This is a genomic window from Pseudomonas sp. 22082 (assembly GCF_052046055.1).
Classification (GTDB): Bacteria; Pseudomonadota; Gammaproteobacteria; order Pseudomonadales; family Pseudomonadaceae; genus Aquipseudomonas; species Aquipseudomonas pharyngis.
Map to the genome: position 1 here is coordinate 55,678 of NZ_JBQEQB010000018.1, position 40,673 is coordinate 96,350.

Sequence of the window (40,673 nt, forward strand, 5' to 3'; positions counted from 1 at the left end):
TAGCCCCCGTCATAGGGCGCTATTGGCTGAGCGCAAAGGCTTGGAGAATTATCTGAATGTCGTCAGAAGCTGAATGCCTAACCGCCGAACAACGCTTTCGACTAGCGTTTGAACGCCTGAAGGCCAATAAGCCTAATGTTTTAAATCCTGGTAGCGTTGTATCGCAGAACAACGTAGCCAGGGAAGCTGAATGCGATCCTAGCGCACTGCGAAAGTCCAGGTTTCCGTCCTTAATCCGAGAAATTCAGGCTTACATTGAAATCAACATGCAGGATCGCCCTTCCAAGAGGAAAGAGCTTCTCCGGCAACGAGGCCTGCGGGCCGATATGAAGAAGCGCCTGGAAGAAGTGATAGCGCAGCGAGACGTTGCCCAATCACAGCTGATTAGTGCACAACGGAGGGTGATTGAGCTAACCTTTGAGTTGCAATCAGTCAAAGAACAGTTGATGACCTTTCAATCGGTTTCGACATTGAAGCTACAGGAGTAACAGTCGTATGACGTTGGAAGCTCAACAGAGCGTACTACTCGCCTCCAAAGCTTTTAGACGGCGAGTAGCCAAAGCATGAAAGAAAGCTCCTAGCGTTGCGGGTCAATAATTTAGCCGGCTCAGCATTGTGAATGTGCACTTAACTGAGCGATCCTAGAACTGAGTCACTACATCAATCAGCTGCTTAGCAGGGCAAACGCGGCATTAGAGTATGAGGTTGGCACTTGAGTTGGACGGCTATTTTGTAAAGCTTTTCAACGGTGAGGTTGACCTCACCTCTCTCGATCCTTCCCATATAGCTACGATCTATCGCACAGGCGAATGCGAGAGCGTCCTGAGACAACCCGATCAATATCCTCCTCTCACGGATTTTCTGTCCGAGATCCTTTGCCAGCCCTTGCATAACCGCCTCGATTGACCAAGGCGGCACTATCGGTCGTTTACCTGACAGCAAGCGACGGATTATAATCCGCATTTCGCCCGATTCGGCTTTATGGGTGCCTGCATGAAACCTGCGACATTTAAGCTAGACAGGCATGTCTTCAAGCTGCTCAAGGATGGCGATTTCGAGCAATTTTCGATCCGCTCGATGAGGCTTGGCTATGCCAGCCTCTTGGACGTCCAGATTAACGACGTTGAGCTGTGGCGATATATCTACGACCAAGTCCAACGCCTCAAACGCGTGGGATGGGTCAAGCACGATCCGATCAGGCGTAAGCGCGACCAGATTTTTCATGTGATGGAGATGCCTGAAACCATCACCCTCTTACTGGTTGATCATCGTTTCCCAAATGAACAGAGTGACACCCCAAGCGTGATCCCCCCCAAAACGCAGTTACACCAGCGGCACAACGATTGCCCTACGCAAAGGCTTGAGTCACTGGCGAAGGAAATCCGCCTGGACATGCTCACAGCTCTAGGCGAGGCCGAGCGCTATAAACAGCTTTTTACTGAGATGCCGGCACTAAAGGTCCGAGTTGAAGATGACTACATTGACGCGCGAGATCGCAGCTCGAAGCTTTTGGGACACCTTCGTGCAATCGAAAAAACGTTGAAGCTGCTGGTCACCGTATGAAGGATCTGCGTGTATGGCAAAGCGCTTGCGTTGCTGCAGCGCTGGAGCGGTATCGGCACTCATCACATTTTTTTTGTCAAGCTACACCTGGCTCTGGCAAAAGCCGGATGGCTGCAGAAGTCGCGAAGCGGTTATTGGACGCCGAGGCTATTGATCTTGTTCTTTGCTTTGCCCCATCTTGCCAAGTGGTTGCAGGATTGGAGCAGACATTCGCTCACGTAATGGGTCGACCGTTTGACGGCCGCTTGGGGTCGGTGGGGGTCGCAAATACCTATCAAGCAATGGGTCATCAGTCAGCCTCTTTTTGGCAGCTGCTCGATGACTATCGTGTTTTTGCAGTATTCGACGAGATCCACCATTGCGCTGGGCATGATCCGCTTTTAAGCAATTCTTGGGGCCAGATCATCCTTCAACGGTTGCAGGACCAGGCGGCTTTCACTCTCGCCCTCTCCGGAACTCCTTGGCGCTCTGATGACAAAGCGATTGCTTTGGCTCGATATTCCGACCCTGAAGGCCGCCTCGTTTGTGATTTTCGATACGGTCTGAAGGAAGCAGTCGCAGACAACGTCTGCCGATCTCCAAGAATAGTGGTCATCGATAATGGCGCGGTGAAACTCACCGAGCTAGTTGACGACTCGCCGATCGTGACAGTTTATCCAAGCATCGCTCAACTATTGAATGAGTCCCCAGTATCATTTGAGGACTTGCTCACCCATCGCGACATGGTCGAGAAGGTCATTGATCTTGGGCGTAGCCGATTGGATGAGGTGCGTTGCAGGATTCCCGATGCGGGTGGACTGGTAGTCTCCACAAACATTAGGCATGCCAACCAGGTCGCCCGGATACTTAAATCACGCGGCGAGGATTGCTTAGTAGTCACTACGCGCACTCCGGGAGCACACGAGCTAATAGATGACTTTAGAAGTGGGAAAGGTAAGTGGATTGTCGCGGTCGGTATGATCAGCGAAGGCACAGATATTCCTCGCTTGCAGGTGTGCTGCTACCTGAGCCGCATTCGAACCGAACTTCATTATCGCCAAGTTCTGGGCAGAGTGCTGAGGCGAACAGGAAACAAGGATAATGAGGCGTGGCTCTACGTTCTTGCGGAGCCTTCTTTAGTCCAGTTCTCACAGCGAGTGGCTGAAGACTTACCGGATGACCTGGCTGTATTGGATTATGCGCAGCTTCTCCGTTTTGATGCCGCGGGTTCCACTGTCCATGAGGATTCTGTGGAGCAGCCAGTCAATTGCCTGCTTGATATTCAGGTGCTCAAGACCTCCGCAGCTTCAGATGAAGTAACTCAGGGGGCATTGTCAGAAGAAAGCATATTCCGAATGGAACTTTCCACGGGGTTCCGAACAGAAATTCTGTCTATCTACTAACGGATGATCAAGTACGCAGCTATATATTTTTCGCATGTAGTCCGTGGGTGGTAAATCCGAGTGATTAGGCTAACTTATCTGAGGATGGATAAGCCCCGGATTCATGGCTGTTTGAGTCAGGAGCAACGTTGTTTCATGCTAAGAGTTTCTAGCGTAAGCCATCTTGCCGGACTCGTTCTAGGAAACTCAAACCTCGCTCATCAATGGCTCGTTCAAGAAGCCTGGGGGCTTGGACGTCGTGTGCCTCGCTGCGTTGCGTCGACCACCGATGGCTTCTTACATTTGCTAGATTTCTTGTACCGGATCGATCATGGAGTTTATTGCTGACTGCAGGGTAAATATCATGATATCAAATCAAAGCAATCTCATTATCTTTAACATCTAAGCATAAAATAGGTATGATCGATAACATAGACTTACAGCCTTCTGGCCATCTACCTCCAATCTTCTATTCATGCTGGACAACAGTACTAAAGGCGGTTGACGCCAGGTACGATGTTCGTGGGTCCATGCTTAGTCCACTTGTTAAACAGTGCTTAGAAAATCGCGCTAAAGTGCCTCAATCTCAACGCGCCCTGTACGAGCGCTTCGTCCAGAAGGAAGCTCTAGCGTACACGGAGTGCATTACAGCCCTGTTGTTATTCGGTCGGGCAGGCCGATTTTCACCGAGTGAATACCGTTACGCCGCCGTTGAAAGCTGTTTAAGAGCAGCAGTCATCTGAAACACCACCTTGAATTTCAGGATCCCGAGTAGTGTGGTCCTTCTTCGCATCAGTAACTGGACTCTGGATCTTTGACCTCAGTTTTTGTGCTGAAAGCGGCGTGGCACGGATTTGCGGACAAACGTGGATCGCGTCGCGGATCACAGCAGTGGTCGGGTTACGAGAATTGTGAGCTTGAATCGCCCCTGGTTTCCTAGACACCTCCAAGCCTCATAGTGAGGCCCAAATACGAGGTGCCATGAGTCGTCAGCGATACCCCGAAGAATTCAAGATCGAAGCGGTCAAGCAAGTGACCGAAAAAGGCAAACCTGTGGCCGATGTCGCCCAGCGCCTGGGCATGTCTGTGCACAGACTCTACGCCTGGATCAAGGTCTACAGCAAGCCCCAAGAGCAGCGTCAGCAAGATGACGATCAGCACACTGAACTTCGCAAGCTACGCGCTGAACTCAAGTGCTGCTCCAGTAGAGTATGAGAAACGCTATTTCCTGAGCTTGGAGAGTGTCTAGGAAACCCGGGGCGATTCAGAGCGCCTGAAGATTGCCGCTGTCTTGCCTTTTCTTGGGCCAGTTCTATCCCGGCTACTACTGGTGCACCATCCATCCTTGCGGTGAGGATCGGCCATCCACCGTCGCCAACGATTGCGATGGGACACGGCCATCCATGCTGGGCTGGAGTTAGATAATTAAAACTGTCGCACTGAAAGACCAAATTCCGGGCCTTGCAGCCTCGATTGGAGAAAGTGTAAAACTGTCGCGAATGCTCAAAAAGCGATTTCAGGCTGATGGTGTAGAGAATTAAATCTGTCGCAGTCAACAACGGCGCGGCATTGAGAGCCGTTTGAGCGAGGGCCACATCGTTCATCCTATTGAATGGCCTGCGCCTCCTACAAACGCACTGGACAGAGACCAGCGCAACTGCCGACATCTGTGACCAGCGCTGACGTTGTTCAGCGAGCGTAGGCTAATCCCCCTGCCACGATGCGTTTTGATTTCGAACGGTGCATGCACGGCCGCAAGGGCTTTTCGCAAGTAGCAGATCTGGACGTCTATGATTTTGGTACCCGGGTTAAAATCATATCCCCAAACCTCCGTCAGTATGGTTTGGCGATTCACCACCTGTTCCCCGTACCGAATCAGAAGCGCCAGGAGCCGGCATGGCGTTGGCTTCAGCTGAAATTGGCGATCATGAACACGCACCACGTTTTGCTGAATGTATAAAAACATCATTGTCCCGCAGGCGGCGGTCAACTCCAACTTCTCGACGGTATTGGTCGTAGTGCTTTGGCTGTAAGACATGGTGAGTAGACACCTTCAACAGTGAGACTAGCAGCTGCCGAGTGAGCAAAACCCAATGCGCAGGCACATATCATCAGCGCGTCAGCATGGTGATTTGCCAACTGCAGGCTACGAAACCGCCGGATTGGTTCGATCACCGGCTCTGCTCGAACAGCAAAGGCACACCGCATTCTTGGCTAAGGCGGTCCATGTAAGCACGCACCGCGTCAGGGAAAGTGACGGCACGAACGATGGACAGCGAGCGCAGCACCGGCCAAAGCGTGATGTCGTTGATCCCGATGACCTTTCTGGTGTCCAACAACGGCACCAAAGCCTCCAGCATGGGCTCGATTTGCCCCTCCAACATTGGAGTGATGTTTCGCAATTCATCCAAATTTCCAAAGGCATGCTCCTCACGCAGCCGGTAGGCTTGTCGTGCAGCCAGCGTGGCAACTTCTGCGAAGTCACCTTCGACGAAGCGGGGGATGAAGAGCTTGAGCGCGGTCGGCCAGACCTCTTTAACCCAAGCGTCCAATGCCTCGCTTTGGGGAGCGACGAGTATCGGTGTGCCAATGGCATCGACATAGCGCACGATGTCCAGACTCTCGCCCATATGGGTCCCGTCATCCTTTTCCAAGATAGGGACCGCCTTCTTCCCGATCAGTCGCTTAGGTGTCTCGGCGTCACCCTCCATGATGACCTGTAGATCAACGGGAAGGCCTTTGAGGCCAAAGATCATCCGCGCCCGCGTGCAAAACGGGCAGTGTTCGTAGATATAGAGTTTCATCACGCTCCTCCACGTTGAATAGCATTGAGGCCGTTTGGCTCAGAATTGCACCGACCGTGTGAGACCACCGTCCACAAGCAGGTTCGTACCGGTTGTAAAGCTGGCGGCCGGGCTGGCGAGAAACACGACTGCCTTCGCCACCTCTTCTGGCGTGGCCATGCGACCCATTGGATTTTCGGCCAGGCAAGTCGCGAAGGTTTCCGGCTGATCGCGCTCGATGTCGCCCCACACGCCATCTGCGAAGTACACATTGCCAGGGGAAACGGAATTGACCCGGATCCCTTCGCTCGCATGCCGTGCCGACAAGGTTTTGCCGTAATGCAGCAAGGCAGCCTTCAGGATGCCGTAGGGCTCGGCGAACATATCGACTTCGCGCCCGGAGACGCTGGAGATCAGCACTACCGAGGCAGCTGCCGATTGGCGCAATGCCGGCAGGGCGGCCTTGACCATGGCGGCACTGCCCAGCAGGTCGGTGTCGAATGCACGGCGCCAGGTACCAAGATCATCGCCGCCGGCCAATGCACTGACGTTAGGCACCACGATATCCAACCCACCCATCTGCTCGGCAGCCGAGGTAACCCACGCCGCCACCTGCTCAGGCTGGGTGACATCCACGGCCGTGCCGAACGCCCGCGGGCCGAATTCAGCGCCAGCGCGTTCAACACCCACTGTACCGCGCGCGCAGAATGCTACTTGCGCACCTTCCTGAAGAAAAAGCTCAACGATCGCTCGCCCAATGCCTCGCGATGCACCGCTGACCAGCACGCGTTTATCCTTCAAGCCCAAGTCCATGGTCCATCTCCTCTAGCAGTTGTTGCTGCGACGGGGCACGGCGTGCCCCGTCGCCCGGATTACTTGCGCAGCTTGTACGCAATGATTTCGTCGCTGGTTCCGGTTTCCATGAAGGCATGGCCGGAGGCCGACACGAGCACGTACTGCTCGCCGTTCACCTCGTAGGAAATCGGGTTGGCCTGAGCACCGACGTCCAGAACGTCCTCCCACAGCACCTCACCGGTGGCGGTGTCGATCGCTCGGAACAGGTTGTCGGTGGCCGCGCCGACGAAGGTCAAGCCGCCAGCGGTGACCACGGTGCCGCCGTTGTTAGGCAGGCCGATGTTGAGCGGCAGGTGCGAAGGAATGCCGAACGGGCCATTGCGACGCGCGGTGCCCAGCGGCTCATCCCAGACGGTCTTGCCGGTGTCCAGGCTTACTGCGCGAATGCCACCGTAGGGAGGGGCCGAGCACGGCACACCGGTACCCCAGTTCCGCCAACCCGCATTCACGCTGATTGCATAGGGAGCGTTGACCTGTGGATAGACAGAAGCGCCCCCTTCACCCTTGCCCGACTTGCTACCGGCCTTGTTGAGTGAAGTCTCGTCAGGCTTTGGCGCGTAGATTGGCTTGAGCCCCATCTGCTCAGCCTTATCCCGCGGGATCAGCTGGTTGAGGTTCGGGATATCGTTGTAGTTGGCGATGATCAGTCGGCGCACCGGGTCAATCGCAACCGAGCCCCAGTCCGAGCCACCGTTGTAGCCCGGGTACTGAATCCAAGGACGATCTACCGAAGGCGGCGTCAGGTAGCCCTCGTAGTTAGCCTGACGGAACTGGATGCGGCACATCAGCTGGTCCAGCGGCGAGAAGCCCCACATGTCAGCTTCGGTCTTGGGCGCCTTGCGCAGGGTGTGCCACTCGGAAGTCGGCTGGGTGTCGGACAGGTATTTGGGCTCGACCGAACCGCCCTTGGGCGCCTTGACCTCGCCAATCGGAGTCAAAGGTTCACCCGTAGCGCGGTTGAGGATGTAGATGTCACCCTGCTTGGTTGGCAACAGCACCGCTGGCACCGGCTTTCCGTCCTTCCCTGGGAAGTCGAGCATGGTCGGCTGGCTGCCCAGGTCGTAATCCCAGACGTCGTGACGAATGGCCTGGAAGTGCCAAACATCCTTGCCCGTTTTGACGTCGACCGCGACCAACGAGTCGGAGTATTTGTTCTCCGCTTCGCTACGGTTAGAGCCGTAATAGTCGATAGACGAGTTGCTGATCGGCAGATAGACGTAGCCGAGCTTTTCGTCACCCACCGCTGCTGTCCACATGTTCGGTGTGCCGCGAGTGTAGGTGCTGCCCTCGGCAGGGCCATGGACATTGTCCTGGTTACCCAGATCCCAAGCCCACGACATTTTTCCGGTGACAGCGTCAAAGCCGCGAATCACCCCCGATGGTGCATCTTCGTCCTGGCCGTCGCGGATCTGCGCGCCGGTCACGACAACGCCATTGACGATCGCGGGCGGCGCTGTGACGGCATACCAGCCAGGGACCTTCTTGCCCAAGCCTTCCCAGAGATCGACCGAACCGTTCTGACCGAAGTCTTGGCATGGTTCCCCGGTGTGCAGGTCAACGGCGATCAGCCTTGCATCCAGCGTGGCTTCCACCACACGGCTGCGGCATTGGGCAGTTTCCGGCAGTTGTGGAGCGGTGTAGACCGCCACCCCACGGCAAGCTGCGGCATGGGGAATGGCCTGGTCCGCTACTCCCGGGTCATGACGCCAGTTTTCTTTACCGCTGGCAGCATCGATCGAGATCATGATGTTCTTAGCCGAACACATCAGCAGGTCGTTGCCCACCTTGATTGGCGTGGTTTCCGGTGAATAGCGGCTGCCGGGGTTTGGCAGATCTCGGGTGTGGTAGACAAAAGCACGCTCAAGGCGCTCGACGTTTGCTGGCGTGATCTGCTTGAGTGGGCTGAAGCGCTGGGCGTTGTGATCGCCACCGTAGAATGGCCAGTCACTGCCAACTTGCGGAACACCCTCAGCCTGAGCGAATTGCACCTGCACGGCGCAAGAAATGGCGAGAGCAAGCGCGCCCCCACGTTTGACGGTAGTAAACATGACGAACCTCGTTACACAGCAGTGCGGGTGGCGCGGCGCAGCGCCGGCGACAGAGTCAGGATCAAAAGCAGGATCACAGTCATGGCCACCAGCCGAGGCACTAGCCCCCACCAATTGAGGCCGACTTCCCACAGGGCCCAGATCACTGTCAGCCCCCATATCACCGCGAACAGGTGGATGGCGCTGCGTCGCTGCCGCCAGAGCAAGGCGGCGGTTAGCACACAACCAGCACCTGCCAGGCCGTAGTACCAGCTACCGCCCAAGCCCATCAGCCACACCCCACCGCCGAACAGAGCCATGCCAAACAGCCCAAGAGTCAAGGCCAGGACGACTGTTGCGAACCGCCACTTCCTGCTGAGACCAGGCTGCGCCTGGTCGTTGTTGCGGGACACATCACTACGTTGATTCATGACGCTACAGCTTCCTTCATTACAAGTAATTCAAGCCACCGCCTGGTTGCCTGGAGCGGCAAAGCCGATCGGTCGACGGGTACAGAACATCGAGAGCATCGCGCCGATCACCAACAGGGCACCGACCACGACGAACGCCAAGGCGAAACTGCCCGATCCAGCCACCACGTAGCCGGTCACGATGGGCGCCAACAGACCGAACAGGTTGCCGATCGCGGTGATGAAACCTGCGGCGGTACCGACATCGTCCTCAGAGCGCACCAGGTCGTTGACCAGCGAGAGGTTCAGGGAGATCGCCGAAGCGCAGGTGGCTAGCGACAGGGTGATCACGAAGAGAATCGCCCAGGTACTGTCGATCGCGGGGACCAGGAAGATCACCGAGGACGCCAGCAGCACGCTGGCGACTACCATGCGGCGCTGGCCGGTTTCAGCGGCACCAGGGCGCATCGCCTTGTCGCTCAGACGACCGATGACGATGGCGAGCACGGCCGCACCCAGATAGGGGATGGCGGTGTAGAAGCCACTCGACATCACGGTCAGGCCCTTCTCGGCCTGTAGGTAGCTCGGCAGCCAGGTGAGGAAAAAATAGGTGGCATATACCGCGCAGCCGTGCGACAGAGCAATTGCCCACATGCTGCTGGAGCGGGCCAGACCCTTGAGCCCGAGAGAAAATGGCTGCGCAGCGCTGCTGGTGGAAGTGACGCTGCCCTGAGCGATCTCTGCGCGCTCGGCATCGTCCAGCCAAGGGGCCTTGGCGGGGTGGTTGTACCACTTCAACCAGGCGGCCAACCAGATAAAGCCCAGAGCGCCAGCCACCACGAATGCGATTCGCCAGCCAAACGCACTGATCAGCCAGCCAAACCCAATGGCGCCGATGGCGGGTCCGACAAGGCTGCCGCTATGGAAGACTGCGGTGGCCATGCCGCGCTCTTTGAGCGGCATCCATTCCCGAATGACCCTGGCACCGGCGGGGTAAGTGGTGGCTTCGCCCATGCCCATGATGAGCCGACAGCTGAGCAACGAGATGAACCCTGTCGACAAGGCCGTGCAGGCGGTTGCCACCGACCAGACGCCGATCCCGTAGCCGTTGACCTTTTTCGGGCCAAAACGACCCACCAGGTAGCCCATGGGAATCAGGGCCAGGAAGTAGAGCCAGACGAACGATGAGAAAAGGTAGCCCATCGCGACCGGTGAGATATCGAACTCTTCCTTGAGCACTTTGGACGCCACCGAAAGAGACACTCGGTCAACGTAGTTGATCAACGTCAGGGTAAAGAGAAACGCGTAGATCCAAACGCGCTTCTTTTTCAACAGGGTGTCTTTATGCATCGCCATCACCTTGTATTTATTGGGACGATCCAGGGACGAGTGCTCGACGTTCCGGCAAAGAGGCTACTCACGATCCCCGGGCAGCGGGCACTCGATCGTGAGCAACCATCGCGCGGTTGCTGAGCGTTCGGTCAACCCAGCCAACGCTGGATATTCGCAACCATGACTTCTTTGGAAATCCCGTAGCGGTCGTGCAGGGTCGGCAGTGCGCCCGCGTCCAGGAATTGGTCAGGCAGTGCCACATGGCGCACTTCGGGCTGCACGCGGGCTTGCAGCAACGCCATGGCAATGGCTTCACCCAAACCGCCAATCTGGGTGTGGTTCTCCGCGATCACCACAAGCCGGCCGTCGCGTCGGCACTGCTCGACGATGGTCTGGACGTCCAGCGGCTTGATCGTGGGGACGTGTAGCACGGCCGTATCAATCGTGCTCTTGGCCAGTTCTTCAGCCACTTCCAGGGCACGCATGGTCATCAGGCCCGAGGCGATGATCAGCACGTCCTTGCCATCGCGCAGGAGCTTGGCCTTGCCCAGTTCGAACTTGTAGTCGTACTCGTCGAGAAGCAGCGGAACACGTCCGCGCGGGAGGCGCATGTACACGGGGCCGTTGTGCTCTGCAATAGCCGCCACACACTGTTCGGTTTCCAGTGCATCGCAGGGGTCGATGACCATCATCTGGGGGATCGCCCGCATCATCGCGAGGTCTTCGGTCGCCTGGTGACTCGGACCATAACCGGTGGTCAAGCCCGGCAGCGCTGCGCAAATCTTCACGTTGAGGTTTTCTTCGGCGATCACTTGGTGAATGAAGTCATAGGCGCGTCGCGTGGCAAACACTGCATAGGTAGTGGCGAACGGCACGAAGCCTTCCTTCGCCATGCCCCCGGCCGCCGCCATGAGCAGCTGTTCAGCCATGCCCATCTGGAGGAAGCGCTCAGGGTAGCGTTGGGCGAAGATGTGCAGATCAGTGTATTTCGCGAGGTCTGCCGTCATGCCTACGATCCGGGGATCTTTCTGACCGGCTTTCACCAAAGCGTGGCCAAACGGCGCAGATGTAGTGCGTTGCCCCTCGCTGGCAATGGAGGCGATCATGGACGACGTGGTGAGCTTCGGCTTTGCTTGGGAAGCGGCAGTCATTGGTGGCTCCTTGGCGCGTGGATCTCATCGAGGTCTGCAAGTGCTTGCTGCCATTCCTGGGGCTCGACCCGGATGAAATGGTTCTTGTCACGCTGCTCCAGGAACGGCACGCCTTTACCCATCAATGTGTCGAAGAGGATCACCCGCGGCTTGTCGCCAGGAACCGCCCGCGCGGTATCAAAGGCATTGATCACCTCCTGCAGGTTGTTGCCGTCGACGCGCTGTACGTGCCACCCGAAAGCAGCCCATTTATCGACCAGAGGCTCGAACTGCAGGATGTCGTGGGAAGGGCCGTCGGCCTGCTGGCGGTTGATGTCCACCAGGTTGATCAGGTTGCCCAACCGGTGGTGAGCTGCCGACATGGCAGCCTCCCACACCGCGCCTTCATCCAACTCGCCATCGGACATCGAGTTGTACACGAACGCCTTGTTGCCCTTTAGGCGCAATCCCAGCGCCTGACCCACCGCGATTGCCAGCCCCTGGCCCAGCGAGCCACCGGAGATTTCCATGCCGGGTGTATAGGTGGCCATGCCAGACATCGGCAGCCGACTATCGTCGGAGCCATAGGTTTCCAGCTCTTCTTCCGGAAGCACTCCCGCCTCCAGCAAAGCGGCGTACAAGGCTATGGCGTAGTGTCCGTGGGACAGCAAGAAGCGATCTCGCCCCTCCCATTCAGGTTGATCGGGACGAATGTTCATAGCGTGGCAGTAGGCAACAGCCAGGACGTCTGCCCAGCCCAGCGCCTGGCCGACGTAGCCTTGGCCCTGGACCTCACCCATGCGCAGCGCAAAGCGCCGGATCCGCCAGGCGTGCGCCGACATTTGGGCAAAGTGCTCATTGAGACCCTCGGTCATATTGTTCTCCATTGGTGACCAGCGATTCGGCGTCACTGATGTAGAGGATTCATCAGTAAACATCGAATTGAGTAACCCGCTGATGTTCATGTAAAACTAATGAGCCGACAAAAGGTTTTAATTCGTTAACAAATGAACTGGATTCATCAATGAAAGTGTTAAAACGGTTGCCTCTATCAGCCCTGAGGGTTTTCGAAGCGGCAGGCCGGACGTGCTCATTCGTGGAGGCTGCAAAAGAGCTCGACCTCTCGCCCAGTGCGGTGAGTCATGCGATCCGAAAACTGGAAGCCGCCGCCGAAATTACGCTGTTCGTCCGCAACACCAGGCACACGGCGTTGACTGCGGAAGGTGCAATGCTGCTTGATCACGTCCAACGCGGCTTCGAAGAGATGAGTCGGGGTTTGGCCATCGCGACCAACGAACCGGCGCTGCCCCTGCGCTTACATACCGCGCCTACCTTTGCCAGCCAGTGGCTAGTTCCGCGCCTGGCGGGCTTCTTGAGAGACCACCCAGGCATCGACCTGCGCATCTCCGCTAGCACGGATTACGCGCTGTTCGACAATGACGATTTCGACCTCGATATCGTTTATGGCGAGCCCAGGCCGTCCTCTCATGAAAAGACGCCGCTGCGCATCGAAGAGCTGACGCCACTTTGCAGCCCTGAGGTTGCCAAGTCCTTGCGCTCCGTACAGGACCTGTACTCTCATTTTTTGATCCAGAGCGATGGGCAGGCGGTGCAATGGAAAGGCTGGTTTGCAGCAAACGGTATGCAAGCGCCCCAATCCTATGGTCTGGCGTTCGACCGCAGCTCCATGGGGATTGCCGCAGCGGCAGGTGGCCTGGGAGTAGTCCTTGAATCAGATTTGGTAGCGGAACAAGAGCTGGCCAGTGGACGCCTGGTCCGTCCACTGCGTGAGGTGAGCCACAGCGTCCGGTACGTGGGCCATTACCTGGTGCATCCTCGCCGCCCCACGCAACCTCACGCTGTAACTCAATTCAAAGAATGGCTGTTCAAGGAACTCGCTGTGAACTGATCGGCAATCGCGGACCGTAACTGGCAGTGGTGATGGACTCTCTAGCTCACTACTATATTGGGGCGCTCAGGCAACAAAAGACAGTTAGCTCATTGTCGCTGTCCTTTCGCCCCTCCAGGATAACTCTCAACGATGACCCGGCACTATCGCTGGATTCCCTACAGACGTAGTCGCTGATGCTGTCCAGATACTATTGTCGATATTGACGTCGTCGAACGCGCTTGGAGTCAGGACGGGCTCAGCTATGCCCGCCTTGCGTTGGTTGTCGTAATCGGCTAGCAACCGGAGCCCAACATTACACAGCAATGTGAGCGCGATCAGGTTCACCAACGCAGATAGCGTCATAGTGATGTCGGCGAAGGCGAACACGGTCGAAAGGTCCTCCACCGACCCCCATAGGATCAGCGCTAAAACAAGCGCACGATAGCCCAAGAGCATCTTGCAATTATCTCCCAAGATAAACTTCAAGTTGTTCTCGCCGAGGTAGTAGTTGTAGAGAATCGAGGTAAATACAAACAAGGCCAATGCGGCGCTTATGAAAATGCGCCCCCAGTCGCCAACCACCGCCGCCAACGAGTTCTGAGTCAGTACCAGGCCGTCACCTGCAAACCCGGCGGTGTAAAAACCCGAGAGTAGGATCAGCAGTGCAGTGCAGGTGCAAATCACGAACGTGTCGAAAAACACACTGAATGCTTGCACTACGCCTTGAGAAACAGGGTGCTTGACCTCAGCAACAGCCGCGACGTTGGGTGCGCTGCCCAAACCGGCCTCGTTGGCAAACACTCCCCGCTTGACGCCCATAACAATGGCGCTACCAATAAAGCCGCCAAAGGCCTGGTCCAAACCAAAGGCACTGTTGATGATGGTCATCAGCATTGTTGGCACGTGATCAAACTGCAGAATTATTACGTAGAGGGTTACCGCGATGTAGGCCAGCGTTTTGACTGGTACCAACAGATCCGCCACTTTGGCGATACGCTTGATGCCACCTACGAAGACCAGGCCCAGCACGACGGCCAGAACAATGCCTGAATAGGTGGGATTGACGCCAAAGGCATTCTGGAGGGAATGGGTCACGGCATGGGATTGCAGCCCATTGAAGGAAAAACCGAAGGTGACGATGAGTAGCGTGGCCATCAGCACGCCGAGCCAGCGCTTATTCAAACCGTGCTCTATATAGAAGGATGGGCCTCCGTAGAACTGGCCGCTAGCGTCTTTACGCTTGTATAACTGAGCCAGACTGCACTCCATCAGCGTTGTAGCCATACCCACCAAGGCAGTGACCCACATCCAGAAGACGGCACCAGGCCCGCCAAGGGTAACAGCCACACCGACGCCGGCAATGTTGCCCGCACCTACTCGTCCCGCCAGGCTAAGCATCAGGGCCTGGAATGAGCTGATTTGTGTCGAACTGCTGGTGAGGCTGTCTTTAAATACCTTGAACATGTGCAGAAAATAGCGAAGCTGCACAAAGCGAGTCTTGATTGTGAAATAGGCGCCCAATCCAACGACCAGGACGATGAGCAGCTTTCCCGAAAGAAAACCGTTGATGGCTTCGAGCATGGCGCAACCTCATTGTTATTTTATTGGGTAGTGCGGAGCTTCACGCGGCCGGAAGAACCGCGTGGAAATTTGTAGATCTGCCTAGGCGAGGTCTTGTAGAGCTTTGATCCGCTTCCACATAAGTACAGGGTTCGAATACATGGGGAAGTGACCGCAATCAGGAATGCACGCCAAGTGCACACCTTTTGCCGCAATGTCCTTGAGGTAGGAAAGGTGAGAGTTGGTTTCCCCATACATGTATTGGCGCGGGAAGGGCAGCGACAGAAATTTTTCCATCAACAGACCATTGTCCGACAAATCCACCATTGACTCGAAAATGCCGCGCACCGCACCGGTACGTACTTTGTGCGCCAAACTAGCGGCATACAGCGCGCTCGCAGGGTCGGATGCCAATCGAGTGCGTTCGATAAAGTCGCGGAAGAATCGCGCATCATCGTCACGGCGGTGATGATGAATTTGACGGCTGAGGAAGCAGTCCTCAGGGGCGATGTTACCTTCGATGTCGACGAAACTCAGCACGCGCGAAGGATCCCCATGAGCCAAGATCAGACTGGTCAATCCGCCCATGGAGTGGCCTACCAAGTGGAAAGTATCGACCTCAAAATACTTGAGTACGGCCTGTGCGGTTTTCACAAGGAATGGAATATTGATGCGCGAGAGGTCGCTGCATTCGGTCTCACCGCAGCCTGGAGCATCGTAGGCAATGAAGGGATGTCCATCGAAAGCAGGCTGCAGCGTGATATCGGCGTAGTCCTCTTTGGTAGAGCCGAAACCGTGAAGGAACAGGATGGGCGCTTTAGGCCCACGGCGGTGAATCACCGCCAGTTCGAGCTGTACACCGTCGATGTTCAGCGGAATTTTTTCGTGGGTGAAGCGAGCTGGATGGGACACGAATGAGCTCCTGTGACAGACATCCTCAATGTTGAGCTCGCCAGATGATTTGTAAAATACGAAGCCACGAACCCTGTCATATGCCTAGCCTATGACAACAAGGTTTGCTTCGCTTGATCGATCATGGCATCCACGAGCGGATGCTTATGCTCGCTGTGCCACGCCATGGCAGTAGTCACCACTTTCACCTCCGGGAACAGAGGCCGAATGAGTACGTTTTTGGGCGCGAGCTTGCCCATCGAGGTGGGAACAAGGGCAATGCCTTGGCCGCAGCTGACGAAGGCAACTTGTGACGAGACCGAGCGAACTTGATGCACGATCCGCGGGGCGAAGCCGCTGGCTTTGCACTGTCCGACCAGATAGTCGAAATAAACAGGGCTCACATCGCGTGAAGCCATTACCAAGGTTTCATCGGCGAGGGACTTGAGAGAGATGGAATCACTCGCGGACAAAGGGTGATCGTTAGGGAGCGCTACTGCCAGTCGATCCTCGGACAACGGTAGAGATTGCAAGTGCCGACCGAGGTTGCCCTCAAGGCGTGCGAAGGCGATGTCGATATCGCCGCCCTCAAGAGCGGGGATAGCCTCCGCGCTATCGATCTCTCGAACCGATACCGTGATCAGTGGATGGTCCTGCTTGAACCGCTCGATCAGCGGGGGCAGTACATCGATCATTGCCGAAGTAATTGCCCCAATGGTCACTACGCCAGCGTGGCCGGCCACGGCCTCATGCACCGCAAGCTCCAATCGTTCCAGCTGATCAGCAAACTTTCGTACGGCGGGGAGAATGGCGGCTCCCGCAGCGGTCAGTTGAGCGCCTCGGCGAGATCTAGTGAATAGTTGAACCCGTAAGGACTGCTCCAGCGCCTGTATCTGCTCGGTCAACGGTGGCTGCGACATGCCCAGTCGCTTGGCTGCGCGGCTGAAGTTCTGGTCCTCGGCAACTGCCAGGAATAGCCAGAGGTGGCGTATCAAGCGAAAGTTGATCACAGCGCTCTTCCATAGGTTTGGGGTATGATAAGCTTAGCTTCTTCGTAATATACGTATCAAATCTCGGCGCAGATACTCAAGCCTCACCTAAAAGAGGCCTGAAACCGATGAGCTTGAAAGCCCCGCTTGATCGCCTGGCTGCGCTCGATACCAACACGGTGTCGGACGCGCTGGACTTCCTCCAGCTGCCTGGTGCCACCAACGGCCTGATGCCGCTATGGGACTGTCCGAAGATTGTTGGCCGAGCCAGCACTGTTCAGTTGGGGCCCAAGCAGGATGTGTCACCCACCGTTCACCTGATCACCCCAGTAGTGGAGCAGATCACCACCGATGACCGCGTGCTGGTAATCGCGGGCGGCGTCGATGGTATCTCCAGTTGGGGAGACATCCTGGCAAACGCCGCCCAGCGCAAAGGTATTCGTGGCTCGATCATCGACGGTTTCAGCCGTGACATCCGCGGCAGCGCGGACATCGGCTATCCAGTCTTCGGTCGCGGCGTGACCATGATCAGCGCCCGTAACCGGCTCATCCAGATCGACGCAGCAGTAAAAGTTCGCATGGCGGGCGTCGAGGTAGAGGAAGGCGACTACGTGATCGCCGACGAATGCGGCACCGTTTTTGTCCCGGCCCACGCTATCGACCAGGTGCTTGAGCTGGCCGAGCGTATCGATCGCCGCCAGGCCGGCATGGTCGATGCCGTCCGTTCGGGCCGCTCGGTCGAGGAAGTGATGCACGACACGCAATTCGAAGCCATCAGGGTGGAGCACTGACATGAGCCTTTCCGATAAAGACATTGTTGCCTTGTTCGAAGGCCTGGATACCCCAGGTGTGTCCGATGCGATGGACAAGCTAGGCCTTCCAGGCCAAGCATTTGGTGTCGCACCACTGGCCAACTACAGCCAGGTTGTGGTCGGCCCGGCCTTCACCGTTCAGTATGTGAGTGCGAGCACACCGCCCGGCACTGTCGGCGACTTCATTGATGACGTAGCACCAGGCGACGTTGTGGTCATTGCCAACGAAGGTCGTACCGATTGCACGGTGTGGGGCGACATCATGACTCAGTACGCCTTGGCCCGCGGTATCGCCGGCACTGTCATTGATGGGGTCTGTCGCGATGTGAACAAGGCACTGGGCGAAGGCTACCCGCTTTTCAGCAAGGGCCGCTTCATGCGTACCGGCAAGGACCGCGTGGAAGTCGTGGCCGTCAACCAGCCGGTATCGGTTGGCCAAGCCCGAGTTTGTGCCCGCGACATCGTCGTGGCTGACGCCAATGGTGTCGTCATCGTCCCGCGTGATCGTGCCCAGGAAGTCGCTGAAACGGCACGTCGTATCGAACACGTCGAAGCGAAGATCCGCGAACAGATCGCCACTGGCAAGAGCCTCAAAGAAGCCCGTGCCACTCTCGGTTACCACACCCTGCAGAGCAAACAACCATGAGCCTTCCACACGACTATCAGAACATCGCAAAAGTCCTCGGCAGCTCCACCCTGTACGAGGCCTCTGGGCTGCCGTGCGCGGTCGATCGCGAAATTCGCGCTGTCTGGAGAGGCGCGTTCATCGCGGCACCAGCATACCCCCTGCAATGCTCGCCAGGTGACAACTTGGGTCTGCACCTGGCTGTGGCGAAAGCGCCGCGCGGTAGCGTCTTGGTCTGTGATACTGCCGACTTCGTTGCCGGCTATTGGGGTGAAGTGCTTACCGTGGCGGCCGAAGCCGCTGGCATCGTTGGCTTAGTAATCAATGGCGGCGTACGCGATATCGCCGCGCTTGAAGCGCATGGCTTTCCGGTTTTTGCTCGAGGCATCTCCGTCAAAGGTACCGTCAAGGCGACCACGCCCTCCGTTGGCAGACCTTTCTACTTTAGCGGGGCGCACGTTAGCGCCGGCGACCTTGTGGTTGCGGACGAGGATGGCGTGATCATCATTCCCGCCGATGCAGTTGAGTGCACGCTGCGCGAGGGCCAAAAACGCGCTGACAAAGAGGCGGAGTTTTTTGCAAAGTTGCGTGAAGGTCACACCACCCTGGACTTGATGGGTCTTTCCCTCCCGGAGGAACACGCGTGAGCTTGGAAACGCTGAACCGTCGCCTGGAGGCTGCCAAGCCTTCAGCGACTTACAAGATCATCGACCGCGTTGCTGCACGTCGTGCAGAAGGGGCGAAGATCATCTCTCTCTGTGCGGGCGAGCCTGACTTCGATACTCCAGAACACATCCGTGCCGCAGCCATCAGTGCGATCAATAATGGCCACACCCGCTACACCCAAGTCGCTGGCCTTCGCGCGCTGCGTGAAGCCATCGCCCGTAAGTACCGGCGCGAGAACGGCCTTGATGTAAACTGGCAAGACACGCTGGTCTGCAGTGGAGGTAAGCAGGTCATCTTTAACGCCTTGGCCGCGACCCTCAACGAAGGCGACGAGGTGGTGATCCCTGCTCCTTACTGGGTCAGCTATCCGGAAATGGTGGCGTTGTGCGGGGGCGAGTCACGGATCGTTACCTGTGGCGCCGAGTCGAGCTTTAAGCTCACACCAAAAGCATTGGCCGGAGCAATCGGGCCGAAGACTCGATGGCTCATTCTGAATTCGCCGTCCAACCCCACGGGAGCGGTGTATGATCACTACGAACTGAAAGCCTTGGCTGAGGTATTGCTCAATCATCCGCAAGTCCTGATTTTGGCGGACGACATCTATGAGCATTTGATCTTCGACGGTCGTGATTTCCTTACACTCGCCCAGGTTGAGCCCAGACTTTCTGAACGGACGCTGACCATGAACGGCGTATCGAAGGCCTACGCCATGACAGGCTGGCGGATCGGGTTTGCCTCTGGGCCTCGCTGGTTGCTCGATGCGATGGAAAAGTTGCAGGGTCAGCAGACCTCGGGGGCGTGTTCCATCTCGCAACATGCGGCAGTCGCTGCGCTGGACGGTCCGAAAGACTTCATCGCCCAAAGCCGCGAAGTGTTCCAACGGCGTCGAGATTTCATGGTCGAGCTGCTCAACCAGGCGCCGGGCATCAGTTGCGAAGTTCCAGGCGGAGCCTTCTACGCCTTTGCCAATTGTACCGGTCTGATCGGCAAGCGCTCGCCGGACGGCCGTGATCTCGTTGACGACGAGGCTGTCGCGTTGGCATTGCTTGAAGAGGCCAACGTGGCAGTCGTGCAAGGTAGTGCATTTGGACTTCCAGGCTACCTGCGTATTGCCTACGCTCTGGATGATGAATCGTTACGAACGGCGTGCCAGGCTATTCAGAAGTTCTGCGAGGACGCACTGTAAAGAACACGTCTCGCTATGGCCGTCGTCTGGGAAGAGTGACTTCGGCCATGGTCGCCTACAGCTGATCGAGTTGAACTTGCAATTAGCCAGTGTCAGCTACGCCGCCATGGTAACTCTAGATTCCAGCACCCTAGCTTATGGAAGCGCGAATGAAGTACGTAGAACTAATCGGTGGTAAGGTCCACCGATAAACGTTCAAAAGAACAAAAAGTTAGAAGGGCCCTTGAGTTCTGCAACCAACAGGAGCTATGTCTGCAATCGCAGCAGGCATCCCGAGGATGGAGCGCTGCTGAGCACCTCCAGCTTGAGCGCATGTCGAGCACTGGTGATGTAAAGGGTGTTGCCTTCCGGCCCCCCGAAGCACAGGTCAGTAGGCGCGGGTACCGGTAAACCGATCATTCGATCGAGGTTTCCGTCGGCATCGAAGCGCGCCAAGCTCCAGCCGTCCATCTGGGTCGTCCAGACCCCACCGTCGCTGTCCAAGGCCAAACCGCCCAGGCTGCCCCCTCCTCTGGGCAGCGAAGCCAAGCGGCGTATCGCCGTGCTGCCGCTATGCAAGAGCAGAATATCGCCGGCGTCCGGTGCCAGAGCATAGAGCGCGTCTCCGCTGGCATCCCAACGGAAAGCACTGATTGGCTCAGGCAGAGACCAGCCGTTTCGCAGCTCACCTTCGGCACTGAGTTCCCCGATCACACAGCCATGGGTACTTCGGGCACACGCCCACAGCGCGCCGGATGGATGGGTCGCCAGGGCCAGTAGCCGACTTCCTAGCAGATCCTGCCGTGGGTGCTCATTCCCTTCCCAGTCGATCAGCGACCACCCCCCAGTCTGCGCAACGAGCAGACCCTCTGGATGCAATTCCATCGCCCGCACCGGCAGATCCAGACGGGTCAGCAATCGGCTGTTCTGTCCGTCCCAGCAGTGGATGGCAGGTGCCAAAGTGTCGGCCCAGTAGAGCATTTGCCGGCCGGCATGCCAGCGCGGAAACGCGCCATGGAAGGCCCAAGGTCCCGGAAGCACGCTGAGCTCCTCGGCATGATGCGGCGCAGTATCGGGACGTAGCTGCTCGCCAACCCGGCGGGCCGCATCGGCGAGCTCAGGGCCCAGTAAAGTCAGGCGCTCCAAGGTCAGCCTATAGGCCGGTCCCGCCACGCTCAGTGCCCCGCGGACGTGTCCCTGCTTATCGATGATCGGCGCGGCCACACAACGAATACCGAGACGGATTTCTTCGTCATCGAGGGCATAGCCACGTGCCTGGGTGATCTGCAACTCAGCCAGCAACCTGCGGCGGTCGGTAATGGTCAGCGGCGTCAGCGGGGCCAGGACTAGGCCTTTGAGAATTTCATCGCGTGCAGCCGCCGGCAGCGCGGACAGAATCGCCTTGCCTTGTCCCGTACAGTACACCGGCTTGCCCTGACCAAGGCTCGCTGCAGAGCGCTGGGTGTGGGCACCTTCACACCGCTCTAGCGAGAGCACCTGATTGCCGTCCAGCACGGCGAGGTACGACGTTTCCCCCGTGAGGTCACGCAGTGCTCGCAGTTCCGCGCTGGCAGCAGCGACCAGATCTGGCTCGAGGTAAGCATTGCGCACCATTTCCAGGTAGTTGAAGCCGAGCCTGTAAACCTTGCGGGTAGGGTCGCGACGGATCATGCCGCGCTCTACCAGGGTGGCGAGGATGCGGTACAGCGTTGTGCGAGGCAAAGGCACCAACTCGGCCAGTTGGGCCTGGTTGATGCCTGTAACGCTACTCCCAATGGCCTGGAGGACATCCAGCGCTTTTTCCAGTGCGGCCGTACCTTCACCCGTTTTCATTGTGTTTTCCCACCTATTGGAACTCGGCTATCACCACCGAGATTCTGCCCATTTTTCACCCAATTTTCTGCAATAGAATCGGTCGCATCAGGGCTACCAGCAGTTAGAAATTCCACATATTGGGACTTGGTATCGACCTGTTATCGAACAAAAACATGAGGAGATGTTGAAGCATGTCAGTCATCCACAATTACGCCGATGCCCATGAAAGCGTCTCCGGCAAACAGGTCGAAGTCAGCGATGAAGTGCTGGCCAAGCTTGCCACCTGCAGCAGCGGCTCGCTGACCACTCAGCTGTTCAAGCGCGGCTTTCGTCAGCCCGCACTGGTCGGCCTGCGTTGCATGACCCGTGACGTCAAGCCGTTTGCTGGACGCGCCTTCACCATGCGCTTCATCCCCGCCCGTGAAGACATCGACACCTATTCCACCATGACCACCAAGCCTAACGACGACAACCTGCAGTGGGTCGGCGTTGAGCAGATCAAACCCGGTGACGTGCTGGTCATCGACAGCCGCAACGACCCGGCCGCCGCTTCGGCCGGCAACATCCTGGTAACTCGCCTGCTGGCTCGCGGCGCCAAGGGCATCGTTACCGACGGCGCCCTTCGTGACGGCAGCGAAATCGCCGCCATGAACCTGCCGGCCTACGCTCGCGAAATCACTGCCACCACCCGCATCTCTTACCACCACGTGGCCGACCTGCAGGTTCCGGTCGGTTGTGCCGGCGTTGCTGTGTACCCAGGCGACATCATCGTTGGCGATGCCGATGGCCTGACCGTGGTGCCAGCGCACCTGGCCGAGGAGCTGGCCGAAGTGTGCACCGTGCAGGACGACATTGAAGGCTATCTGGCCATGCGCATCGCCGCCGGCGAAGCACTGTGGGGGGTTTACCCACCGAGTCCGACATCGGTTTCCGACTACCACGCCTGGGTCGCCGCTGGCCGTCCGGCCATTCCCTCGATCATCGACAAGAAGGACTAAGCCATGACTGAGCACAAGCACGCGCAACTGATCCGCCGCTACTTCGACGCCTGCAACGAGGGCGATTACGACAAGCTGGTGTCGTGCTTCACCCCGGACGCGGTGCACTACTTCCCTGCCGGGCTGCCGGAAGTGCCGTGGCGCACAGCTGACACTATCGCCCGCAAATGGGTGTGGTGCGTAGAGAACCTGGGCTCGCAGTGGACCATCGAGAAGATCCTGGTCAGCCATGACTGCAACGAAGCGGTCATCGAGTGGACCCACTGGAAGAGCAAGCTTGGCACCGCCCTGCGCGGGGACGAATGGTACGTGTTTGACGAAAAGTCCGGGCTGATCAAAGAGATCCGCGCCTACTACGCCTCGCCGGCAGACAAGGAAGTGGTGATCAACGAGCTGGTGGACTTTGACTACCAAGGCCGCGGCTACCACCTGGAACCGAAAGCACGCTGAAGCTGCCGGCCCTGTACGGATCAACCCGCGCAGGGCCACAGCGCATTTCGAGGAGTAAGCATGACCACTCAACAAGATCCCACCCTGAACGCGCTTGATGCAGTCGTGGCCAAAGCGGCTGCAGCTGCCGACTTCTGGGCTGACTCCAGCGCAGAACAACGCGCCAAGCTGCTGCGCGGCCTGGCCGAGGCATTGGAAAGCCAACAGGCGGAATTGGTCGCCATCGCCGACCGTGAAAGCGGCTTGGGTGAGGTGCGCCTGAACGGTGAAGTCGCGCGTACTGCCTTCCAGCTGCGCGGCTTCGCCAGCGAAGTGGAAGCCGGTGTGCCGTACCGCCAAGTGGACGATCAAGCCGTCGCGGGTGCTCCGCCTGTTGGTCGCCCGCGTCTGACCCGCACTCAACGCCCACTGGGCCCAGTGGCGATGTTCTCGGCAAGCAACTTCCCGTTCGCCTTCTCGGTACTCGGTGGTGATACCGCTTCCGCGCTGGCGGCTGGCTGCCCGGTTGTGATCAAACCGCATTCCGGCCACCCGGAGCTTTCCCGCGCGGTATTCACCCTGGCCGCTGGTGTAGTGCGTTCGCAAGGCTTGCCAGAGGGTCTGTTGACCCTGGCTGAAGCGCCCAACCGCTCGGCCGGCAAGTACCTGGTACAACACCCATCAATCGCCGCCGTGGCATTCACTGGCTCGTATCAGGGCGGCAAAGCCCTGTGGCAGGCGGCCAATGAGCGCGAGCGCCCGGTACCGTTCTTCGGTGAGCTGGGTTCGATCAACCCACTGGTGGCATTGCCATCGGCACTGGAGAAAGACAGCGCGAACCTGGCCAAGGTACTGGCTGGCTCCATCACCCTGGGTTGCGGCCAGTTCTGCACCAGCCCTGGGGTAATCGTGCTGCTGGACTCGCCTCACAGCCAACGCTTCATCGGCGAACTGGCCGAAGCCATTGCGCCGATTGCCACCCACCGTATGCTGACTCCAGGTATGCAGCAGGGCTTCGAAGCGGCCGCTACCACCGTGGCTGCCAATGCCTCTGCGGTCTTCGCGCCCCATGCCGATGGCGCCGGTCCGGCACCACGCCTGTTTGCCACTGACGCTGCGTCGTTCATCGCCAACGCCCACCTGCGCGAGGAAATGTTCGGCCCGGCGGCACTGATCGTCACCGCGCAATCCGTGGCTCAGGCAGCCGATGTGCTCGACGCCGTGGGCGGCACGCTAACCACCACCCTGTGGGGCCTGGAGGTCGACACCCAAGAAAATCGCCAACTGCTGAACGCTGCCCAGCGTGTTTCCGGGCGCGTCCTGTTCGCCGGCGTACCGACTGGTGTCGCCGTATGCCATGCCCAGCAGCACGGTGGCCCGTGGCCTGCGTCCACAGCACCACAAACCACCTCGGTTGGCTTCGCCGCGATCGAGCGCTTCCTGCGTCCGGTCGCGTTGCAGGACGCGCCGAGCTGGGTCCTGGGCTGAGGAGAACATAGCGATGATGCGACATATCGTGATGTTTCGCCGCCTGCCCGGTGTCGACGCGCAACCTGAACGGGAAGCGGACCTGGTAGGCCGGATGCGAGACCTCACCCAGGAAATCGACTTCATCCGCGACTGGCGCGTCGCCGCCAACGAACTGGATCGACCGATCTGCTGGGACTACATCCTCGAATCCAGCTTCGACGATGCCGACGCGGTTCAGCGGTACCTGCCACACCCTGCGCACCAGGCTCTGGTCGCCGATCTCAAGCAGTACTTCGAATGGGTGGCAGTGGATTACAGCGTCTAAGCAGTACCAATAGCCTGGCCCCCTGATGGGCCAGGCGTCATAACAAAAAAGATCCGGCATCACAGGTGCTGGACGGAGTCATACATGAACAAGAAAAAGAACTACCGCTGGACGATCCTGACCATGCTTTTCCTGGCCATGATCATCAACTATGTCGATCGCGCTGCCCTCTCGATCGCCATGCCGTTCATTACGCAGGAATACCACCTCACCCCCGCTGAAAAGGGCATGATCTTCAGTAGTTTCTTCTTCGGCTATGCGCTGTTCTGTTTCGTCGGCGGCTACCTGGCCGACCGCTTCGGCCCCAAGAAGGTACTGACCTGGTCGATGAGCTTCTGGTCTGTGCTCTGCGGTTCCACCGCCCTGGCCTTTAACTTCTGGTCGCTGCTGATTGTGCGTGCGCTCTTCGGTGTCGGCGAAGGACCGGTCTCCACCACCGCGAACAAGACCGTCAACAGCTGGTTCCCGATCAAGGAGCGTGCTCGCGCCATTGGCATCAACCAGGCGGGTGGCCCGCTGGGCGGCGCCCTGGCAGGCCCGATCGTCGGCTTCCTCGCCCTTTGGCTGGGTTGGCGTGTGGCCTTTGTGGTGATCGCCGCAGTCGGTGTGCTCTGGGCTATTGCCTGGTACCGCATGGCAGCCTCCACACCTAAAGAACACCCGCTGGTCACTCCAGAAGAGCTGGAACTGATCAACGAGGGCCGTGAAGCGCCGGTTACCGCCGTCGCAGACGCACCCCGCACGCCGGTTCTGCAGATTATTCTGCAGCGTTCGGTCCTGGTCACCGGCGTTTCGCTGTTCTGCTACAACTACATCCTCTATTTCTTCATGACCTGGTTCCCCAGCTACCTGATCGACGCCAAAGGTATTGATCTCAAATCCATGAGCATCGTCACCGCACTGCCTTGGCTGGTAGGTACTGTCGGCTTCGTTTGCGGCGGGCTGCTGATCGACTGGGTGTTCAAGCGCACTGGCAAGCAGCTGTTCTCGCGCAAAGTGGTACTGGTCAGTTGCCTGCTGGTGGCGGCCGTGTGCATCGGCCTGACCGGCCAGGTTGAGAGCGTGACCAGCACCGTTGCAGTCATGACCGTGGCCATTGGCTTCCTAATGCTCACCGCGCCGGCCTACTGGTCGCTGATCCAGGATGCCGTGCCGGACCATCAGGTCGGTACCGCCGGTGGCTTCATGCACGGTCTGGCCAACCTGTCGGGCATCGTCGCACCAACCGTGACCGGCTTCATCATCGAGTCGACCGGGACCTACAGCAGCGGCTTCGGCCTTGCAGCAGGACTGGGGGTGGTTGGTGCACTGATCGTGGCTGTGTTCGTTGGCCAGAGACCGGCCAAGCAGCCCAGCGCTATCGCAACAGCCTGAATCAAACGCTCCTACGTTTTCCGGGAATACACCATGCCTACTCTTCTTGTCACCGGCGCTGCCGGTATCGTCGGAACCGCGTTGCGCCCCTACCTGCGCGAGCGCTTCAGCCTCCGACTGCTGGACCGCCGGCCGGTCAGCGACTTGGCCACCAATGAAACCGAGTTGGTGGGCGACCTGACCGACCCAGCCTTTGTCCGTCAGGCTTGCGAGGGTGTTAACGCGGTGCTGCACCTGGCGTGTGCCCACGGCACCGATATCCAGTTCCAGTCCACGGTCGAGCCGAACTACCACGCAACCCTGTACCTGCTCGAAGCCGCTCAGCGCGCCGGTGCCAGGCGCTTCGTGTTCGCCAGCAGCCACCATGTGCTGGGTCAGTACCACAGCCAAGCCGCCGAACACTTCGATGACCACCCTGTGGCACCTGACAGCTACTATGCGCTGAGCAAGGTATTCGGGGAAGCAGCCTGCGCCACGTTCTCCCAACGCAGCGAGTTGGCCACCTTCGTCGTGCGTATAGGCAACGCCGATGCCAAGGTCAGCGACGCTCGCCGCCTGCGCCTGTGGACCAGTGCCCGCGACCTGGCGCAACTGGTGCTGATCGGCCTGGAACACCCTGAGGTACGCCACGAGATTGTCTATGGAGTGTCCGAATGCCCACAGGCGTTCTTCCACAACCAGCGTGCCCGTGCCTTGGGTTACCGGCCACAGGACAATGCAGCCGAGCACCTAGCTGACAACTTCCTCGCCTATGACGCTATGGCACCGGTTGGTTCGGGCCGTGACCACGTCGGTGGGGCCTATGCCGGTGTTGCCCTGGCCAGCGTCCTGGAGCAAGCATGAAGATCGTCCGGATCGATACTCAGATCGTCGAGATTCCGTTCCATGACGGCGGTCGCGGCGTGGGCGGCACGCCTTCAGCTTGGCGCACACTGGAGAACGTGTTGGTGCGGGTCGAGGACGAGCAAGGCAATGTGGGCTGGGGTGAGGCCTTCGGCTACTTCGTCGCCGATGCCACCAAAGCCCTGATCGATCGGCTGGTAGCCCCCCAGGTGCTGGGTCGGGAGATCACCGATATTCCGGCGCTGAACCTTGAGCTGCAGCAGCGTCTGCACTTGTTTGGCCGCTATGGCGTGACGATGTTCGCTATCTCCGGTATCGACATCGCCCTGTGGGACCTGGCGGCCCGCCGCCAGCGCCTGCCGTTGCACCGGCTACTCGGTCAGGCTCACCGCGAACAGGTACCGGCCTATGCCAGCCTGGTACGCTACGGCGACGACAAGGTGGCGCCGGCCACCTGTGAAAAAGCACTTGAACTGGGCTTCAGCGACATCAAGCTGCACGAGGCCACCTTGCATGACATCGGTGCCTGTCGCCGCGCCGTGGGCGACAGCATTCCATTGTCCACCGACGTCAACTGCTCCTGGACGATCGAGGGTATCCGAGACTGGCTGCCAGCCCTGGCAGACCTGAAGCTGGCCTGGCTGGAAGAGCCAATCTTCCCGCCAGAGGACTTCGCAGCCCTGGCTGGCCTGCGCGGACAAGGCGTGGACATCTCCGCCGGTGAGAACTGGTGTACTGCGGTGCAGTTCGAGCAGGCCCTGGGGGCGGGCGCGGTGGATTCCATCCAGCCCAGCGTGACCAAGGTTGGCGGCATTTCCGAGTGCCTGCGCATTGATCGCCTGGCCGAACAACATGAGGCGGTGATACTGCCGCACTGCCCGTACTTCGGCCCAGGCCTGATCGCCACATTGCACATGGCTGCCGTGCAAAAGCGTGTACCGCAGGTGGAGTACCTGTTCGTAGAGCCGGCCGCGTGGCTGTATCCGGTGGAGCAACTGCGCCAGGGTAAACAGCTGCAGATTCCTGAAGGACCGGGGCTGGGTCTGGACATTGACCTGCAAGTAGCCGAGCGCTACCGCCGCTAACAACCCTTTACATCCCCCACCGCCGTGCGTTGGCACGGTGGCTGGGGCTCTGCATGCCCGAAAAAGGGTATTGGAGGTCACAATGCACACTGTGGTCCTGAGCAACGCTACCTGGTCGCTGAGCGTTTTACCGGATTGGGGTGGGCGTATCGCTCACCTGACCGCCGATGGGCTCGACATCCTGCTGCCAATTACAACCAACCAGTTCGACCCGCTGGACTGGCCACGCGCAGGCGCCTACCCACTGATGCCGTACTCCAACCGCATCCGCAATGCGCGCCTGCAGTTCGCTGGCAATGAGCACCAACTTCCTGCTCACCCGGCCGCCATTCCTCACACCCTGCACGGCGTGACCCATACCCAACCCTGGCAAGTGGTGACGGCCGAAAAGGATCTGCTGGTTATCACCTGTGATTACCAAGGCGAGCACTGGCCATGGGCGTTTCGCGCCGAGCAGCATTTCGTTCTCGAAGGCAACCGCCTGCGCATCGCTTTGGTGCTGACCAACTTGGGTGACACGCCAATGCCCGGCGGCCTTGGGTTACACCCGTACTTCAAGCGCCACCCCGGCATGAGGGCGCACTACCGCGTCGGGCGCGAATGGCAGATCGATGCGCAGTACCTCGCCACTGGCGAGTACCAGGATCACTCCAACGATTGGTCCATCGAAGCGGATAGCCGCGATGCCCTCGCACACTACCAGTCGCGCTGGGATGGCCTGCTGGCACTTGAGTACCCCAACGCTCGGCTTGAGCTTCAAGCCTCGCAGCCATTGACCCATTTCGTCGCATTTGCACCGGCCGACAGCGCCTATCTGTGCCTGGAGCCGGTGTCGCACCTGACTGACGCCTTCAACCAGCCGCGCGACAGCTGGACCGAAACCGGCACCCATGAACTCGCCCCCTCTCAGCGAATGGAGGCGACCCTCGATTTCACCTGGCAACACCGCTGACGCAACACCCGACAGACCTATAAGAAGAGAACAACAACAATGAAATACTCCTCCACTGGAGCGTGCTTCGCTCGCGCTGCAAAACCCTTGTCCCTGCTGATCGGGCTCGGTCCACTCTGTGCTCAGGCGGCGTTTCTGGAAGACAGCAAGGCCAACCTGACCTTCCGCAACTTCTACTACAACCACGACCTGCGCGACTCGACCAAGCCGGCCCAGTCGAAGCTGGAGGAATGGGCCCAAGGCTTCATCCTCAAAGGCGAATCGGGCTACACCGACACGACTATCGGGGTGGGCGTGGATGTCTACGCAGGCCTGGGCCTGAAGCTCGACTCGTCGCCTTCGCGCAGCGGCTCCGGGCTGCTGCCGGGCGCTTACAACCGCGCAGGCGGGCCTCGCAATGCCGACCCACGCTCAGTGGACGATTACTCCGAGGCCACGGCGGCGGTCAAACTCAAGTACTCGAAGTCAGAGTTCAAGATCGGCGGGCTATTCCCAAAGATTCCGCTGGTCAGTTCGGGGGATGGTCGACTGCTGCCTCAGTTCTTCGAGGGCGCCATGCTCGATTTTCGCGAACTCGACAACCTCGACATCGGCCTAGGCCAGATGCGCCGGGTCAACCAGCGCGAGTTTGCAGGCGCTCGCGATATTCAGGTGGGCAACTACTACAGCGTGTTCAGCGATCGCTTCGACTACCTTGGTGGTACCTGGCGCGCGACACCGCAGACGTCCCTGGGCCTGTGGACAGGTCGTCTTGCTGACGTCTATCAGCAGACCCTCTACACCGGTACCCACACGATCAAGGCCGGGGACTGGAACCTGGCGGGGACTCTCAACTACCTCGACACCGGCGAGTCCGGAAGTGAAAAGGCCGGCCAACTCGATAGCCGTATGTCATCGGCCATGCTGAGCGCGAATCTCAAGGCCCAGACATTCCGCATCGGCTACCAGTACAACGCCGGTGACAGTGCCTTGCCGTTCATCCACGACACCGACTTGCCGGGAGTACCCAACGCTGTGCAGGTGTTGCGATTCGACCGCGCTCAGGAGCGCTCCTGGCAAGCCCGTTACGACCTCGACTTCGCCGCCCTTGGCGTGCCCGGTCTGACTGCGTTTGCTCGCTACGTGAAGGGTGACAACTTCAAGGTGGCCGGTGAAGACGCCAGCGAATGGGAACGCAACCTGGACATCTCCTACGTAATCCAGAGCGGGCCGCTGAAAAACGTCGCGTTCCGGTGGCGCAACGTCCAGTTGCAAGGTGACGCCACCGGCCGCCGCGATGAGAACCGCGTGATCATCGCCTACACCCTGCCGCTGTTCTGATCCTTGCTTTACCGGGCACCGGCTCTGCCGGTGCCATTCACCGTAAAGCCCTGCAGGGGCGCTCTACTAAACACAATCGGAGAAAGCACCTGTGCACCAATCACTTGATCCTGCGATGCAGGCCTACATCAACGACAGCAAGCGCTTTACCCCCATAGACAGCACCTTGCAGGCCAGGCGCGCAGCGTTCTTGCAGGCCTGCCGCCATTGCACGCCTCCCGCGCCGAAGGGCTGGCGTATCACTGATATCGAGATTGAGGGCCTGCGCCTGCGCTGCTACCAGCCAGATTCCGAGCCCCCAGAGGGCGGCTGGCCGACACTGCTGTACTTGCATGGCGGTGGCTGGGACTTGGGCGACCTCGACACCCACGACTGGTTCGCCCATGCCCTTGCGGGTCGAATCCACTTAGCCATCGTCGCAGTTGAGTATCGGCTGGCCCCTGAGCACCCCTATCCAGCACCACTACACGATTGCCAGAAAGCCTGGGCGGCGCTGCGCAACGGATCAGTCGACGCGCGCCTTAGCCGTACCCAACTGATGGTTGCCGGTGACAGCGCCGGCGGCACCTTGGCGGCAGGGCTGTGCCGGGCGCTCCACCGCAAGGGTCAGCCTCAGCCCCTCGGCCAGTTACTGGTGTACCCGGTGCTCACCGCTCGCCAACACCTGCCGTCAATGCAGGTGCATGCCGAGGCGCCAATGATGACCGTGGCCGGGCTGAAGCAATCGTTGCATGGCTTCTTGCCCAACGAGGCCGACCGTAACGACCCGTGCGCGATGCCACTGGAAACCGATGATTTTGCTGGGCTGGCACCTGCGCTGGTGCTAACGGCGCGAATAGACCCACTCTGCGACCACGGCATCGCCTATGCCGCTGCGCTTACCGCCCACGGTGTACCGGCCGAGGTGTGGATAGGAGAAGGAATGGTGCATTCCAGCTTACGCGCATTCGGCGTAGCGGAAGTCGAGCGGGCTTGGGACCGCATGGCAGGACAACTGCGCCAGTGGGCGGGCATCTGAAGGCGCTCCACGGACTCAGGTGCTTTCCCGCACGACCAGGCTGAAGCCGACGTCTTCCACCTGCTCACCGCGAGCCAAGGTGCCATCCATGCGTTGCAGCAACAGCTCGGCGGTGCGCAAGCCGATGCGCCCGCCATCAATGTTCACTGTGCTCAACCTCGGATGGGTATGAGCGGCGAACTCCAAATCACCGAAGCCCATCACTGCCAAATCGTGAGGGATGCGCAGGCCCTGAGCAACGGCTTCGGCCATGGCGCCCTGGGCCAGCAAGTCGATACTGCAGATCACCGCGTCCAACGACACCTTCGCCTCAAGCAGACGGGCCATGGCCTGGCGGCCGTGCCCCATGTTCACTGGCGCGGCCTCTACCTCACAGGCGACAATCTCAACCCCGGCCTGCTCGAGCGTGGAGATGCAGGCCTGACGGCGGCGCGCAGCGCGATCGTCGTCGCTCCACAGCAGACCGACCCGGCGGTAACCACGCTCGACGACATGTGAGGCCATAGCCTGGCCAACGGCTTCGTGTGAAAAGCCCACAACCGTGTCGATGGGTGCTGATGTCAGCTCCCACGTCTCCACCACCGGGGTACCCCGTGCGATCAGCTTCGCGCGCGCGGCTTCGCTTCGCAGTCGTCGGGTCAGCACGATTCCGTCGGGGCGACGGGCGAGGATGGTATCGATCAGCTCCGATTCATGGTTCTCGCCCAGATCCGACTGGCTCAGCAGCAGTTGGTAGCGCGCGGCTGCCAGGCGCTTGCCCAGCTCGGTAACGGTGTCGACGAATGCCCGGTTGGCGATGTTCGGCACGACCACGATGACCAATCGGCTGCGCTGGGACACCAGGGCCCCGGCGAGCAAGTTGGGGACGTAGCCGGTCTTGCGAATGGCGTTGCGCACTTTCTTCTGGGTTTTTTCCGACACCAGCTCAGGTCGATTGATCACCCGGGAAACGGTGATCGGCGAAACCTTGGCCATCTTCGCCACATCATTGAGGGTGGCAGTGACCGGTTTCAGACCGGTGGTGACAACGGGTGTTTCCAGCATGTGAAGCCTCAAGCCAGGCGGGTTGACCATGTTCGCCGATTCTACCGGAACGGCACGGTTTTTCCTGCCCCACCCCCACATTCCCAGATCATGGGAATTTAGCTGAAACAGCGATTTGCAACCCGCGCATAATAGGGCCTAGGATAAATGACAGCGCTGTCATTTGATAACGCTGTCATTGGTCGGAACAGCTCTCCAGCAGGGCTGCGAGCTGCCAGAATTCGAAGCAGGTGCCGGTGCAAGGCCCTGCACGACGCCAATAAAAACAATGAGGCAACCGCGATGCACAACCACGACACCTACGCCGCCGGGCCTGCCCCCGGCGCCGTGGCCGCGTCCAGCACGGCCACCCGCTACCGCTACCTGATCCTGGCCCTGATCACCATGGTCCTGGCGCTGAGCAGCGGCGACCGCGCCGCCCTGTCGGTGGCCGGCTCCGACATGGGTAAGGAGCTCGGTATCACCTCGGTAGAAATGGGCTACCTGTTTTCCATCTTCAGCTGGGCCTACGTGATCTTCCTGATCCCGTCCGGCTGGCTGGCCGACCGCTTCGGTTCGAAGAAAACCATGGCCCTGGCCATCTGCATCTGGTCGGTGTTCACGGTGGGCATGGGGCTGGTTCACTACACCGCATTGATCGTCCCGTTGCTGCTGGCTTTGCGCTTCCTGCTGGGGGTGGCCGAGGCGCCTGTAGGCCCAGCTTCCACCCGTGTTATCGCAGCGTGGTTTCCATCGACTGAACGGGGCATGGCAGGCGCCATTTTCAACAGCGCCCAGTACATCTCACTGGCCTTCTTCACCCCGTTCATGGGCTGGCTCTGCTACGCCTTCGGTTGGCAGTACGTGTTCATCGTCATGGGCTTTGCCGGATTCGGTGTCGCGGCAGTCTGGTGGAAGAACTACTACCTGCCGGTCAAGCATCCCAAGATGAATGCCGAGGAGCTCGACTACCTGCACAAAGGCGAAGCCCTGGTCGACCTCGAAGGGCTAGCGGCGCAGCCGAAAGACAAGCGCAGCAGCTCTCTGGCCAACATTGGTGTGCTGTTTAAAAGCCGCATGCTGGTAGGCATGTTCATCAGCCAGTACTGCGTCAGTGCCGTCACCTGGTTCTACGTCACCTGGTTCCCGATCTACCTGGTCAAGGAGCGTGGCTTCGACATCCTGCAGGCCGGCCTGGTGGCGTCGATACCGGCGCTGTGTGGGCTGATCGGCGCGGTGTCGTCGGGCTTCTTCTCCGACTACCTGTTGCGCCGCACCAAATCCCTGAGCATCGCCCGCAAAACCCCAATCATCACCGGCGTGCTGCTGAGCTCGACCATGATGCTGTGCAACTATGTCGACGCCCAGTGGCTGGTGATCGCGGTGATGAGCCTGGCGTTCTTCGGCAAGGGCTTTGGCAACCTCGGTTTCAGCGTCGTGGCCGACACCGCCCCCCGCGAAATGATCGGCATGACCGGCGGCGTGTTCAATGCCCTGGGCAACACCGCTGGCATCGTCACTCCGGTGGTGATCGGCTACCTGCTGCATTCCAGCGGCTCGTTCAACAGCGCACTCATCTATGTCGGCGCCCACGGCCTGCTGGCGGCGTTCTCCTACCTGGTGATCGTCGGCCGCATCCAGCGCCTGCAACTGTCCGACTTGACCGGCAAACCTTCCCACGCTCAGTGATTCAGAGGACGACTCCATGATCGAAAGCAACGTCTACATCGACCCGAAAATCGCCGCCCTGCAACCTGGACCAGCCACCACCGACAGTATTGCCTGGATCAAGCTGTCGTACACCGTGCTGCCCTTGGGCGCGCCGATCAGTGACGCCAAGGTGCTGACCGGGCGGCAGAAGCCGCTGACCGAAATCGCCTTCATTTTTGCCGAGATCCGCACCCGCGAAGGGCACGAAGGCATCGGTTTCGGCTACTCCAAGCGCGCCGGGGGCCCCGGCATGTACGCCCATGCCCAGGAAATCGCCTCTACTTTGCTGGGCGAAGACCCCAACGACATCGCCAAGCTCTACAGCAAGCTGCTGTGGGCCGGCGCCTCAATGGGCCGCAGCGGGCTGACCACCCAAGCCATCGCCCCGTTCGACATCGCCCTGTGGGACCTGAAAGCCAAGCGCGCCGGCCTGCCGCTGGCCAAACTACTTGGCGCCCACCGGGACTCGGTGCAGTGCTACAACACCTCTGGCGGATACCTGTCGACGCCGTTGGAGAAGGTGCTGGAAAACGTGCAGACCTCTCGTGGCAACGGCATCGGTGGGATCAAGATCAAGGTGGGCCAGCCAGACACCAGCATCGACTTCAAGCGTGTGCAAGCGGTGCGTGAACAACTGGGCGAGGGCTTCCCGCTGATGGTCGACGCCAACCAGCAATGGGACCGCGTCACTGCCCATCGCTTCTGCCGCAAGCTCGAAAAGTTCGACCTGACCTGGATCGAAGAGCCGCTGGACAGTGCCGATGTCGAGGGCCATGCCGCTCTAGCTGCGTCGCTGGACACCGCCATCGCCACCGGCGAGATGCTCACTAGCTTCAACGAGCATGCCCAGCTGATCACCGCCAACGCCTGCGACTTCGTCCAGCCCGATGCGCCACGTGTGGGCGGCATCACGCCGTTCCTGCAGATCATGAACCTAGCCAGCTTCAAGGGCCTGAAGCTCGCGCCACATTTCGCCATGGAGATCCACCTGCACCTGGCCGCTGCCTACCCCGAAGAGCCGTGGCTGGAACACTTCGAATGGCTCGAGCCGATGTTCAACGAGCGCCTGGAGCTGCGCGACGGCCGCATGTGGGTGCCAAACCGCCCAGGGCTGGGCTTCTCCCTCAGTGAACAGGCCCTGGCTTGGACCCAGCACAGCATCGAGTTCGGCAAACGCCCCTGAGCAAGCCACTGCGGTGGTGCCTCTGCCGCCACCGCCGTGTATGACATACCCATAGGAAAACACCATGATTCACCGTGAAGTGAGCCCCGTCATTCGCCTCGATGCCGCTGACAACGTCGTTGTCGCGCGCGTTGAAATCCCCGCCGGCACCGCCATCCCCAGTGAGGGCGTGACTACTCAGCAGCCCGTGCCGCTGGGGCACAAGATAGCCGCTCAACTGATCGCCAAGGGCGAGCCGGTACTCAAGTACAACACGGTGATCGGCTATGCCGCGGAGGATTTGCCGCCGGGCACCTGGATGCACAGCCACAACATCGCCTTCGGTGAAACCGACCGCGACTATCGCTACGGCCTGGACTACGTGCCCACCGACATGCTCCCGCCAGAGCAGCGGGCCACGTTCCAAGGCATTGTGCGGGAAGACGGTCGAGTGGCCACCCGTAACTACCTGGGCGTCTTCGTGGTCGGTAACTGCGGCGCCACTGTGGCGCGCAAAATCGCCAACCACTTCGACGAGCGCCGCCTGGCCGGTTTTCCGCACATCGACGGCGTGGTGCCTTATGTGCACGAAATCGGCTGCGGCATGGAAATGACCGGTGAGCCGATGGACCTGCTGCGCCGCACCATCGGCGGCTACATCAAGCACCCCAACACCGTTGGTGCGGTGGTGATCGCTCTGGGCTGCGAGCGCAACAACATCCATGGCTTCTTCGAGCAGGAAGGTCTGGTGGAAGGCGACATGCTGAAAAAACTGGTGATCCAGGACGTCGGCGGGGTGAAGAGCGCTACCGACCACGGCATCGCTCTGATCGAAGGTATGCTGCTCAAGGCCGACGCGGCCAGGCGGCAGCCGGTGTCGGCCGAGCATCTGATGATCGGCATGCAGTGCGGTGGCTCGGATGGTTTCTCCGGTCTTTCGGCAAACCCAGCGTTGGGCGCAGCGGTGAATATTCTGGTGCGCCATGGCGGTACCGCGATCCTTTCGGAAACCTCCGAGATCTTCGGTGTTGAACACACCCTGACGGCACGCGCCGCGACACCTGAAGTGGGTCGCAAGCTGATCGAGCGCATCGAGTGGTGGCTGGAATACAACCGCGGGCGCGACACCCAGATTAACGGCCGGGTCAGCCCCGGCAACAACGCCGGTGGTTTGGCCAACGTACTCGAGAAGTCGCTGGGTGGCGCCAAGAAAGGCGGCAATGCCCCGCTGATGGATGTCTACGAGTACGCGCACCTAGTGAAGACCCACGGCTTGGTGTTCATGGACACACCCGGCTACGACCCAGTCTCGGCCACGGGCCAAATCGCGGGCGGCGCGAACATGATCGCCTTCACCACCGGCCGCGGCTCTTGCTTCGGTTCGGTGCCGGCACCGACTTTCAAGCTGGCCAGCAACTCGCCCATGTATCAGCGCATGAGCGACGACATGGACATCAACTGCGGTCAGATCATCGATGGTGACAAAACCATCTCTGAGATGGGGCAGGAAATCTTCGAACGGCTGCTAGCCCACGCTTCCGGCGAGCCCACCAAGAGCGAGCTTAACGGTCTGGGCGAAGATGAGTTCTGCCCATGGCAGATTGGCGTGCTCGCCTGAGCCCGCCCCTCAATTTCAGCGTCGACTCGCTGCTGCTCTACATGGAATCCCAAACCCACCGACGTCTTGGGCAGCGGGTGCTGTAGCGCAGTCTGCTGAGTAGTTGAAGGCTCCACAAACAAAGAAACGGCCCGCCGAGAGGCTGGCCGAACGGACAAGTCATGCACAAAAACAACAAAATTTTGCCTGCCGTTTCACTGCTGTTTTTCACCCTCCCAGCCCACGCTGAAGGGTTCCTCGAGGACAGCCAAGCCACCGTTAAGGCACAGAATTTCTACCTCAACCGCGATTTTCGGGAGGATTCAGGTATCTCCAAGCGCGAGGAATGGGCACAGGGTTTCATCCTCGATTTTCGCTCCGGCTATACGCCGGGCACTCTCGGCTTCGGTGTAGATGCCCTGGGCATGCTTGGCCTCAAGCTCGACTCCTCACCCGGCCGCAGCGGCACCGGCCTGCTGCCGGTCGGCGACGATGGCCGCGCACCGGACCAGTACAGCAAGTTCGGCCTGACCGCCAAAGCCCGCCTTTCCAAAACCGAGCTGAAGATCGGCACCCAGCTACTCAAATACCCGACCATCGCCTCCAGCACCGGGAGGATTCTGCCGCAAACCTTCCAGGGCGGCGTGCTGACCTGGAAGGAATTGGATGCACTGACCATCACGTACGCACAGATCGACCGCACCACCCGGCGTGACTACTCGCACAGCGAAGCCATGAGCCTGGTCAATAAGAACCGGCGCTTCAGCGGCACGCCCGAGGCCGATGACTTTCGCATGGGTGGGGTGGATTACGTGGTTAACTCCAACATGAGCCTGAGCTACCAGTACGGAGAGCTGGACGACATATACGGTCAGAACTACTTCGGCCTGCTCGGAAGCACGGCAGTGGGGCCAGGTAAACTGGCCTTGGATGCGCGGTACTTCATCAGCGACGACAAGGGTGATGCGCTGGCGGGCCGGGTAGATAACCGTACGCTGAATGTGCTGGTCACCTACAGTCAAACTGGCCACACGATTGGCGTTGCCTACCAAGGGCTCTCCGGCTCAACGGCCATGCCCTACTTGATCGGCACCGACGCCTACCTCACCAACTACATGATGGCCGCCGACTTCATGGAGACGGGTGAGCGGATCTGGCAACTGCGCTATGCCTATGACTTTGCCGCCTTGGGCGTACCCGGCCTGACCTTCTCGACACGATACAACCATGCCGATCACGCCAGTCCGGCTACCTTCGCTGGCGAGGGGCGTGAATGGGAGCGAGACACTGATCTGGGATACACCATCCAGTCAGGCCCTCTGAAGAACGTCAACGTGCTGTGGCGCAACGCCGCGCTGCGCTCGAACTACCAACGCGACATCGACGAGAACAGGATGATCATCAGTTACACGCTGCCTCTGTTCTGATCCCCAAGTCATGTATGAGGAGTAACCGCCGATTATTGGCGGTGTGGCTGGCAACGCAGGTTGCTGGCCTTTTTTTTAGTTCTTCACGGAATCCCGGGGGAAGACAGAAACAAGAATGCCGGTTAGATGGATGATGTTTCCGCGAGCAAATACATCAATATTCGCGCATGACCAAACGTCGGATGCACTTTTGCTGCCAGCGAAGGATTCATCCATGACTCAAAGCAGCAAAAAAGCTCCCTTCCTTTCTCCCCCGAGTGCGTGGCAAAGGGGAACTGGAAGGGAGCGAAGAGGTAGTGGGTTGTTCAGCGAACCCGCGCTGCTGGTCAGTGCCAGAGCCCCAGCAGGATCGTGGCGCCGATGACTGTTGCAGCTCCACCGATACGGGTCGAGATTTGGGCGAACGGCATCAGAGACATACGGTTGCAGGCAGAAAGAATTGCAACATCACCTGTACCGCCCAATCCACTGTGGCAGCTCGTGACGATGGCTGATTCGATGGGATACATTTTCAACATATTACCCACCAGGAAACCAGCCAGCGCCATCGAGACGACGACCGAGACGCAGACCATCACATAGCCAAACGAGAACACACTTGCCACGCTCTCCAATGGCACATAGAGCATTCCAAGGCCAATCATGGTTGGCCAGATGAACACAGTCGAGACCAGTTTGTAGAAGCGCTTGCTGCCTTTTTCCAAGCGATCAGGCAGTATGCGCAGGTATTTGAACAGTACAGCAACTACGATCATCATGACCGGACCGGGGATGTGCACCAGTTTCTCCAGCAGTCCGCCCAGCACAAAGAACGAGCAGATCAGGAGAACACCGGCCCCCATGTAGCGGAAGTCGATTTCTTTGTCCTCTTCCTCTTCCACCTTGAATTTATCGTTCTCTTCCTTGGCGCGAATCAGCATGCCGTCACCATTCAGATGAGGCTTGCGAACAGCCAGTCGTGCAAGCACGCCTGCGCAGATGATCGCAACTATATTACCTACAACGGCGGCGGGGACAAGTTGCGCTACGAATTGTTCAGGGGTCCCACCCAGAATATGAGCATAGGCGAGCGAGAGAGGCAAAATACCTTCACCGATACCACCGCCGATAATGGGTACGATGATGTAAAAGAGTGTGTGATGGACGCTGTACCCGAAACAAACACCCACTACGATACCCGCTAGGATCGCAGCAGCAGTACCTGCAACCAGTGGTACGAACATGCGAATCATCCCTTGAACAAGGACAGTGCGGTTCATGCCCAAGATGCTGCCAACTACTAGGCTCGCAATTACAAAGTAGAGAAAATTCGCATCTTTCATCAGCATCTTCGTGGCATCGATGGAGTTGCTGCCGAAGAAGCCGTGAAACACAAGGATGGATGGGAGCAAAAGGCAGAGAATTGCACCGCCGCCAATATCTCTCAGGATTGGGAGACGCTGGCCGATCTGTCCGAGGAGCATGCCAAGAGTCATGATCACGGCTAACCCGCCGATCATTGTTTTCGGTAACAGTCCAAAATGGGCTGACATGAAGACAATCAGCGTAATCCCGAGAAAATACGGAAAAGGTATGACGCCAATCTCGTATTGCAAGAGCGCGCTGAGTCTGCTTCTTTTGTCAGAGGCAAGGGTAACGGTGGTCATGCGCAGGTCCTCAATTATTTTTGTGTGAGGAGAATTAAAATCCGCCCGGTTCACGGTTTTCCGAGGCTGGGCACATGGTATCCTTTGCCGAACAGTAGAAAAATACGAGTTTTATGAAGGCTATGAACACGATTCATGAAGAAACTCCCCTCCCGGAGGACCTCCGAGTCTTCCTTACGGTCATCCGCAAAGCTAGCTTTGGGGGGGCCGCGGCTGAGCTTCAGCAGTCTCCAGCCTATGTAAGTAAGCGAATCAAGATCTTAGAGGAAACGCTAGGAACGAAACTCATTCATAGGTCAACCCGGCGTATTGCTCTAACAGAGAGTGGCTTGCGGGCGGAGCAATGGGCCACCAGAATCCTCAATGACATTGATGATTTCATGAGCGACCTCAGCCAGGTGCGCAAAGCTCCTAGCGGA

39 protein-coding genes and 2 pseudogenes (1 of these 41 running past the window's edge) are annotated in these 40,673 nt (G+C 59.0%); 25 read left to right on the forward strand and 16 right to left on the reverse strand.

The window, feature by feature from the left end:
• On the forward strand, positions 1-73 hold the final stretch of the coding sequence (locus ACTJK9_RS20335) for a hypothetical protein (protein ID WP_440815740.1). It extends 1,967 nt beyond the left edge of the window; 73 of the gene's 2,040 nt are visible here — the last part of the coding sequence; its start codon lies beyond the left edge, outside the window; it ends in the stop codon at positions 71-73.
• Positions 57-488, forward strand: coding sequence for a hypothetical protein (locus tag ACTJK9_RS20340; protein WP_440815742.1), 432 nt, complete (start codon positions 57-59; stop codon positions 486-488). Before ACTJK9_RS20335 ends, ACTJK9_RS20340 begins: the two co-directional genes overlap by 17 nt.
• Positions 489-672: 184 nt before the next feature.
• On the opposite strand, the gene ACTJK9_RS20345 is transcribed toward ACTJK9_RS20340, so the two are convergent.
• Complete coding sequence (locus ACTJK9_RS20345) at positions 673-891, reverse strand: helix-turn-helix domain-containing protein (RefSeq protein WP_440815745.1); 219 nt, start codon at positions 889-891, stop codon at positions 673-675.
• A gap of 102 nt (positions 892-993) precedes the next feature.
• On the opposite strand from ACTJK9_RS20345, the gene ACTJK9_RS20350 reads away from it, so the two are divergent.
• From ACTJK9_RS20350 to ACTJK9_RS20360, 3 genes and pseudogenes are all read left to right on the forward strand, one after another.
• Positions 994-1,563, forward strand: a complete 570-nt coding sequence (locus ACTJK9_RS20350) for a hypothetical protein (RefSeq protein ID WP_182387397.1) — start codon at positions 994-996, stop codon at positions 1,561-1,563.
• Positions 1,560-2,945, forward strand: a complete 1,386-nt coding sequence (locus tag ACTJK9_RS20355) for a DEAD/DEAH box helicase (RefSeq protein ID WP_440815747.1) — start codon at positions 1,560-1,562, stop codon at positions 2,943-2,945. Before ACTJK9_RS20350 ends, ACTJK9_RS20355 begins: the two co-directional genes overlap by 4 nt.
• A 960-nt stretch (positions 2,946-3,905) precedes the next feature.
• A pseudogene (locus tag ACTJK9_RS20360) lies at positions 3,906-4,118 on the forward strand (transposase); the annotation flags it as partial.
• Positions 4,119-4,180: 62 nt separating this feature from the next.
• On the opposite strand, the pseudogene ACTJK9_RS20365 reads toward ACTJK9_RS20360, so the two are convergent.
• From ACTJK9_RS20365 to ACTJK9_RS20405, 9 genes and pseudogenes are all read right to left on the reverse strand, one after another.
• Positions 4,181-4,375, reverse strand: a pseudogene (locus tag ACTJK9_RS20365) (hypothetical protein); the annotation flags it as partial.
• Positions 4,376-4,524: 149 nt separating this feature from the next.
• Positions 4,525-4,962: a winged helix-turn-helix domain-containing protein gene (locus ACTJK9_RS20370; protein WP_440815749.1), complete on the reverse strand. Its 438-nt coding sequence runs from the start codon at positions 4,960-4,962 to the stop codon at positions 4,525-4,527.
• A 133-nt stretch (positions 4,963-5,095) separates the two neighbouring features.
• Entirely contained in the window at positions 5,096-5,728 is a 633-nt protein-coding gene (grxB, locus tag ACTJK9_RS20375) for a glutaredoxin 2 (protein ID WP_440815751.1), read from the reverse strand.
• A 39-nt stretch (positions 5,729-5,767) separates the two neighbouring features.
• Complete coding sequence (locus ACTJK9_RS20380; protein WP_440815754.1) at positions 5,768-6,520, reverse strand: SDR family NAD(P)-dependent oxidoreductase; 753 nt, start codon at positions 6,518-6,520, stop codon at positions 5,768-5,770.
• A gap of 59 nt (positions 6,521-6,579) precedes the next feature.
• Positions 6,580-8,610, reverse strand: coding sequence for a pyrroloquinoline quinone-dependent dehydrogenase (locus ACTJK9_RS20385; RefSeq protein ID WP_440815756.1), 2,031 nt, complete (start codon positions 8,608-8,610; stop codon positions 6,580-6,582).
• A gap of 11 nt (positions 8,611-8,621) precedes the next feature.
• Entirely contained in the window at positions 8,622-9,020 is a 399-nt protein-coding gene (locus ACTJK9_RS20390) for a glucose dehydrogenase (RefSeq protein WP_440815759.1), read from the reverse strand.
• A 30-nt stretch (positions 9,021-9,050) separates the two neighbouring features.
• Entirely contained in the window at positions 9,051-10,349 is a 1,299-nt protein-coding gene (locus ACTJK9_RS20395) for an MFS transporter (protein WP_440815762.1), read from the reverse strand.
• A gap of 131 nt (positions 10,350-10,480) precedes the next feature.
• Positions 10,481-11,482, reverse strand: a complete 1,002-nt coding sequence (locus ACTJK9_RS20400) for a transketolase family protein (protein WP_440815765.1) — start codon at positions 11,480-11,482, stop codon at positions 10,481-10,483.
• Positions 11,479-12,336, reverse strand: coding sequence for a transketolase (locus ACTJK9_RS20405; protein ID WP_440815767.1), 858 nt, complete (start codon positions 12,334-12,336; stop codon positions 11,479-11,481). Before ACTJK9_RS20405 ends, ACTJK9_RS20400 begins: the two co-directional genes overlap by 4 nt.
• A gap of 149 nt (positions 12,337-12,485) precedes the next feature.
• Between ACTJK9_RS20405 and ACTJK9_RS20410 the strand changes: the two genes are divergently transcribed.
• On the forward strand, positions 12,486-13,370 hold the full coding sequence (locus ACTJK9_RS20410; protein ID WP_427603546.1) for a LysR substrate-binding domain-containing protein: 885 nt from the start codon (positions 12,486-12,488) through the stop codon (positions 13,368-13,370).
• 126 nt (positions 13,371-13,496) lie between these two features.
• On the opposite strand, the gene ACTJK9_RS20415 is transcribed toward ACTJK9_RS20410, so the two are convergent.
• From ACTJK9_RS20415 to ACTJK9_RS20425, 3 genes are all read right to left on the reverse strand, one after another.
• Positions 13,497-14,933, reverse strand: a complete 1,437-nt coding sequence (locus tag ACTJK9_RS20415) for an alanine/glycine:cation symporter family protein (protein WP_440815771.1) — start codon at positions 14,931-14,933, stop codon at positions 13,497-13,499.
• Positions 14,934-15,014: 81 nt separating this feature from the next.
• Positions 15,015-15,824, reverse strand: a complete 810-nt coding sequence (locus ACTJK9_RS20420; protein WP_440815773.1) for an alpha/beta fold hydrolase — start codon at positions 15,822-15,824, stop codon at positions 15,015-15,017.
• A gap of 89 nt (positions 15,825-15,913) precedes the next feature.
• Positions 15,914-16,813, reverse strand: a complete 900-nt coding sequence (locus tag ACTJK9_RS20425; protein WP_440815776.1) for a LysR substrate-binding domain-containing protein — start codon at positions 16,811-16,813, stop codon at positions 15,914-15,916.
• Between the two features lie 107 nt (positions 16,814-16,920).
• Between ACTJK9_RS20425 and ACTJK9_RS20430 the strand changes: the two genes are divergently transcribed.
• The 4 genes from ACTJK9_RS20430 to ACTJK9_RS20445 are packed head-to-tail and all read left to right on the forward strand — an operon-like array spanning position 16,921 to position 20,081.
• Positions 16,921-17,583 carry an RraA family protein gene (locus tag ACTJK9_RS20430; protein ID WP_440815778.1) on the forward strand — a complete coding sequence of 221 codons (663 nt, stop codon included), beginning with the start codon at positions 16,921-16,923 and terminating at the stop codon, positions 17,581-17,583.
• Between the two features lies 1 nt (position 17,584).
• The gene (locus tag ACTJK9_RS20435; RefSeq protein WP_045154596.1) at positions 17,585-18,250 is read left to right on the forward strand and encodes an RraA family protein; all 666 of its coding nucleotides are present in this window, start codon (positions 17,585-17,587) and stop codon (positions 18,248-18,250) included.
• Positions 18,247-18,876, forward strand: a complete 630-nt coding sequence (locus ACTJK9_RS20440) for an RraA family protein (RefSeq protein WP_440815781.1) — start codon at positions 18,247-18,249, stop codon at positions 18,874-18,876. Before ACTJK9_RS20435 ends, ACTJK9_RS20440 begins: the two co-directional genes overlap by 4 nt.
• Positions 18,873-20,081 carry a pyridoxal phosphate-dependent aminotransferase gene (locus tag ACTJK9_RS20445; protein ID WP_440815783.1) on the forward strand — a complete coding sequence of 403 codons (1,209 nt, stop codon included), beginning with the start codon at positions 18,873-18,875 and terminating at the stop codon, positions 20,079-20,081. Before ACTJK9_RS20440 ends, ACTJK9_RS20445 begins: the two co-directional genes overlap by 4 nt.
• Before the next feature lie 246 nt (positions 20,082-20,327).
• Here the strand turns inward: ACTJK9_RS20445 and ACTJK9_RS20450 are convergent, their stop codons facing one another.
• Entirely contained in the window at positions 20,328-21,893 is a 1,566-nt protein-coding gene (locus ACTJK9_RS20450) for an IclR family transcriptional regulator domain-containing protein (RefSeq protein ID WP_440815786.1), read from the reverse strand.
• 173 nt (positions 21,894-22,066) lie between these two features.
• On the opposite strand from ACTJK9_RS20450, the gene ACTJK9_RS20455 reads away from it, so the two are divergent.
• From ACTJK9_RS20455 to ACTJK9_RS20500, 10 genes are all read left to right on the forward strand, one after another.
• A complete protein-coding gene (locus tag ACTJK9_RS20455; RefSeq protein WP_440815789.1) occupies positions 22,067-22,873 on the forward strand; it encodes a ribonuclease activity regulator RraA in 807 nt (268 codons plus the stop codon).
• Positions 22,874-22,876: 3 nt separating this feature from the next.
• Positions 22,877-23,323, forward strand: coding sequence for a nuclear transport factor 2 family protein (locus ACTJK9_RS20460; protein ID WP_440815792.1), 447 nt, complete (start codon positions 22,877-22,879; stop codon positions 23,321-23,323).
• Positions 23,324-23,383: 60 nt separating this feature from the next.
• Positions 23,384-24,790, forward strand: coding sequence for an aldehyde dehydrogenase (NADP(+)) (locus ACTJK9_RS20465; RefSeq protein ID WP_440815795.1), 1,407 nt, complete (start codon positions 23,384-23,386; stop codon positions 24,788-24,790).
• 13 nt (positions 24,791-24,803) lie between these two features.
• A complete protein-coding gene (locus ACTJK9_RS20470) occupies positions 24,804-25,097 on the forward strand; it encodes a Dabb family protein (protein ID WP_427603527.1) in 294 nt (97 codons plus the stop codon).
• 84 nt (positions 25,098-25,181) lie between these two features.
• Positions 25,182-26,471 (forward strand): MFS transporter, encoded by a 1,290-nt coding sequence (locus tag ACTJK9_RS20475; RefSeq protein WP_427603525.1) that lies wholly within the window; start codon positions 25,182-25,184, stop codon positions 26,469-26,471.
• 33 nt (positions 26,472-26,504) lie between these two features.
• The gene (locus ACTJK9_RS20480; protein WP_440815800.1) at positions 26,505-27,314 is read left to right on the forward strand and encodes an NAD-dependent epimerase/dehydratase family protein; all 810 of its coding nucleotides are present in this window, start codon (positions 26,505-26,507) and stop codon (positions 27,312-27,314) included.
• Positions 27,311-28,399, forward strand: a complete 1,089-nt coding sequence (locus ACTJK9_RS20485) for a mandelate racemase/muconate lactonizing enzyme family protein (protein ID WP_440815803.1) — start codon at positions 27,311-27,313, stop codon at positions 28,397-28,399. Before ACTJK9_RS20480 ends, ACTJK9_RS20485 begins: the two co-directional genes overlap by 4 nt.
• 82 nt (positions 28,400-28,481) lie before the next feature.
• The gene (locus ACTJK9_RS20490) at positions 28,482-29,351 is read left to right on the forward strand and encodes an aldose 1-epimerase (protein ID WP_440815806.1); all 870 of its coding nucleotides are present in this window, start codon (positions 28,482-28,484) and stop codon (positions 29,349-29,351) included.
• A gap of 39 nt (positions 29,352-29,390) precedes the next feature.
• Positions 29,391-30,671: an OprD family porin gene (locus tag ACTJK9_RS20495; RefSeq protein WP_440815809.1), complete on the forward strand. Its 1,281-nt coding sequence runs from the start codon at positions 29,391-29,393 to the stop codon at positions 30,669-30,671.
• A gap of 115 nt (positions 30,672-30,786) precedes the next feature.
• A complete protein-coding gene (locus ACTJK9_RS20500; RefSeq protein ID WP_440815812.1) occupies positions 30,787-31,689 on the forward strand; it encodes an alpha/beta hydrolase in 903 nt (300 codons plus the stop codon).
• Between the two features lie 15 nt (positions 31,690-31,704).
• Here the strand turns inward: ACTJK9_RS20500 and ACTJK9_RS20505 are convergent, their stop codons facing one another.
• The gene (locus ACTJK9_RS20505; protein WP_440815815.1) at positions 31,705-32,733 is read right to left on the reverse strand and encodes a LacI family DNA-binding transcriptional regulator; all 1,029 of its coding nucleotides are present in this window, start codon (positions 32,731-32,733) and stop codon (positions 31,705-31,707) included.
• A 282-nt stretch (positions 32,734-33,015) separates the two neighbouring features.
• Here ACTJK9_RS20505 and ACTJK9_RS20510 point away from each other — a divergent pair, with 282 nt between their 5' ends.
• From ACTJK9_RS20510 to ACTJK9_RS20525, 4 genes are all read left to right on the forward strand, one after another.
• A complete protein-coding gene (locus tag ACTJK9_RS20510; RefSeq protein ID WP_440815817.1) occupies positions 33,016-34,401 on the forward strand; it encodes an MFS transporter in 1,386 nt (461 codons plus the stop codon).
• 16 nt (positions 34,402-34,417) lie between these two features.
• Positions 34,418-35,605, forward strand: coding sequence for an L-talarate/galactarate dehydratase (locus ACTJK9_RS20515; RefSeq protein WP_440815820.1), 1,188 nt, complete (start codon positions 34,418-34,420; stop codon positions 35,603-35,605).
• Between the two features lie 64 nt (positions 35,606-35,669).
• On the forward strand, positions 35,670-37,202 hold the full coding sequence (locus tag ACTJK9_RS20520) for a UxaA family hydrolase (protein WP_440815823.1): 1,533 nt from the start codon (positions 35,670-35,672) through the stop codon (positions 37,200-37,202).
• 161 nt (positions 37,203-37,363) lie between these two features.
• Entirely contained in the window at positions 37,364-38,608 is a 1,245-nt protein-coding gene (locus ACTJK9_RS20525; RefSeq protein ID WP_440815825.1) for an OprD family porin, read from the forward strand.
• 326 nt (positions 38,609-38,934) lie between these two features.
• Here ACTJK9_RS20525 and ACTJK9_RS20530 read toward each other — a convergent pair whose 3' ends face one another.
• Positions 38,935-40,254 carry a 2-hydroxycarboxylate transporter family protein gene (locus ACTJK9_RS20530; RefSeq protein ID WP_440815827.1) on the reverse strand — a complete coding sequence of 440 codons (1,320 nt, stop codon included), beginning with the start codon at positions 40,252-40,254 and terminating at the stop codon, positions 38,935-38,937.
• Between the two features lie 122 nt (positions 40,255-40,376).
• On the opposite strand from ACTJK9_RS20530, the gene ACTJK9_RS20535 reads away from it, so the two are divergent.
• Positions 40,377-40,673: LysR family transcriptional regulator (locus ACTJK9_RS20535; protein ID WP_440815893.1), on the forward strand; the 297-nt coding region annotated here is incomplete at its 3' end.

Excerpts from the sequence above, each read along its gene's own strand:
- ACTJK9_RS20340 (WP_440815742.1), top strand. The coding sequence starts at position 57 with ATGTCGTCAGAAGCTGAATGCCTAACCGCCGAACAACGCTTTCGACTA.
- ACTJK9_RS20345 (WP_440815745.1), bottom strand. The coding sequence starts at position 891 with ATGCAAGGGCTGGCAAAGGATCTCGGACAGAAAATCCGTGAGAGGAGG.
- ACTJK9_RS20350 (WP_182387397.1), top strand. The coding sequence starts at position 994 with ATGAAACCTGCGACATTTAAGCTAGACAGGCATGTCTTCAAGCTGCTC.
- ACTJK9_RS20355 (WP_440815747.1), top strand. The coding sequence starts at position 1,560 with ATGAAGGATCTGCGTGTATGGCAAAGCGCTTGCGTTGCTGCAGCGCTG.
- ACTJK9_RS20370 (WP_440815749.1), bottom strand. The coding sequence starts at position 4,962 with ATGTCTTACAGCCAAAGCACTACGACCAATACCGTCGAGAAGTTGGAG.
- grxB (WP_440815751.1), bottom strand. The coding sequence starts at position 5,728 with ATGAAACTCTATATCTACGAACACTGCCCGTTTTGCACGCGGGCGCGG.
- ACTJK9_RS20380 (WP_440815754.1), bottom strand. The coding sequence starts at position 6,520 with ATGGACTTGGGCTTGAAGGATAAACGCGTGCTGGTCAGCGGTGCATCG.
- ACTJK9_RS20385 (WP_440815756.1), bottom strand. The coding sequence starts at position 8,610 with ATGTTTACTACCGTCAAACGTGGGGGCGCGCTTGCTCTCGCCATTTCT.
- ACTJK9_RS20390 (WP_440815759.1), bottom strand. The coding sequence starts at position 9,020 with ATGAATCAACGTAGTGATGTGTCCCGCAACAACGACCAGGCGCAGCCT.
- ACTJK9_RS20395 (WP_440815762.1), bottom strand. The coding sequence starts at position 10,349 with ATGCATAAAGACACCCTGTTGAAAAAGAAGCGCGTTTGGATCTACGCG.
- ACTJK9_RS20400 (WP_440815765.1), bottom strand. The coding sequence starts at position 11,482 with ATGACTGCCGCTTCCCAAGCAAAGCCGAAGCTCACCACGTCGTCCATG.
- ACTJK9_RS20405 (WP_440815767.1), bottom strand. The coding sequence starts at position 12,336 with ATGACCGAGGGTCTCAATGAGCACTTTGCCCAAATGTCGGCGCACGCC.
- ACTJK9_RS20410 (WP_427603546.1), top strand. The coding sequence starts at position 12,486 with ATGAAAGTGTTAAAACGGTTGCCTCTATCAGCCCTGAGGGTTTTCGAA.
- ACTJK9_RS20415 (WP_440815771.1), bottom strand. The coding sequence starts at position 14,933 with ATGCTCGAAGCCATCAACGGTTTTCTTTCGGGAAAGCTGCTCATCGTC.
- ACTJK9_RS20430 (WP_440815778.1), top strand. The coding sequence starts at position 16,921 with ATGAGCTTGAAAGCCCCGCTTGATCGCCTGGCTGCGCTCGATACCAAC.
- ACTJK9_RS20435 (WP_045154596.1), top strand. The coding sequence starts at position 17,585 with ATGAGCCTTTCCGATAAAGACATTGTTGCCTTGTTCGAAGGCCTGGAT.
- ACTJK9_RS20440 (WP_440815781.1), top strand. The coding sequence starts at position 18,247 with ATGAGCCTTCCACACGACTATCAGAACATCGCAAAAGTCCTCGGCAGC.
- ACTJK9_RS20450 (WP_440815786.1), bottom strand. The coding sequence starts at position 21,893 with ATGAAAACGGGTGAAGGTACGGCCGCACTGGAAAAAGCGCTGGATGTC.
- ACTJK9_RS20455 (WP_440815789.1), top strand. The coding sequence starts at position 22,067 with ATGTCAGTCATCCACAATTACGCCGATGCCCATGAAAGCGTCTCCGGC.
- ACTJK9_RS20460 (WP_440815792.1), top strand. The coding sequence starts at position 22,877 with ATGACTGAGCACAAGCACGCGCAACTGATCCGCCGCTACTTCGACGCC.
- ACTJK9_RS20465 (WP_440815795.1), top strand. The coding sequence starts at position 23,384 with ATGACCACTCAACAAGATCCCACCCTGAACGCGCTTGATGCAGTCGTG.
- ACTJK9_RS20470 (WP_427603527.1), top strand. The coding sequence starts at position 24,804 with ATGATGCGACATATCGTGATGTTTCGCCGCCTGCCCGGTGTCGACGCG.
- ACTJK9_RS20475 (WP_427603525.1), top strand. The coding sequence starts at position 25,182 with ATGAACAAGAAAAAGAACTACCGCTGGACGATCCTGACCATGCTTTTC.
- ACTJK9_RS20480 (WP_440815800.1), top strand. The coding sequence starts at position 26,505 with ATGCCTACTCTTCTTGTCACCGGCGCTGCCGGTATCGTCGGAACCGCG.
- ACTJK9_RS20485 (WP_440815803.1), top strand. The coding sequence starts at position 27,311 with ATGAAGATCGTCCGGATCGATACTCAGATCGTCGAGATTCCGTTCCAT.
- ACTJK9_RS20490 (WP_440815806.1), top strand. The coding sequence starts at position 28,482 with ATGCACACTGTGGTCCTGAGCAACGCTACCTGGTCGCTGAGCGTTTTA.
- ACTJK9_RS20495 (WP_440815809.1), top strand. The coding sequence starts at position 29,391 with ATGAAATACTCCTCCACTGGAGCGTGCTTCGCTCGCGCTGCAAAACCC.
- ACTJK9_RS20500 (WP_440815812.1), top strand. The coding sequence starts at position 30,787 with ATGCAGGCCTACATCAACGACAGCAAGCGCTTTACCCCCATAGACAGC.
- ACTJK9_RS20505 (WP_440815815.1), bottom strand. The coding sequence starts at position 32,733 with ATGCTGGAAACACCCGTTGTCACCACCGGTCTGAAACCGGTCACTGCC.
- ACTJK9_RS20510 (WP_440815817.1), top strand. The coding sequence starts at position 33,016 with ATGCACAACCACGACACCTACGCCGCCGGGCCTGCCCCCGGCGCCGTG.
- ACTJK9_RS20515 (WP_440815820.1), top strand. The coding sequence starts at position 34,418 with ATGATCGAAAGCAACGTCTACATCGACCCGAAAATCGCCGCCCTGCAA.
- ACTJK9_RS20520 (WP_440815823.1), top strand. The coding sequence starts at position 35,670 with ATGATTCACCGTGAAGTGAGCCCCGTCATTCGCCTCGATGCCGCTGAC.
- ACTJK9_RS20525 (WP_440815825.1), top strand. The coding sequence starts at position 37,364 with ATGCACAAAAACAACAAAATTTTGCCTGCCGTTTCACTGCTGTTTTTC.
- ACTJK9_RS20530 (WP_440815827.1), bottom strand. The coding sequence starts at position 40,254 with ATGACCACCGTTACCCTTGCCTCTGACAAAAGAAGCAGACTCAGCGCG.